At 42.2% G+C, this 56,719-nt stretch carries 60 protein-coding genes and 1 pseudogene (2 of these 61 running past the window's edge); 38 read left to right on the forward strand and 23 right to left on the reverse strand.

Annotation, left to right across the window (positions count from 1 at the left end; all coding sequences use genetic code 11):
* From DJ568_RS10405 to DJ568_RS10420, 4 genes are all read right to left on the reverse strand, one after another.
* Positions 1-55 carry the beginning of a CshA/CshB family fibrillar adhesin-related protein gene (locus tag DJ568_RS10405; RefSeq protein WP_158534921.1) on the reverse strand. 4,046 nt of this gene lie to the left of the window's left edge, so 55 of the gene's 4,101 nt are visible here — the first part of the coding sequence; the start codon lies at positions 53-55; its stop codon lies off the left edge, out of view.
* A gap of 300 nt (positions 56-355) precedes the next feature.
* The gene (locus DJ568_RS10410) at positions 356-2,131 is read right to left on the reverse strand and encodes an ATP-binding protein (RefSeq protein ID WP_114005209.1); all 1,776 of its coding nucleotides are present in this window, start codon (positions 2,129-2,131) and stop codon (positions 356-358) included.
* 133 nt (positions 2,132-2,264) lie between these two features.
* Complete coding sequence (locus DJ568_RS10415; protein WP_114005210.1) at positions 2,265-3,134, reverse strand: hypothetical protein; 870 nt, start codon at positions 3,132-3,134, stop codon at positions 2,265-2,267.
* Between the two features lie 3 nt (positions 3,135-3,137).
* On the reverse strand, positions 3,138-4,547 hold the full coding sequence (locus tag DJ568_RS10420) for an MBOAT family O-acyltransferase (protein ID WP_114005211.1): 1,410 nt from the start codon (positions 4,545-4,547) through the stop codon (positions 3,138-3,140).
* Positions 4,548-4,762: 215 nt separating this feature from the next.
* Here DJ568_RS10420 and DJ568_RS10425 point away from each other — a divergent pair, with 215 nt between their 5' ends.
* The 4 genes from DJ568_RS10425 (at position 4,763) to DJ568_RS10440 (ending at position 8,277) form a co-directional block, all read left to right on the forward strand.
* The gene (locus DJ568_RS10425; RefSeq protein ID WP_114005212.1) at positions 4,763-6,484 is read left to right on the forward strand and encodes an HAD-IIIC family phosphatase; all 1,722 of its coding nucleotides are present in this window, start codon (positions 4,763-4,765) and stop codon (positions 6,482-6,484) included.
* Between the two features lie 3 nt (positions 6,485-6,487).
* The gene (locus DJ568_RS10430; RefSeq protein WP_114005213.1) at positions 6,488-6,730 is read left to right on the forward strand and encodes an acyl carrier protein; all 243 of its coding nucleotides are present in this window, start codon (positions 6,488-6,490) and stop codon (positions 6,728-6,730) included.
* A 3-nt stretch (positions 6,731-6,733) separates the two neighbouring features.
* Complete coding sequence (locus DJ568_RS10435; protein WP_199560955.1) at positions 6,734-7,117, forward strand: VOC family protein; 384 nt, start codon at positions 6,734-6,736, stop codon at positions 7,115-7,117.
* A gap of 92 nt (positions 7,118-7,209) precedes the next feature.
* On the forward strand, positions 7,210-8,277 hold the full coding sequence (locus tag DJ568_RS10440) for a mannonate dehydratase (protein ID WP_114005215.1): 1,068 nt from the start codon (positions 7,210-7,212) through the stop codon (positions 8,275-8,277).
* Between the two features lie 155 nt (positions 8,278-8,432).
* On the opposite strand, the gene DJ568_RS10445 is transcribed toward DJ568_RS10440, so the two are convergent.
* Positions 8,433-10,715 (reverse strand): alpha/beta fold hydrolase, encoded by a 2,283-nt coding sequence (locus tag DJ568_RS10445; protein ID WP_114005216.1) that lies wholly within the window; start codon positions 10,713-10,715, stop codon positions 8,433-8,435.
* 320 nt (positions 10,716-11,035) lie between these two features.
* Here DJ568_RS10445 and DJ568_RS10450 point away from each other — a divergent pair, with 320 nt between their 5' ends.
* The 7 genes from DJ568_RS10450 to DJ568_RS10480 all read left to right on the forward strand — a co-directional run bounded on the left by DJ568_RS10450 (position 11,036) and on the right by DJ568_RS10480 (position 16,550).
* The gene (locus tag DJ568_RS10450; RefSeq protein ID WP_114005217.1) at positions 11,036-11,569 is read left to right on the forward strand and encodes an SRPBCC family protein; all 534 of its coding nucleotides are present in this window, start codon (positions 11,036-11,038) and stop codon (positions 11,567-11,569) included.
* A 25-nt stretch (positions 11,570-11,594) separates the two neighbouring features.
* On the forward strand, positions 11,595-12,020 hold the full coding sequence (locus tag DJ568_RS10455) for a VOC family protein (protein ID WP_114005218.1): 426 nt from the start codon (positions 11,595-11,597) through the stop codon (positions 12,018-12,020).
* A gap of 27 nt (positions 12,021-12,047) precedes the next feature.
* Complete coding sequence (locus DJ568_RS10460) at positions 12,048-12,494, forward strand: SRPBCC family protein (RefSeq protein WP_114005219.1); 447 nt, start codon at positions 12,048-12,050, stop codon at positions 12,492-12,494.
* A gap of 3 nt (positions 12,495-12,497) precedes the next feature.
* Complete coding sequence (locus tag DJ568_RS10465) at positions 12,498-12,872, forward strand: DoxX family protein (RefSeq protein WP_114005220.1); 375 nt, start codon at positions 12,498-12,500, stop codon at positions 12,870-12,872.
* A 222-nt stretch (positions 12,873-13,094) separates the two neighbouring features.
* Positions 13,095-13,481, forward strand: coding sequence for a c-type cytochrome (locus tag DJ568_RS10470; RefSeq protein WP_114005221.1), 387 nt, complete (start codon positions 13,095-13,097; stop codon positions 13,479-13,481).
* Positions 13,482-13,541: 60 nt separating this feature from the next.
* Complete coding sequence (locus DJ568_RS10475) at positions 13,542-14,318, forward strand: ThuA domain-containing protein (protein ID WP_233496674.1); 777 nt, start codon at positions 13,542-13,544, stop codon at positions 14,316-14,318.
* A gap of 24 nt (positions 14,319-14,342) precedes the next feature.
* Entirely contained in the window at positions 14,343-16,550 is a 2,208-nt protein-coding gene (locus DJ568_RS10480) for a DUF7133 domain-containing protein (protein WP_199560956.1), read from the forward strand.
* Positions 16,551-16,597: 47 nt separating this feature from the next.
* Here DJ568_RS10480 and DJ568_RS10485 read toward each other — a convergent pair whose 3' ends face one another.
* Together DJ568_RS10485 and DJ568_RS10490 are read right to left on the reverse strand one after the other, a co-directional pair.
* Complete coding sequence (locus DJ568_RS10485; RefSeq protein ID WP_114005222.1) at positions 16,598-16,975, reverse strand: RNA recognition motif domain-containing protein; 378 nt, start codon at positions 16,973-16,975, stop codon at positions 16,598-16,600.
* 150 nt (positions 16,976-17,125) lie between these two features.
* On the reverse strand, positions 17,126-19,294 hold the full coding sequence (locus DJ568_RS10490; protein WP_114005223.1) for a biosynthetic peptidoglycan transglycosylase: 2,169 nt from the start codon (positions 19,292-19,294) through the stop codon (positions 17,126-17,128).
* Between the two features lie 124 nt (positions 19,295-19,418).
* Between DJ568_RS10490 and DJ568_RS10495 the strand changes: the two genes are divergently transcribed.
* The 3 genes from DJ568_RS10495 (at position 19,419) to DJ568_RS10505 (ending at position 21,560) form a co-directional block, all read left to right on the forward strand.
* Entirely contained in the window at positions 19,419-20,507 is a 1,089-nt protein-coding gene (locus DJ568_RS10495; RefSeq protein ID WP_114005224.1) for an Mrp/NBP35 family ATP-binding protein, read from the forward strand.
* A 31-nt stretch (positions 20,508-20,538) separates the two neighbouring features.
* Positions 20,539-20,817, forward strand: a complete 279-nt coding sequence (locus DJ568_RS10500) for a NifU family protein (protein ID WP_114005225.1) — start codon at positions 20,539-20,541, stop codon at positions 20,815-20,817.
* A 110-nt stretch (positions 20,818-20,927) separates the two neighbouring features.
* The gene (locus tag DJ568_RS10505; protein ID WP_114005391.1) at positions 20,928-21,560 is read left to right on the forward strand and encodes a peptidase associated/transthyretin-like domain-containing protein; all 633 of its coding nucleotides are present in this window, start codon (positions 20,928-20,930) and stop codon (positions 21,558-21,560) included.
* 115 nt (positions 21,561-21,675) lie between these two features.
* Here DJ568_RS10505 and def read toward each other — a convergent pair whose 3' ends face one another.
* A complete protein-coding gene (gene def / locus DJ568_RS10510) occupies positions 21,676-22,248 on the reverse strand; it encodes a peptide deformylase (RefSeq protein WP_114005226.1) in 573 nt (190 codons plus the stop codon).
* A 22-nt stretch (positions 22,249-22,270) separates the two neighbouring features.
* Positions 22,271-23,500 carry a M16 family metallopeptidase gene (locus DJ568_RS10515; RefSeq protein ID WP_114005227.1) on the reverse strand — a complete coding sequence of 410 codons (1,230 nt, stop codon included), beginning with the start codon at positions 23,498-23,500 and terminating at the stop codon, positions 22,271-22,273.
* A 188-nt stretch (positions 23,501-23,688) separates the two neighbouring features.
* On the opposite strand from DJ568_RS10515, the gene hpt reads away from it, so the two are divergent.
* Entirely contained in the window at positions 23,689-24,225 is a 537-nt protein-coding gene (gene hpt, locus DJ568_RS10520; protein WP_114005228.1) for a hypoxanthine phosphoribosyltransferase, read from the forward strand.
* A gap of 232 nt (positions 24,226-24,457) precedes the next feature.
* On the opposite strand, the gene mfd is transcribed toward hpt, so the two are convergent.
* Positions 24,458-27,802, reverse strand: a complete 3,345-nt coding sequence (mfd, locus tag DJ568_RS10525; protein WP_114005229.1) for a transcription-repair coupling factor — start codon at positions 27,800-27,802, stop codon at positions 24,458-24,460.
* Positions 27,803-27,964: 162 nt separating this feature from the next.
* Here mfd and DJ568_RS10530 point away from each other — a divergent pair, with 162 nt between their 5' ends.
* From DJ568_RS10530 to DJ568_RS10555, 7 genes and pseudogenes are all read left to right on the forward strand, one after another.
* Entirely contained in the window at positions 27,965-28,372 is a 408-nt protein-coding gene (locus DJ568_RS10530) for a DUF4199 domain-containing protein (protein ID WP_114005230.1), read from the forward strand.
* Between the two features lie 118 nt (positions 28,373-28,490).
* A pseudogene (locus DJ568_RS17480) lies at positions 28,491-28,553 on the forward strand (DUF2752 domain-containing protein); the annotation flags it as partial.
* A gap of 20 nt (positions 28,554-28,573) precedes the next feature.
* Complete coding sequence (locus DJ568_RS17550) at positions 28,574-28,708, forward strand: hypothetical protein (protein ID WP_262510677.1); 135 nt, start codon at positions 28,574-28,576, stop codon at positions 28,706-28,708.
* Between the two features lie 76 nt (positions 28,709-28,784).
* Entirely contained in the window at positions 28,785-29,147 is a 363-nt protein-coding gene (locus DJ568_RS10540; protein WP_114005232.1) for a TM2 domain-containing protein, read from the forward strand.
* A gap of 4 nt (positions 29,148-29,151) precedes the next feature.
* Complete coding sequence (locus DJ568_RS10545) at positions 29,152-29,382, forward strand: DUF2905 domain-containing protein (RefSeq protein ID WP_114005233.1); 231 nt, start codon at positions 29,152-29,154, stop codon at positions 29,380-29,382.
* A 10-nt stretch (positions 29,383-29,392) separates the two neighbouring features.
* On the forward strand, positions 29,393-30,490 hold the full coding sequence (locus tag DJ568_RS10550; protein ID WP_114005234.1) for a Nif3-like dinuclear metal center hexameric protein: 1,098 nt from the start codon (positions 29,393-29,395) through the stop codon (positions 30,488-30,490).
* Positions 30,490-31,239: a zinc ribbon domain-containing protein gene (locus DJ568_RS10555; RefSeq protein ID WP_114005235.1), complete on the forward strand. Its 750-nt coding sequence runs from the start codon at positions 30,490-30,492 to the stop codon at positions 31,237-31,239. Before DJ568_RS10550 ends, DJ568_RS10555 begins: the two co-directional genes overlap by 1 nt.
* Before the next feature lie 248 nt (positions 31,240-31,487).
* Here the strand turns inward: DJ568_RS10555 and DJ568_RS10560 are convergent, their stop codons facing one another.
* On the reverse strand, positions 31,488-32,558 hold the full coding sequence (locus DJ568_RS10560; RefSeq protein WP_114005236.1) for a PA0069 family radical SAM protein: 1,071 nt from the start codon (positions 32,556-32,558) through the stop codon (positions 31,488-31,490).
* A gap of 349 nt (positions 32,559-32,907) precedes the next feature.
* Here DJ568_RS10560 and DJ568_RS10570 point away from each other — a divergent pair, with 349 nt between their 5' ends.
* Entirely contained in the window at positions 32,908-34,041 is a 1,134-nt protein-coding gene (locus DJ568_RS10570) for a metallophosphoesterase (protein WP_114005238.1), read from the forward strand.
* 68 nt (positions 34,042-34,109) lie between these two features.
* Here DJ568_RS10570 and DJ568_RS10575 read toward each other — a convergent pair whose 3' ends face one another.
* The 3 genes from DJ568_RS10575 to rsfS form a co-directional block, all read right to left on the reverse strand.
* A complete protein-coding gene (locus DJ568_RS10575) occupies positions 34,110-34,763 on the reverse strand; it encodes a LutC/YkgG family protein (RefSeq protein WP_114005239.1) in 654 nt (217 codons plus the stop codon).
* A gap of 55 nt (positions 34,764-34,818) precedes the next feature.
* Positions 34,819-36,942 carry an ATP-dependent zinc metalloprotease FtsH gene (gene ftsH, locus DJ568_RS10580; protein WP_114005240.1) on the reverse strand — a complete coding sequence of 708 codons (2,124 nt, stop codon included), beginning with the start codon at positions 36,940-36,942 and terminating at the stop codon, positions 34,819-34,821.
* 66 nt (positions 36,943-37,008) lie between these two features.
* The gene (gene rsfS / locus DJ568_RS10585) at positions 37,009-37,383 is read right to left on the reverse strand and encodes a ribosome silencing factor (protein ID WP_114005241.1); all 375 of its coding nucleotides are present in this window, start codon (positions 37,381-37,383) and stop codon (positions 37,009-37,011) included.
* Between the two features lie 47 nt (positions 37,384-37,430).
* Here rsfS and DJ568_RS10590 point away from each other — a divergent pair, with 47 nt between their 5' ends.
* Genes DJ568_RS10590 through pfkA form a run of 4 tightly spaced genes read left to right on the forward strand, consistent with a single transcriptional unit; the run spans position 37,431 to position 41,327 of the window.
* On the forward strand, positions 37,431-38,207 hold the full coding sequence (locus DJ568_RS10590; protein WP_114005242.1) for a biotin--[acetyl-CoA-carboxylase] ligase: 777 nt from the start codon (positions 37,431-37,433) through the stop codon (positions 38,205-38,207).
* The gene (locus DJ568_RS10595; RefSeq protein ID WP_114005243.1) at positions 38,204-38,647 is read left to right on the forward strand and encodes a protein-disulfide reductase DsbD domain-containing protein; all 444 of its coding nucleotides are present in this window, start codon (positions 38,204-38,206) and stop codon (positions 38,645-38,647) included. Before DJ568_RS10590 ends, DJ568_RS10595 begins: the two co-directional genes overlap by 4 nt.
* An 11-nt stretch (positions 38,648-38,658) precedes the next feature.
* The gene (locus tag DJ568_RS10600; protein ID WP_114005244.1) at positions 38,659-40,353 is read left to right on the forward strand and encodes a protein-disulfide reductase DsbD family protein; all 1,695 of its coding nucleotides are present in this window, start codon (positions 38,659-38,661) and stop codon (positions 40,351-40,353) included.
* Positions 40,350-41,327, forward strand: a complete 978-nt coding sequence (pfkA, locus tag DJ568_RS10605) for a 6-phosphofructokinase (RefSeq protein ID WP_114005245.1) — start codon at positions 40,350-40,352, stop codon at positions 41,325-41,327. Before DJ568_RS10600 ends, pfkA begins: the two co-directional genes overlap by 4 nt.
* An 86-nt stretch (positions 41,328-41,413) precedes the next feature.
* Here pfkA and DJ568_RS10610 read toward each other — a convergent pair whose 3' ends face one another.
* On the reverse strand, positions 41,414-41,947 hold the full coding sequence (locus DJ568_RS10610; protein ID WP_233496675.1) for a 5' nucleotidase, NT5C type: 534 nt from the start codon (positions 41,945-41,947) through the stop codon (positions 41,414-41,416).
* Between the two features lie 192 nt (positions 41,948-42,139).
* Between DJ568_RS10610 and DJ568_RS10615 the strand changes: the two genes are divergently transcribed.
* The 4 genes from DJ568_RS10615 to rplS all read left to right on the forward strand — a co-directional run bounded on the left by DJ568_RS10615 (position 42,140) and on the right by rplS (position 44,557).
* Entirely contained in the window at positions 42,140-42,727 is a 588-nt protein-coding gene (locus tag DJ568_RS10615; RefSeq protein WP_114005246.1) for a 30S ribosomal protein S16, read from the forward strand.
* Positions 42,728-42,800: 73 nt separating this feature from the next.
* Positions 42,801-43,325: a ribosome maturation factor RimM gene (gene rimM / locus DJ568_RS10620; protein ID WP_114005247.1), complete on the forward strand. Its 525-nt coding sequence runs from the start codon at positions 42,801-42,803 to the stop codon at positions 43,323-43,325.
* Between the two features lie 39 nt (positions 43,326-43,364).
* Positions 43,365-44,039: a tRNA (guanosine(37)-N1)-methyltransferase TrmD gene (gene trmD, locus DJ568_RS10625; RefSeq protein ID WP_114005248.1), complete on the forward strand. Its 675-nt coding sequence runs from the start codon at positions 43,365-43,367 to the stop codon at positions 44,037-44,039.
* 170 nt (positions 44,040-44,209) lie between these two features.
* Positions 44,210-44,557, forward strand: coding sequence for a 50S ribosomal protein L19 (rplS, locus tag DJ568_RS10630; RefSeq protein WP_114005249.1), 348 nt, complete (start codon positions 44,210-44,212; stop codon positions 44,555-44,557).
* A 235-nt stretch (positions 44,558-44,792) separates the two neighbouring features.
* Here rplS and DJ568_RS10635 read toward each other — a convergent pair whose 3' ends face one another.
* From DJ568_RS10635 to DJ568_RS10655, 5 genes are all read right to left on the reverse strand, one after another.
* Complete coding sequence (locus DJ568_RS10635) at positions 44,793-46,097, reverse strand: hypothetical protein (protein WP_114005250.1); 1,305 nt, start codon at positions 46,095-46,097, stop codon at positions 44,793-44,795.
* Between the two features lie 141 nt (positions 46,098-46,238).
* Complete coding sequence (locus DJ568_RS10640) at positions 46,239-46,940, reverse strand: phosphatidylserine decarboxylase family protein (protein WP_114005251.1); 702 nt, start codon at positions 46,938-46,940, stop codon at positions 46,239-46,241.
* A gap of 31 nt (positions 46,941-46,971) precedes the next feature.
* On the reverse strand, positions 46,972-47,781 hold the full coding sequence (locus DJ568_RS10645; RefSeq protein ID WP_114005252.1) for a phosphatidate cytidylyltransferase: 810 nt from the start codon (positions 47,779-47,781) through the stop codon (positions 46,972-46,974).
* Positions 47,778-47,990: a putative signal transducing protein gene (locus tag DJ568_RS10650; protein ID WP_114005253.1), complete on the reverse strand. Its 213-nt coding sequence runs from the start codon at positions 47,988-47,990 to the stop codon at positions 47,778-47,780. The genes DJ568_RS10645 and DJ568_RS10650 overlap by 4 nt, the downstream gene beginning before the upstream one ends.
* The gene (locus tag DJ568_RS10655; protein ID WP_114005254.1) at positions 47,990-48,922 is read right to left on the reverse strand and encodes a CPBP family intramembrane glutamic endopeptidase; all 933 of its coding nucleotides are present in this window, start codon (positions 48,920-48,922) and stop codon (positions 47,990-47,992) included. The genes DJ568_RS10650 and DJ568_RS10655 overlap by 1 nt, the downstream gene beginning before the upstream one ends.
* A gap of 42 nt (positions 48,923-48,964) precedes the next feature.
* On the opposite strand from DJ568_RS10655, the gene dusB reads away from it, so the two are divergent.
* Positions 48,965-49,957: a tRNA dihydrouridine synthase DusB gene (gene dusB, locus DJ568_RS10660; protein ID WP_114005255.1), complete on the forward strand. Its 993-nt coding sequence runs from the start codon at positions 48,965-48,967 to the stop codon at positions 49,955-49,957.
* Positions 49,958-50,005: 48 nt separating this feature from the next.
* On the forward strand, positions 50,006-50,392 hold the full coding sequence (gene apaG, locus DJ568_RS10665) for a Co2+/Mg2+ efflux protein ApaG (protein WP_114005393.1): 387 nt from the start codon (positions 50,006-50,008) through the stop codon (positions 50,390-50,392).
* 139 nt (positions 50,393-50,531) lie between these two features.
* On the opposite strand, the gene DJ568_RS10670 is transcribed toward apaG, so the two are convergent.
* Positions 50,532-51,257, reverse strand: a complete 726-nt coding sequence (locus DJ568_RS10670; protein ID WP_114005256.1) for a zinc metallopeptidase — start codon at positions 51,255-51,257, stop codon at positions 50,532-50,534.
* A gap of 57 nt (positions 51,258-51,314) precedes the next feature.
* On the opposite strand from DJ568_RS10670, the gene DJ568_RS10675 reads away from it, so the two are divergent.
* Entirely contained in the window at positions 51,315-52,463 is a 1,149-nt protein-coding gene (locus tag DJ568_RS10675) for an NAD(P)/FAD-dependent oxidoreductase (RefSeq protein ID WP_114005257.1), read from the forward strand.
* 81 nt (positions 52,464-52,544) lie between these two features.
* Here the strand turns inward: DJ568_RS10675 and DJ568_RS10680 are convergent, their stop codons facing one another.
* Both DJ568_RS10680 and acs read right to left on the reverse strand, forming a co-directional pair.
* Positions 52,545-52,730, reverse strand: a complete 186-nt coding sequence (locus DJ568_RS10680) for a CsbD family protein (RefSeq protein WP_114005258.1) — start codon at positions 52,728-52,730, stop codon at positions 52,545-52,547.
* 245 nt (positions 52,731-52,975) lie between these two features.
* Complete coding sequence (gene acs, locus DJ568_RS10685; RefSeq protein ID WP_114005259.1) at positions 52,976-54,877, reverse strand: acetate--CoA ligase; 1,902 nt, start codon at positions 54,875-54,877, stop codon at positions 52,976-52,978.
* Between the two features lie 189 nt (positions 54,878-55,066).
* Here acs and rpmB point away from each other — a divergent pair, with 189 nt between their 5' ends.
* From rpmB to ftsY, 4 genes are all read left to right on the forward strand, one after another.
* The gene (gene rpmB, locus DJ568_RS10695; RefSeq protein ID WP_114005261.1) at positions 55,067-55,300 is read left to right on the forward strand and encodes a 50S ribosomal protein L28; all 234 of its coding nucleotides are present in this window, start codon (positions 55,067-55,069) and stop codon (positions 55,298-55,300) included.
* Positions 55,301-55,383: 83 nt separating this feature from the next.
* Complete coding sequence (rpmG, locus tag DJ568_RS10700) at positions 55,384-55,566, forward strand: 50S ribosomal protein L33 (protein ID WP_114005262.1); 183 nt, start codon at positions 55,384-55,386, stop codon at positions 55,564-55,566.
* Positions 55,567-55,603: 37 nt separating this feature from the next.
* Positions 55,604-55,768 carry a DUF4295 domain-containing protein gene (locus DJ568_RS10705; protein ID WP_114005263.1) on the forward strand — a complete coding sequence of 55 codons (165 nt, stop codon included), beginning with the start codon at positions 55,604-55,606 and terminating at the stop codon, positions 55,766-55,768.
* A 164-nt stretch (positions 55,769-55,932) separates the two neighbouring features.
* Positions 55,933-56,719, forward strand: partial view of a signal recognition particle-docking protein FtsY gene (gene ftsY / locus DJ568_RS10710; RefSeq protein ID WP_114005264.1) — the 5' portion only. The gene runs 179 nt beyond the window's last position; only the first 787 of its 966 coding nucleotides appear in the window; its start codon is at positions 55,933-55,935; its stop codon lies off the right edge, out of view.

The raw sequence follows: 56,719 nt of genomic DNA on the forward strand, positions 1-56,719 counted from the left end.
TACCGGCACTGCCGCCTACGGCATACTGCGCCGAGGCTTTTGTAAACACCTGCATGAATAAAATACACAGAAAAAACTTGAGTAAGTATTTTTTAATCATAGGATATCACTTTGATACATGAGTACACACCCAATATTAGTTTTTTATTATGGCTACCGCGTATTTCATTTAATATATTTTATAGCAGATGTAATGCATGAAGCATAAACGCTATTAGCAAATATAAAGGCAGACGGTAAAATTAGTACCTGTAATCCTTTATACTGCCATTTTAAAAGAAATGTTCGCAGAAAATTAATCGAAAAAGGAATATCTATAATTATAGGTAAATTAGCGATTTTCGCGGGGAGGCAGCTAAAGCTTAACCGGCTTGTAAATTTGTTGCAATTTTTCATACAACTGATCCGCCTGGAAAGGTTTAGAAAGGAAATCCTGCATGCCAACTTCCCTTATTTTTGAATGAATATTACCTGATACTGAAGCCGTAATGGCAATAATTGGCGTTTGTGCCTTAGCGGGATTGTTTAATGCACGTATGGCCGCAGTAGCTTCATAGCCATCCATTACGGGCATATGAAGATCCATCAATACGCCATCGAAATTATCACTCGCCAACCGGTTAACGGCTTCGCGCCCGTTAAGCACTACCTCGGTGTGCACATCCCATTTTGCCAGCAATTTTTCTAGAAGCATAATATTAATGTTGTTATCCTCAGCTATCAGCAATTTAAGCCCCTTCATGCTTTTTTTTACGATAGTAAAATCTGACGAAATATTTATTTCATCGTGTGATAATTGAAAATCAATTTCAAAAGAAAATTCCGACCCTTTCCCGGCCTCACTCTTTAAATGTATGTTGCTGTTAAATAATTTAAGCAGTTTTTTTACAATAGCCAGCCCAAGGCCGGTGCCACCGTATTTTCGTGTTGTATCTGATGATGCCTGCGTAAAAATATCAAATATGGCTTCCTGGCGGCTTATATCTATACCAATACCAGTATCGGTTACGGTAAAACGCGTCAGCACTGTATTATTGGTTGCTGTAACCACCTTTACACTTACGCCTACCATGCCGTCACTGGTAAATTTTATAGCATTACCGGCTAAATTGTATATAATTTGCGTTAAACGGGTAGGGTCTGTTATAACCAGGCAGTCTTTCAATTTAGGATCAACCTCCAGTTTCCATGCCAGGGCTTTTTCAGCCGCTTTTATACCTAAACCGGTACATATTTGGTGCAGCAGCGCCGGCAAACTTACCGGAACAGTTTCCAGTTGTATTTTATCCAGCTCGATCTTATTATAGTCAAGTATGTCATTAATAACTGATAGCAGGTTGGTGGCAGAAAATTCAAGCACATTCAGATAATCTTTTTGTTCTTCTACTGCGGTATCCTTAATCAGGTTAGTCATGCCGATAACGCCGTTAAGCGGGGTACGCAGCTCATGCGACATAGTAGATAGAAATACTGAACGTGATTCAGCCAGGGCCTTAGCTTCTTTTACGTTTAGTTCAAGCTGATCATTAAGGGCCTGCTTTTCCTTTAAATTTTGAGTAAAAGCATCATAGTAAACATAATGCACGAAAATGAATGTCAGGAAATTAAGCAGTATTATGATGTCCATCCCGGGCGAAGGGAGTTCCTGTGCTACTAATTTAAAGTGCCCCCAAATACTTTCCTTCGTTAAAATAAATACCATTAGGGGCGACATGGCCATAAAGGTGTACCAACCAGCCCGTGACCCGCCAATAAGATAATAGCTTACCAGGCTCGTCATAAAAATTAGCTGAATAGTAAAAATATTTATATGCTGTACGTAAATAAAAAGGTTTGTCCAAATCATTACCAAACCGCAAATAATCATCGCGTGCGCAATTGCAGCGGTAGCCGAAGGCCGATAAAGAACAACCTTTATTAAAAATAAAAAGATAAAAACTATGGCAAGCGTGCGAGTTATCTGTAGATATTGCTGATGCTCAATGGCAAAGGGTAATGCTATAAATAGTTTAGCGGTAGAAAACAGCAAAATGATCAGGACTATTTTAATTTTTGCTTTTTTAAAAGAGTCCGGTTCTAAGGCTAAAACCTTCCTTAGCGAGAAGTTAAAAAAGGGTAATTGCGCTTTCATCTAGGGTTAGCACAAATATGTAAATTTTTTACATATACCCATGTATAAATACGCGGTCAATAATATATTTCGCCCTGAATATCAGCTTGATTGGCAAAGAGCGAAGGGGTACGGGCCGTACGGTATGCCCTTATTAATTTTCTTTAAACTTTTGGCTCATCGTTATCAGGCTATCTGTTAAAATCACTGAACCTTTGTAATTGGTATGTACACGGTCAGCAAACATATCGTTAGGCAAGTTGATAGTGTTCAGGTTAACGAATTTATATTTAGCCTTGTTTTGTTCCATGATATTTAAAATATCAGCAAAGTCTATCGCCTTATCACGGTATGCGGGCAAATAAGGAGCTAAAAAATAGATCAACTGGTTGCCGGCGTTATTGCATTTATTTTGTACCTCGGCAAGGTTTTTTATAAACTGCCCTCTTCTTTTAGCAAGGCGATAGGGCTTCATGTTGAGCGCTTCATTTATTATATTTTGCGATATGTTGTTTTGATTCAACCAGTCGTTGTCTGACTTGGATAGGTAATAAATGCTCCTTAAAAAAAATTCGTTATTAAGCCGCAATAAGGCCAGGTTATCATAAACTGTACCTGCAAAACTTTTTTTAATAGGTTCGGAGTTTGATATATAGTAAGCATACTGGTTATCAAACTCAACCTCGACATCATATAAACTTGATAGCTCGACGTAAATAACAGCGTTTTTGTTGGCTGCGTTAACATCGTCAAGCAAATCTACCATGTTGGCATAGGGCTGGCCATTAAATCCAAGGTTTATAAAATCAAGCTTTAAATTTTCGTTAGCGTATTTTTCATTTATAGAATTTACCGCCCTTGATGCTCCAATAACAAAGTTGTTGTGCGTTTTATCCCTGAAGTAACGGCTAAACCTGAAGTTGGATTTAGCATCAAGCACGGCTTTAATACCTATATAGAGCGCCAACTGGCTTACAAATGCAACCGCAATAAATATAATTAACCTTGTAAGGAAATGTTTCATTGCTTAAAACTGAAAATATATAAACGCGTTGCCGCCAAAAGTGGCAAACAGCAGCGTATTGATCAATAAAAAAATGTTGATGAAAAAAGTAGCGTAATTATTCTTTTCGTAGTAATTAAAGAAATAAATATCAATGAATATAACCAGGCTCACCAGATAAATTATTTTGCCTATTACAAATAAATTGAGCAACTGGAAGCTATCCATCATAAATATATGCTGTACGATATAGATAGCGTCGCCAAAAGTTTGTGAGCGGAAAAATATCCAGGTAAATACAGCGTATACAAAAACAAAGAACATGCTCAGGTAGTCGTTAAGCCACTGGGGTAATTTTTTAGCTATTTTCTTCCTTTTTTTACGGGTGTAAAACTCGTAAATCATGGCAATCCCATACAGTACGCCAAATATGATAAAGTTCCATCCCGCGCCGTGCCAAAGCCCGCTCAGGAAAAATGTAATAAATAAGGCCAGTGCTACACCCAACTTGTCCAGGTTTCTGAAAGCGATAACCAAAGGAGTAAACAAATAATCATTCAACCAAGTTGACAGCGAAATATGCCAGCGCTGCCAGAATTCGGTAACTGATTTACTCATAAACGGCCTGTTAAAGTTCACTTTAAACTCTATGCCGAATATTTTACCAAGCCCGAGAGCAATGTCTGAGTAACCCGAAAAGTCACAATATATCTGGAAGGCGTAAAATATGGCAGCCAGCAATATCTGGAAATCAGATATAACATGCACATTTTTGTATGATTCATCAACCATTACCGCAATAGTGTCGGCTACGGCCATTTTTTTAAAAAAGCCGAGCGTCATTTGTGATATGCCGCGCGTCATCCGCTCGCCGTCAACCGTACGCTTGTGTAAAAATTTGGGCAACATGTCGGCAGCACGCGAAATAGGCCCTGCTACCAGTTGAGGGAAGAAGCATACAAAACCCGCATAGGCCACAAAATCTTTAGTAGGCTCCAGTTTTTCCTGGTTAATATCAAACAGGTATGACAGCGAATGGAAAGTGTAAAACGATATTCCTATCGGCAAAATGATATTCAGCGTGGTAATATCAGGTTTATAACCAAACGTCTCAGCCATTTGGTTAAACGATCCGATAAAAAAGTTGAAATATTTAAAATAAAACAAGAGCCCCAGGTTAATCACCACTGCCCAAAACATCAGGTTACTTCGTTTTTTAGGGTCACTTTCTTTCCCCATCCATAAACCGAAATAATAGCCTACTACACAGTTAAATATCAGCAACCCCAAAAACCGATAATCCCAATAACCGTAAAAAACAAGGCTGGATAAAAGGATAAAGTAATTTTGATACTTTAAACTGTTGCGTAATAGAAAATATATAGTGAAAAATATAGGGAGGAAAATAGCAAAGCTATAGGAATTGAAAACCATTGGTTTAAGTAAAATGCAGGCTTATTAAATGTTGCTCAATAATTTAAGGTGTCAAAACTACTATTTTAACCAGTATTTGCGATATAAAATCGCCAGACTTTTTAAAATACCTGGATTTATAAATTAATTTCGGCGTTATTAATAATTCGCTTACGTTTACAGTTGGCCAATAATTTAAAAAGCGTAGCACAAACGCGATACTAGAAGATATAATTATGAAGGTTTTTTCTCAGTTAAAGAAAAACTTAAAAAAGGACTTTTCCAATCTAAAAACTATTAAAGTTGCCTTATTAGGTGATACGGCTACTCAATTCCTAAACCAGGCATTACGCGCTACAGGTTATGATATAGATTATAACCTTGATATTTGGGAAGCAGACTTTAACCAGGTAGAAGGACAGGTGTTTGATCCGACTTCGGAATTGTATGAGTTTGAGCCGGATGTTGTAATCATCTTTCTGTCGAGTCATAAGTTGGTAGCGAGGTACAACAAACTTAAGCCCGGGCAATCCGGTACAATGGCCGACATGCAGTTAGCACAGATACAAAACCTTTACGAATCGGTTAAATCACGACTAAAAGCCAAGGTTATTTTTTATAATTATCAGGAGATTGACGATCATGTGTTCGGCAATTTTGCAAATAAAATACAATCATCTTTCCTGTACCAGTTACGTAAGCTAAACTTCATGCTGATGGAGTACGCCTCCAATACGCCCGATTTTTACATTTGCGATCTTTCGTCAATACAAAACCAGGTAGGGAAGCAATTTTGTTTCCAGCCCTCGGTGTACATCAACACCGAGATGGTGTTAAGCATTGATATTTTGCCCGAAGTGGCGGCTAAAACGCTTGATATTATTGCGGCTATAAATGGCAAGTTTAAAAAATGTCTGATTCTTGATTTAGACAACACCACCTGGGGCGGAATCATCGGTGATGACGGGTTGGAGAACATTCAAATAGGCGCATTAGGTATTGGTAAAGCGTTCACTGAATTTCAGTACTGGGTAAAAAAATTAAAGAATCGCGGTGTAATATTGGCCGTGTGCAGTAAGAATACCGAATCAATAGCTAAGGAGCCGTTTGAAAAGCATCCTGATATGGTGCTCAGATTAGAAGATATAGCCGTATTTATAGCCAACTGGGAAAACAAAGTAGATAATATACGTACCATACAAAACATTTTAAATATCGGATTTGATTCCATGGTGTTTTTGGATGATAATCCTTTTGAGCGTAATATTGTGCGAGACAGTATACCTGAGCTTACAATTCCTGAATTGCCCGAAGATCCGGCGGAGTACCTGGAATATCTTTATCCGTTAAACCTGTTTGAAACCGTTTCTTTTTCGGAAGAGGACGCCAAGCGCACTGCGCAGTATCAAATTGAAGCACAAAGGGTGGTTACACAGCAAAGCTTTACCAATGAAAAGGACTTTTTAAAAAGCCTCAACATGCTTTCGTTGGTTGAGCCGTTCAACAAGTTTAATACACCGCGTGTGGCACAACTTTCGCAACGCTCAAACCAGTTTAATTTACGCACTATACGTTATACCGAAGCCGATATTGAGTCGCTGTCCAAATCAAGTGATTATTTTACTTTTGCATTTACGCTGGAAGACAGGTTTGGCGACAACGGGCTGATATGTATTACTATACTTAAAAAGCAAACAGATGATACACTGTTTATTGACACATGGCTTATGAGCTGCCGCGTATTGAAAAGGGGGATGGAAAACTTTGTATTAAACACCCTTGTCAACTCTGCTAAAGAGCACGGTTATACTTATTTAAAAGGAGAATATTTGCCCACGGCTAAAAATGAAATGGTGAAGAACCATTACAAAAATTTAGGTTTTGCCGAACAGGACGGTATATGGATATTAAACGTAAATGAATACGAAAACAAAGAATGCTATATAAGTAATAAATAAATTATGGAAGACAAAGAGATATTAGAAACAGTTAACGGTATTTTTATTGACGTGCTTGACAATGACGACATTGCTTTAACACCCGAAACTACTGCCAATGACGTAGACGACTGGGACTCCCTGAATCACATACAACTGGTGGTTGCTATTGAAAGAAAGTTTAAGATACGCTTTGGTTCACAGGAGATACAAAACTGGAGCAATATAGGGGACATGATTGCGTCTATTAAAGCTAAAACCGCGTAATTGATGATGAAATTTCACCATGTGGGGGTAGCCTGTCGCGACATTAATGAAGGCATTGCAGAAATGTCAAAGATCCACGAGATATCGGTGGTCAGCAAAATTGTAAAAGACGAACAGCAAAATGCCGAATTATGCATGCTGACGCTGGCTGACGGGGTTAACATTGAACTTATAGCGGGTAAACAGGTAGAGGGGTTTGTGAAAAAGGGGATTACCTATTACCATTTGTGTTACGAAGTGGAAAATATAAACACTGAAATAGAGCGACTCGAAAAAGAAGGAGCCTACCTGTTATCCGCGCCCAAGCCGGCCATTTTGTTTGATAACAGGGAAGTGGCTTTTTTGCACGTATCCTATGGTATAATCGAATTACTAAGCCTTGCATAGCTCTTACAATCGATTGAAATATTTTCGAGTGCCGTAGTTGTAAACCAAATTATTTTCGGAATTTTGGCGTACAATTATTATAAACTATCATCATGAAACTTGGCTTAGGCTTATATAAACACATTTTAACCGACGACAACTTCAGATTTGCCAAACAGGCCGGAGCCACGCATATCATTGCCCAACTGGTTGACTATATAAAAGGCGACAGCCCTACACTGACTAAAGACTTTTTGAAAGGTTGGGGTACCACCCAAAACCAGGGTAAACTGTGGAAATATGATGATTTGGTAGCCTTGCGTAAACAGGTAGAATCGCACGGGTTGACGCTGGCAGGTATCGAAAATTTCGACCCTTCTCACTGGTACGATGTCCTGCTTGACGGGCCTAAGAAGAAACAGCAGATTGAAGATGTAAAGACGATGATACGCGATATAGGTCGTGCGGGCATACCTGTAATGGGTTATTACTTTAGCCTGGCCGGTGTATGGGGATGGACAAACGGACCTATGGGGCGCGGAGCAGCCAACTCTATCGTGTTTAATGCGAGCAAGATTGATGTGCAGGATCCTGTGCCCAACGGTATGGTGTGGAACATGACCTACGATACGCAAGCTGCTGGCGGAAACATTGGCAGTATTAGTCGTGAAGAGATGTGGGGCAGGTTAAAATACTTTCTTGATGAACTTATGCCCGTGGCCGAGGAAGCGGGTGTTAAAATGGTTGCGCACCCCGACGATCCGCCGCTACCGGTTATGCGTGATACTGCCCGCTTGTTTTACACACAGGAAGAGTACGAAAAGCTGCTGACAGTGAACCCGAGCCCCAACAACGGCTTTGAATTATGTATGGGCACCGTACAGGAAATGGTGGGAAGCGATGTGTACGCGATGTTAGATAAATATAGCAAGGCCGGTAAAATTGGTTATATCCACTTCCGTAATGTGGTGGGTAAGGTACCACATTACCGTGAGGCTTTTATTGACGAAGGTGACGTAAACATGGTAAAAGCTCTGCGCATCCTGAAAAGCAACAACTACGACGGTGTATTGATACCCGACCATACACCTGAAATGACATGCGCAGCTCCATGGCACGCGGGTATGGCATTTGCCTTAGGGTACATGAAAGGCGCCATGCAGGCAATTGAAAGCGAATAACACCAGTGTTCAATTTTGCTTAATACTCCATTAATTATAGCCATAGCTATAATTAAATGGTAGCAAATTGTGGTGTCAGAACAAAACCTGTTGATTATTTAGTTTAAAATTAGCGATAGCTAACAGGGCATGTCTATAAACAGAGGCATCCCCTGTTAATACTTTATGACAACGTATCCGGACTTTTGCGTTTGCTGATAGCCTACTACGTAAAAATACGTGCCTTCGGGCAAGCGTTGGTTAGTGATATTTGATAATCCTTCAAAACGCTTTGTATCATTATCATAGCCTGTGGTTTCGAAAACCTTTATACCCTTGCTGTTAGTGATTAATACCGTGTTTTCAGGGTAGCGGTTAATATTCTCTATCTGCAGGTAATCATTAACGCCGTCAGCATTTGGTGATATAGCCTGATTTAAACGTATATCCGCAACATTGCCCGCCATACTGGTGGCTGGTTTTCCTGTAACCGTTAAGGTGCCCGGCAAATACGTAATAACATAATTATTTGATAGCGCGCCGCCTGCAGTGATCGGGTAAGCACCCTCTGGAGATATAATGTTTGCTGTGGTGATAAACTCGGGTAGCCTTGTCAGGTTGGCGGGCTTTTCGCCATACACAAACCCGGTGTAGGTAGCCGTAAGCGTTGGGTTATCCTGGCCCACAGCCTTAACTTTATCGTCTGCTTTAATAGTGAGTTTTGCCTTAGTTATTTCTAGCACGCCGCTCAATTTGGCATTACCCAATTTGCCTGTAATGGTAGTAAACCCTGTACCAGTTATATGTATTTTATTTTTAACTACAGTTGCTACATTTGGGTTGCTGCTGATGTAGACAACGCCCTTATACTCCGGTTTAGGATTAAAATCGGGGGTTCCGTAAGCCAGGCTAGCCGCCGGAGTGATTTTTTTTACAGCTGTTACCAGCGAGTAAGGATATTTGTGGGTGGTTTTTGAAGCATGCCCGCCAATGTTAATATAATAGGTGCCGGGTGGTAATGTGTCAGTTACAGGCGAGTTCAGCTTAATTTCGGTTATATTATTTTCTCCGTCAGTCAGCAGTATTTTTTTTATACCTCCCAGCTTGTTCGCCGTTATATTTATGCTAAGTGCCGATGGGCTTTTAAGCGTAATTTTAAAGGCATCAATGTCTATCGGCTGGTTGTTTTTGTTAATGGTGATAAACCCCTTAGTAGTGCTATTTTCGGCAATGCTATATGCCGATGCAATTTCGGCAGGTTCATCCAACCCGCGCAGCAGGCTGTAATAGTCGCTGGTTTCATCCGTATGAAACTTGTTAATCATCAGTGTATCGGTAGCGTTAATATACTGGCTTTGCAGGGGCACCAGCCCATCGTCTGATGAAGCTATCCATGTTTTGGGGATATTAATCAGCGACAGTAAATTTTCAGTGCTGTTTAACGCGCTTACCGTCCCGTTTTCAACCCCGTTTGCATCCACATCAGCATTATAAAAAATCGGCGAATTTTTTATAATGTTCTCGTTGCCGCCAAAAAGGTAAAGCCCTGGTGTGGCAGTGCCCGGCATGGTGGCCCGCAGGTCTCGCACCGCGTCAGACTTGCCATCTATATTAATCAATTGCAGCAAAGATGGAGAGAGGTCGGTAATATTGGTGCCATAATGTGGCGTGCCAATAGTAATAATTTTAGCTATATCATTGTTAGAATATAAGCGGATGTATTCGCGTATGGCTAATCCGCCCATAGAGTGGCCCAGCAGCACAACCTTTGTGGCACCGGTTTTTTGTTTAATGGCATCAATAGCCAGTTTAAGGCCGTACCCTTGCCTGGAGATAGCGGCCTGGTTGCTTAAATTCGACAGGTTGTAAACCGTGACTGTGCCATGTTTAACCGCAGTGGAATTAAAAATGCCGCGCGTTACCGTAAGCTTACTGCCGGATACGGCAGCTATTTGCATAAACTCATTTTCAACGCGAATGATGTCACCGTTATTAAACTCGTTGGCGTAGGTAACATTAAATTGTGTACCCGAGGCGGTTACACCACCCGAAGTACTTATGGATGGTTTAAACACTATGGGCCCAAGTTTATGCACTATTGGGGTTTTGCCGTTAGCATGTACATTAAAATTTATCGTGTAAAAATCTGCTACTGGCGGGTTTGTAAATAATTTAACATCATCTTCCTTTGCTACGCTCCGTATTTCCGCGCTGCGCTTATAGTTTAAGGTGATAGCTATTTTACCACCAAATTTTAATCCGGCGCCGGCAAGATGGTCAACTATATCGTCAAACTTATTATCCTGCTTGCCCCAGCTGGCGTCATCAGAGTTAATACCATGAACAAAAATGATAGGGTATGGGGTGTTTTGTGCCGCTAACGGGTTAATAGCAACCAGCACGGGCAGTAAGCATAGCGCAGTTAACCGCAATAATTTAGTGATTGGTTTTAATCTCATTTTTTTGAAACGGAGACGCGAAGCTCCGGATTGGAAAGTTTAATGTTTTAACTGGTAATCAACAATAATTAATAGTAAATATAGAAATATTATGATATCAAGACGCCTTTATTACTTATTGGCGTAGCTTATTTTGTGTCGCAGTTACCCCCTCATATTGCCGTGTTTGCACCGCACCATACATGCATATTGCCTTTACATTTGTATAGAAAAATTTATCCTGTCATCAATTCATTCAATTATACAGTAAGACACGCTAATTAGTAAATAGCTTATAATTAAATCATTAGGCATATATTTAACTAAATACTACACAGAACATGAAAATCCTAAAAAACATCCTCATTGGTATAGCGATCATTATTGTCGTTGTGCTATTGGCGGCATTATTTATAACCAAAGATTTCGCTGTTGAGCGGACCGTTGTGATCAACAAGCCTAAACAGGTAGTTTACGATCATGTAAAGTATTTAAAAAATCAGAACGCGTTTAACGCCTGGGCTAAACAGGATCCACATATAAAGTTTACATATAGCGGTACCGATGCTACTGCTGGTTTTGTGTCGGCATGGGAAGGCAATAAGGATGTAGGAAAAGGTGAGCAGGAGATAAAATCACTTACGCCCGGCGAGCGTATAGACTACGAATTGCGCTTTATTGAGCCGATGCCATCAGTATCTCCCTCCTATATCGCCTTTGAAGGTCTTGATGCCACACAAACAAAGGTGAGGTGGGGTATGAGCGGAAGCTGCACCTATCCTATAAATATTATGGTTCCGTTTATGGACGGCATCTTAGGCAGCAAGTTGGAAGAGGGACTTGCCGATTTAAAAACTATACTCGAAAAAAATTAAGTTATTCACCTATAAATTTAAGAAGATGTTAATTAACCCTTATTTATACTTTAAAGGAAACACCGAAGAGGCCTTTAACTTTTACAGCTCAGTGTTTGGCACCGAGATAGTTATGATTATGCGCTTTAAAGATACCCCGGAAGCTGGTAACGTATCAGCAGCGGATCAGGATAAAATTATGCATATAGCCCTGCCTATAGGCAAAAACAACGTTTTGATGGGCAATGATATGGTTGGTGCCGATGCCGATAAACTTACCATAGGCACTAATTTCCATATAAGTTTCAGCGCCGAGTCTAAAGAGCAGGCGGATAATATATTTGCCTGGCTATCGTCAGGCGGCACTATTACCGTACCGCTTGAAACTTCTTTTTGGGGCGCTTATTTTGGTATGTGCACCGATAAATATAACATACAATGGATGGTAAGCTATGATGAGCGTTATCAATAAATTATAAACATCTTAAATGTAATAACTATGGAAAACAAGATCTTAAAAATGTCGGCAGACATCAATGCACCAGCTGAGGCGGTGTGGGACGTTTTAGTAAAAGATGAATTAAACAGACAATGGTATGCCGCATTTTCCGAAGGCAGCCATGCAGAAACCGATTGGCAGCAAGGGAGCCGGGTGATTTTTACTGACGATAGTAAGAGGGGCGTTACCGGGATTTTAACTACTGTAGAGCCTTATAAAATTATTTATATAGATTACGACGGCGAAGTTGTAAATGGCCAGGCGGAGTTAAATAGCCAGGATGCCATGGTAGGCGCTCATGAAAGTTACGTATTGGCGCATAAAAACGGGGTTACCCATTTAGACGTTGAACTGGGCGTACCCGATGAATATGCTGAAATGATGGAGGAGATGTGGAAAAAGGCCTTGCCAATACTTAAACAGCTGGCAGAAAATTTAAATAAATAGCAAATGAAAAAAATAAATATCTGGTATTGGGTGTTTACGGTATTGCTATGCCTGAGTATGGTTCCTTCAGCAATTTTTAACTTACTATCATCAAAAGAGTGGATAGATATTTTTAAATCGCTTGGTTACCCGGCGTATTTATTACCTTTTTTAGGAGTAGCTAAGTTTTTAGGTATCATAGCATTGCTTGTACCGGGGTTTAACCGCCTTAAGGAGTGGGCATATGCAGGCTTCTTTTTTGATATAGCTGGTGCACTATATTCAGCCATTGCCCTTAAGACGCCCTGGATGTACCTCTCAATATTTTTGGTTTACTTTTTATTGATCGGATTATCATACATCTATCATCATAAAAGACTAAAGGCAGGGCAGAATTAGTTTTTTTTGGCGTATTAAACCATTTGATAATTTATTTGTCATAACAAAGTCATTACAAACTTGGCAATATTGAATAAATATGTTAACTATGCAATCGATTGTTTTGACTGTAAGTCTTTTTATTTAGAACGGGTAAAAATAAACTATTTAATTTTTTGCCCTTTAACAAAAGCTTATTATTGATTGAGTTAAAATAAGTTGAAAAAATCTGATAATTCGAATATGAAAAAAATGTTGATGATACCGGGCGTGGTAATGGTACTGATGCTGGCAAACCCGGTGATGAATGCTGCACAAGCACAAACTAAAAAGAAAGCGCAAGCGGCCGCTGGCGCTAAGGCATCACCTGCTGATATTGCAGCAGGTAAAGAATTGCTGTCAACATCAGACTGCCTGGCTTGCCATAAGGTTGATGTTAAGTTGGTAGGTCCGGCGTATATAGACGTAGCCAAAAAATATCCGGCTAACGAGGCCAACTACAACAAACTCGCTAAAAAGATTATAGCAGGCGGCGCAGGTGCCTGGGGCGACATCCCTATGTCTCCGCATCCTGCATTATCAATGGCTGATGCGAAAAAGATGGTGAAATATATCCTGTCTGTTAAATAAATGCATTGAAGGCGTGCCTTCATCTTAATTAAAAGTGTTGCTTGATAAAATCTGCTTGTAGTGATAATTAAAAGCAAACAAATAGTAATAAAACAGCTGCCTGGAATTGTCCTGGTAGCTGTTTTTATTTTTTTAACGGCTTTTAATTGCGGTGATGCTGCGCTGCGGCCTGCACCTTCGCCAAAAGTGCTTGTATTTAGCAAAACAGCCGCTTTCCGCCATGGTTCAATAGCTGCGGGAATAAAGGCCATACAAAAGCTGGGCGCCGATAACAGCTTTGATGTAGACACTACTACAGAGTCAAAAAAATTCACTCCCTCAATTTTAAAGCAATACGCTGCTGTTATTTTCCTTAGTACTAGCGGTGATGTACTTAACAATGATCAGCAACAGGCATTTGAAAATTATATCAGGTCGTCGGGCGGTTTTGTCGGTGTGCATTCAGCTACCGATACAGAGTATGACTGGCCGTGGTATGGAAACCTCGTAGGCGCATATTTTAAAAATCACCCGTTTTTTCAGCAAGAAGCTATCTTAAACATAGTTGACGCGAACCACCCGGCTACCAAAGGTTTGCCCGCACAGTGGCGTAGAAAAGATGAATGGTATAATTTTAAATGGATAGCGCAGGGATTAAAAGTGCTGATAAAGATAGATGAAGCCAGTTACAAAGACGGGCAGAACGGCGCAGACCATCCAATGGCATGGTACCATGAGTATGACGGCGGCCGGGCATTTTACACCGCTTTAGGTCACACCAACGAATCCTACGCCGAGCCATTATTTCTTCAACATTTGCTTGGAGGGATAAAATACGCCATCGGTAAAAAGCAATAAACTTAACCAGTTTAACTATACAACGTGAGCAAAAGCAATAAATTGATAACAGGCAGTTTTTGCCTGGCCCTGGTATTTTATGCATGTACCGGAACAAAAACCACTGTAAAACGTGATGCTACCGGGCGTATATTGGTTGATACCACCCCAATAACTAAACCCCAAACGCCTGAACAGGCGCTCCGGAATATTTACCTGCAAAAGGGTTATCACCTTGAACTGGTAGCCAGCGAACCCATGGTACAGGAACCGGTTACCATGGCCTGGGATGGCAACGGACGCCTGTATGTAGCCGAGATGAATACCTACATGCAGGATATTGACGGCACTGGCGAAGATGAGCCGGTTTGCAAAATTAAACGGCTTGAAGACACGGATGGGGACGGTAAAATGGATAAAGTTACCGTTTACATTGATAGCCTGGTATTGCCCCGTATGATATTACCACTTGACAACCGGGTGCTGGTTGGCGAAACATATTCAAACCATATTTATAGTTATGAGGATACAAACGGTGACGGCAAAGCTGATGTAAAGAAGCTTGTATACGAAAACCATACACGCGACGGACGCAATCTTGAGCATCAAAAAAGCGGACTGGTGTGGAACCTTGACAACCGTATTTATGTAACGTTGGAAGCTGTGCGCTATCAATTTATCAATGATAAGCTTGTACCTGACACCTTAATTGAGATGCCCTGGGGACAATGGGGCATTGGCCATGATGATTATGGGCGGATTTATTTAAACCTTGGCGCGGGCGAAACCCCGGCCATGAACTTTCATCAAAATCCGCATTACGGTCAATTCAACCCGGAGGGCCAATATGGTGATGCTTTTCAGGCAGTGTGGCCCATCATAGCTACTCCTGACGTGCAGGGCGGACCGGTTAGGCTGCGCAGCGATAGCACGCTAAATCATTTCACGGGCTGTACATCGCCCCTGATTTATCGTGGCGATCACCTGCCTGCCGACTTAAAAGGTGATTTGCTGATATGCGAGCCTGTGGGTCGTTTAATACGCCGTGCTAAAGTAATCAATACCGAAGGTAGGATAACACTGGCAAATGCTTACGATAAGCAGGAGTTTATCGCATCCACGGATATGAACTTCAGACCGGTTTATACGGCTAACGGGCCGGATGGCACAATTTACATAGCGGACATGTACCGCGGCATCATACAGGAAGGTAACTGGACCAGGCCGGGCAGCTACCTGCGCCCTGAAATACTAAAAAAGGGTTTGGAAAAAAATAATAGTCGCGGTCGCATATATCGCCTGGTTCATGATAACCATAAAGGTTCAAAGGTATCACCGCGGCTACTTGACGAAACTTCAGTAAACCTGGTTGGTTACCTCTCGCACCCAAATGGCTGGTGGAGAGACTATGCCCAAAAACTGCTGGTATTACGTAAAGACAGGGCGGTTGTACCGGTATTGGCTGGCCTTGTTAAAACGGCCCCTCTTCCGCTTACCCGCATACATGCGTTGTGGACACTTAACGGTATGGGTGCATTAAATAAAGATTTGCTTTTTTACGCACTAAATGAAAAGGACTACAAGGTTCGTAAAAACGCGGTTTGGGTGGCTGAGGATTTTGCCGGCGACGCCGGCGTATTAAACAGGTTAGAGCAGCTAAAGGATGATGCAGACCCTGAGGTTCGTTATCAATTAGCGCTTGCACTGCGTTTTAATAAATCAAAAACGGCAAAGGAGGTAATAGCATATATGGTATCAAAATACCCCAATAGCATATTAGCGTTATCACAAAAAAAATATGATAACCTGGTAGCCGAACGGGAACTGTCGGCAAAAAAGGCGGCATTGCTTAGCGATGAGCAAAAAAAGTTAGTTACAGAGGGTGCCGGGATATTTAAACAGCTGTGCGCTGCTTGCCACGGTAGCGATGGGAAAGGAATAACTTCAGGCGGTAAAAGCATGGTAGCACCGCCGCTGGCCAATAACAAGGATGTAAACGGCGACCCGGAAAAACTGATAAAGATATTGCTGCACGGTTTAAAAGGGCCGATAGACGGCAAAACCTATCCGGATATAATGCCGGCGCTGGGCGCAAACAGCGATAACTATATAGCATCAGTGTTAAGCTATATACGAAACGATTTGGGCAACAAAGCCAAAGTAATTAAACCCGAAGACGTGAAACGCGTAAGGCAAGAAACATCAGGACGCAAAACCAACTACACTATGCAGGAGTTGGAAGCAGCTAAGTGATAAAATTTTAAAGGGCTTTAAGTGTGTACTTAAAGCCCTTTAATATATTACTGCCAGCGATCGCCGCCACGGTCATTGCCGCCACGGCCACCGCCGTAACCGCCGCCGCCACCACGGTTGAAGCCGCCGCCACCGCCGCCGCGGTTAAAGCCGCCACCACCGCCTCTGCGGTCGCCACCTGATTTTTTGTCTTCTGCCTGGCTAACAGCAATTGATCTGCCGCTAACTTCGCTTTTGTTTAAAGCATCAATAGCTGCTTGTGCAGCTTCATCGTCAGCCATTTCAACAAAGCCAAAGCCTTTGCTGCGACCTGTTTCTCTATCGATGATTAATTTGGCCGAGCTAACCTCACCAAAAGGTTCAAAAAGTGCTCTTAAATCTTCTTCCTGTAGCTGATACGGAAGGCTTCCTACGAAAATGTTCATTAAAATTAATTTGTAAAATGAGTAGTTTTAGTTTGCTTTAATATAGTTTGTCAAAAAATGTAAACGTATACGTGTTTGCGGCTGTAATATATGGATTTTATTTAAACTTATTTATTTTCAAAAATAAAATCAAAAAATTGCAAAAAGGCTCTAAAACAGGCCCCGTTCGCGTAACTCTTTCCTGCGCTCGTTAAACTTGCGTTTCTGTTCTTCTTTAGCTTCTTTCTCACGCCTCTTTTCTTCCTCACGTGCCTCTTTTTCCTGTTGTTTTCTTATTTCAGCACTGTCAACCTTTGATTCGGCTTTAGCCGTGCTGTCCTTACCAAACAGGCGTTGGAAAAAATTCAGGTTTCCGTTTCCGTCAACCGGCAGGTCGCCTTCAGGGTTCAGCAAGCTGTCGGCCACTACGGTGTCAACAGGTGTGCCGCGCCTTAATCCTTCCCGTAACCGTACGTTATAAAAGCCGTAAGCCGAACTATCAGGCGCAACCAATCCTTTTTTTGCCATTAACCGGCCAATCAGGTTAAAATAACCATGCAGCCGGCGTCGTAATGTACCGTCGCCCTCAAAGGCATATAGGCCTGCTTTAGGTTGCGGTACTATGCTGGCCAGGTATATACTCTCTCCAAGGCTGAGCTGGCTGGGCCTTTTTCCAAAGTAAAACCGGGCCGCCTCAGCCACACCGTAAACGTTAGGTCCCCATTCAATAATATTAAAATAAACCTCAAGCATGCGGTTTTTGCTTATAAGGCGGTTGTTTTCTATAAGCCAAACAATCAGTATCTCCTCTATTTTGCGCGAAAGCGTTTTGTTACGGCTTAAAAACACATTTTTTACCAGCTGCATTGAAATAGTACTGCCGCCCCTTACAAATTTTTTCTCCTTAAAGTCCGTAATAATGGATTTGCGTATAGATTCTTCTACAAAACCATTGTGGCGATAAAATGAAGGATCCTCAGCGGTCATTACCGCGTTACGCAAATCAGGAGCTACCTGGTCAAGCGGAGTAAAGTCCGGGTTTTCGGGGCTTATGTTATGCGGTGCCATAGGTTTGCCACGCTCATAAGGTATGTATACAAAGCTGCTGTTTATTTTACCCAGGTTTGTTTTGCCATATTTAACAATACGGAATTCCTCTTTTTCCAGCCTTGAGTCAAAACGCAGATTGTCAATATCCTTGTCATTCATAAAAAAGTCAAGCGAATATTTGAGCTTCCCGGCAACTTTAATGCCCTCCAGTGTTTCAAACATCCCAACCGGAAACGAGTCAAACAGATCCTGCGCATTAAGCCACCCGGTATTTACTTTTAACTCGTAAATTTTTACCGGGTTAAGTGTGTATTTAATATAAGGGTTTGCGGTGATCTTTTTAAAATGAATAACCGACGAGCTATCGAGCGATAAATAATTTTCGCCTACAAAAATATTAGCGTTTATTGCCCCATTAGGTACAATTATATCTTTGGTAGATAGCGCCGCGTGGTTAATAAGCAGGTTGTTAGCCCCCCAGTAACTATAAATCCGTGTTTCATTATTCTCCTGTTTTACCTTGGTTAATCTTGATGTTATCGTATCGGCATTAATTATCGCTTTAAATTTCTGCTGCAGTATTGGCAGCTGTAGTTTTTTGCCATCCGCGTAAAGTTTTACATCAATATCCTTATCTGATGCATGCATTTTACCATTCAGATGCCAGGTAGACTCACCGTTATTTACGTTGATGGTTGATGTGAGATCGCCATCGTCTATCAAGGCACTTTGGGCCAAAAAGTTTACCTGCGTTGTATCTTCACGATAGGACATCCTGAAGTTCTTAAGTTTGAGGTTTTCAGGAATTTTATACAAAACCTCATTAATCAGGTTATAGGATATTTCACCCAAATCTACCTTGGACTTCGTTTTGCTCGTGCTTTTTTTCTTGCGGAATAAAAAGTCAAAATTACGTACGCCCTTTATATTGGTAAGGCTTAAAAATCCGTCCTCCAGTATAACGTCATCCAATATGATGTTGCCAACTATAAGGGGCATCAGTTTAACATCAAGGTCGAGTTTGTGTATGCGTAACAGGCTGTCGCGCTTGGCCGGTACGATAGAGATATTAGAAAATGAAACCCTGCTGAACCCGGTAAAATGCGCGGTTCCTATTTTTACATCTAAATTATATTGGTCACGGGCTTTAGCTTTAGCTTTGTATATAGCTTTTTGCAGGAGGGCCTCACGTTTTGAATAAGCTACATAGCCGCTTACAAATAACACAACGAGTATAAGGGCAAGTACTATACCGCCAATGCGGATATATTTGGGGTTAAGGCGACGCATCTGTAAATTTTATCCAAAACTAAACTAATTCTTATCCGCTTTCAAACGTTATGGGTAGCAAATTATTTCGGTAACAAACCCAAACACTAAGCTGTTTTACTAATTTTGCAAATTATTTGATATAATGGTTATTACTAAAGAACAAGTTTTACAAGCCCTTAGTCATGTAGAGGAGCCGGATCTTAAAAAGGACCTGGTAACGCTAAATATGATACAGGATATACATATTGATGGCAACCGCCTGAGTTTTTCGGTAATACTTACTACGCCGGCGTGTCCGTTAAAGGGATTGATAGAAAATGCCTGCCGTAATGCCATAGGCCATTTTATTAGTAAAGATATTGAGGTGAGCGTAAATATGACCTCGCGTGTAACCACGCAGAAAAACACCGGTGTGCCAGGCGTAAAAAACATTATAGCTGTTGCCTCAGGCAAAGGCGGGGTAGGCAAGTCAACCGTTGCGGCAAACTTGGCTTTGGGGCTCGCAAAAGCCGGCGCAAGTGTTGGATTGATTGACGCGGACATTTACGGCCCCTCAGTCCCGATCATGTTCGGTTTAGAGGGCGAACGCCCAAAGGCAACACAGGAAAACGGCAAAACGCGTATTGAGCCTATAGAAAAATACGGCATCAAGTTGTTGTCGATAGGTTTTTTTACCGACCCAAACCAGCCGGTGCCATGGCGCGGGCCAATGGTATCAACAGCGGTTAAACAGTTATTTAACGATGCAGACTGGGGTGAACTGGATTACTTAGTGGTTGATTTGCCGCCCGGCACAGGTGATGTACACATAACAGTTACGCAAACTTTCCCGGTAACTGGTGCAGTTATAGTAACTACTCCGCAAAATGTAGCGCTGGCCGATGCTAAAAAAGGCATCGGGATGTTTATGATGAACGCCATTAACGTGCCTATACTGGGCGTGGTAGAGAATATGGCATATTTCACCCCGGCAGAATTACCTGGCAACAAGTATCATATTTTTGGCCGGGACGGCGGTAAAAAGCTGGCCGAGCAACTCGATGTGCCCTTTTTAGGCGAAATACCACTTGTAGCCAGTATCAGCGAATCAGGCGATGCGGGGATGCCGGTAGTACTGCAGGAGAATAATGCAATGACCACGGCTTTTATGGATATGGCCAGGCTGGTAGCCCAGCAGGTTTCCATTTACAACGCACGGGGCGTTACAGACAAGAATGTGGTAAATAATTAATAACTTTACTTAAGTTTATAACACGATAAAAATGAGTTTATTAGAACAGGTAGAATCAGCTTTGGATACCATACGTCCATACCTGGAAGCTGACGGGGGGAACGTTTCGGTTGAAGAAATCACACCGGAGGGTGTAGTGAAGCTGAAGTTATTGGGCTCGTGCGGTTCATGCCCTATGAGCATCATGACACTGAAAGCAGGCATTGAGCAGGCTATAAAGAAAGCTGTACCCGAAATAACGGCCATTGAAGCTATAAACTTGACAGACATCGACGACCCTAACGCGGTGCTTCCAGAAAATTTGAGGTAGGTGTTAAGTAATGTTAAAATTACAGCCGCATATTATTTTAACAGCTATTTTTGTTAAAGTTTAAAACCATTTACTTAAACTCGGGTAAATTATACAGGGTCGGCGAGCAGATGAGATATTTGATTTGCATATTGTTTTTAGCGTTTACTACGGTTGCTTTGGCACAGCAGCAGGAGCGCCCCCTGGTGCAGTTTTCGGGTGTAACGCACAATGCGGATAGTGCGAGTTTAATTGTGCCTTACGTTACTATCACCAACAAAACAACAGGCAAGGCGGTTACATCATCCAATTATAAGGGCTATTTTTCTTTTGTAGTACACGAGCGCGATACACTGCAGTTTTCATCTGTAGGTTATGCGCCGGTAGCAGTGGTTATACCTGCCGATGTAAACAAAAGCTATACTGTAAAAGTGCTGCTTAAACCGCAGATAATAAATTTGCCGGTATTTCGTGTATTCCCGTGGGCTACTACTGATGAGTTTAAAAAAGACTTTTTAGCGATGAAAATTGCTGATGATGACTTAGAGGTAGCGAAAAAAAATGTTAGCCGTTCATCTATAATGGCCCTGCAAAACACACTGGCGCGCGACGGGCGCGAGATACAAACCGCTAATGCGCAGTCATTTCACAACCGGATAGTTAATCAAAACTCGCTGATGCCTAATCCTTTGTTAAATCCAATGGCTTGGGGAAGCCTTATCAAACAAATATCCGCCGGTGATAAGAGCAGGAATAGTGATTAGTAGTACTGCATTATTTGGCCAGAGGTTAGCCTTTTAGAGACATGGAAGTTCCAGCTCTCTCAGCTAAATCTTCCTGATTTACATACTTCAATGGCTGATCACTAAAAAGTACCAACTACCGTCCCTTCTTTACGTCAGGAAACTTCATTTTGTAATCAACCTTTACGTTACCTTTTGAGATATCGCCGAGGCGTTTTTCAAGCAAACGTTTGCGAAGCGGACCAAGCTTATCGGTAAATAATTTACCTTCAATATGGTCATATTCATGCTGTATAACACGGGCCGCCATTCCTGAAAATGTTTCTTCATGATGTTTCCAGTTCTCGTCATAGTATGACAGGCGAACATTGGGTTTGCGCGATACATCTTCCCTAACTTCGGGTATGCTCAGGCATCCTTCGTTAAATACCCACTCGTCACCGGTCTCTTCCAATATCTGGGCATTGATAAATGCTTTTTTAAAATCCTTCAGCTCAGGCTCTTCATCGTCAAATACGGTTGCGTCGACTACAAACAAACGCATAGATAAGCCTATTTGCGGAGCAGCCAACCCTACACCCCGCGCGCCATACATAGTCTCAAACATATCATCAACCAATTGCTTGATATGCGGATACTCCTCAGGATCGATCGCGGTAGCTTTTTTACGTAAAACAGGGTCGCCGTAGGCTATAATAGGATACTTCATAGGTGCAAAAATACGGGTTTTATTATTTAGGCTCAAATACCAATGTCATTAGCCTGTTAGTATCAAATATTTCATTGCTTAATTCCAGCACCTGTTCAGCAGTTACGGCGTTGATCTTAGCAAATACATCTTCAAGTGTATCTATACAATCAAAGTCAAGCAAACTTTTGGCCATTGATATAATAAGCCCCATACGGTTTTCTTCGGCCAGGGCTATTTGACCGATAAATTTTTGCTTGGCCTGTTGCAGCTGCAATACGCCTAACTTGTTATCACGCAATTTTTTTAGCTCCTTGTGTACCAATTTAGCTGCCTTGTCGGCTTTTTCAGCGTCGGTACCAAAGTATACCGAGAATATGCCAGTGTCAGTAAGCGGCGTGTAATTGGATTCGATGGTATAGGCGATGCCATACTTTTCGCGTATCTCTAAATTAAGTCGGCTGCTCATGCCCATGCCGCCCAGCAAGTTGTTTACCAGCAGCAGGCCATTCTTATTTTGATGTGATGATGAATAAGCCTGGCTACCTATAATACAATGTGTTTGTGATATAGGTTTGGCCAATGATAGGTAAGTGCCGGTGTTTTGCTGGGGTATATTACGGTGTTTTTTTGCATAATTTGCCGGCACGCCGCCAAAATATTTTTCTGCTAGCTTAATTATCCTTTTAAAATCGTAATTGCCAAATACCGCAAATACCATTTCGCTGGTGGCATAATTAGCTTTAATAAACTCTTTTATATCGTGGGTATTCAACGCTGCTACGCTGGCGGGAGTACCAAGTATATTGTTTCCCAGTGGGTGGTCTTTAAAAAGCAATTCTTCAAAATCGTCCTGTATAGCTTCTTCGGGCTGATCAAGGTATGACGCGATTTCATCAAGTATAACCCCCCGCTCTTTGTCCATTTCATCGTCCGGAAAGGTTGAATGGAACAGTATATCTTCAAACAGGTCAATAGCGCGTTCTAAATGTTGCTGCAGTAATGATGCATGAATACATGTATACTCTTTTGTAGTATACGCATTAAGATCAGCCCCTACCAGTTCAAGCCTGTTGAGTATTTGGGTGGTGCTCCGCCTTTCCGTCTCCTTAAAAAGCAGATGCTCAATAAAATGTGCCAGGCCTTCTTTTTGCGGTTGTTCATCCCGTGCGCCGCTGTTGAGGACAAAGCAGCAATGGGTAACCGCAAAGGGCGCATATTTAAACAGTATTTTTATGCCGTTAGGCAGGGTGTGTACGTAATGATCAAGCATTAGCCGCAAAGATAGCGTTTTATAAGGTTAGGGACAGTAGAGTTACATATAGCCGGTCAATAGTATGCCTGACAGATACTTTAAATATCTGCAACTTATTAATATCTGTTTTTACCGGTTTTATACTACTTTAGTCTTAAATTTTAACGTTGTTTAATACATTTAGTAACTACCTAGATAGCCATACAATGAAACTTGAAATAGAAGGCCTGGAATTTGAACCGTTTATAGCAGCCGACGAGATAGCTAAACGTGTACGCGTTATGGGGGCACAACTAAATATTGATTACGCACATACCCGGCCGGTGATTATTGGCGTGCTTAATGGCAGCTTTATGTTTATTGCCGACCTGATAAAGCAAATAACTATACCATGCGAAGTTACGTTTACTAAACTGGCTTCATATTACGGCGGATTATCCAGCACTCAAAAGATACGGGAAGACATAGACATCAGCGTAAATATCGAAGGACGTGACATTATCCTGGTTGAAGATATTGTAGAAACAGGTAATACGCTGAATTACCTGATAGAAAAACTGCAGGTGCGCAAGCCTGCCTCAATAGCCATCTGTTCATTGCTTTCAAAACCCGCTGCACACGACGAGCGTCCGGCTGAACTAAAATATATAGGCTTTGAAATAGGCAATGATTACGTGGTGGGCTATGGGCTAGACTACCAGGAACTGGGAAGGAATTTAAAGGAGATATACAGGAAGGTGTAGCACGAGAGAGTCAAGAGGTAAGAAGCAAGAATCATGATTTTTTTGACGAGTGTTTTCATAACTGATGCCATTGCTCCTCACTTGCGCTCTTCTGTGAAAGTGCTTAACGATGTAAAGCGTTAGCAATGCGTAAGCGATACAATCCAAAGACCATATTAAGCACTTAAGCGCGCGTCGCAGAAGAGCGCAAGGAATCTTGCATTTGGGCGTTTCAAAAGTCCCCTTTAGGGGGTTAGGGGGTAACTATTTCCTCTAACAACTCCAACGCTTCGTCAATTCCGGCAACACCCTCAATACTTAACCTTAAGGTACTTTTTACCTCCTTTAAATTAGTGCGGCGGGGATTGGCCTGCACAAAATTAAGTACCTGCCTGAAGGCCGCTGTTTCAAAATACGGCGACTGCTGGTTGGTAATAAAATAGCCACGCAGCACATTCTTTTTCAGTGATATTTTTTCGAACCCGATAGCTTTACCCAGCCATTGCATGCGCATAGTATTCAGCAAATCGGTAACCTGCGGTGGTATTGGACCAAACCTGTCATGCAACTGCTGTTCAAAAGCTGCCAGCTGGGTTTCGTTTTCTAGTTTGGATAGTTCTGTGTACAGGTTATAGCGTTCAGATAGGTTGGTTACGTACTCATTAGGTATCAGAATCTCCAGGTCGGTATCTATCTGGGTAAATGAAATAAATGGCCGCGGCTTGTCATCCGGGAAAACACCTTTAAATTCATCCTCCTTTAGTTCCTGTATAGCCTCATCCAATATTTTGTGGTACATCTCAAAGCCAATTTCCGCTATAAATCCGCTTTGCTCGGCACCCAGCAAGTTTCCGCTGCCGCGGATGTCAAGGTCGCGCATGGCAACATTGAAACCGCTGCCCAGATCGCTGAATTCCTCTATAGCGCTTAAGCGTTTGCGCGCCTCATTAGTAAGAGTTGATAACGGCGGACTAAGCAGATAACAATAAGCCTTTTTGTTGCTGCGGCCAACCCGGCCTCGCATCTGGTGTAAATCACTCAAACCAAACATGTGCGCATGGTTAATAATGATGGTGTTAGCATTGGGTATATCAAGTCCAGCCTCAATGATAGTAGTAGCTACGAGTACATCATAGTCGGCATTAACAAACTTAAGCATCACATCTTCCAGCGCGTCGCCCTCTAACTGGCCGTGGGCTATGCCCACACGGGCTTTGGGCACCAGCTTATGTATCAGTCCGCCCAACTGCGGCAGGTCGGCCACCCGGTTGTGTATAAAAAATACCTGGCCACCGCGTTCCAGTTCAAACTCTACCGCGTTCTTTATCAGCGTATCATTAAACACATGCAGCTCGGTAACCACGGGTTGGCGGTTAGGCGGCGGAGTAGAGATAATGGATAAATCGCGCGCGCCCATTAGCGAGAAGTGCAGGGTACGGGGGATAGGTGTCGCGGTTAGGGTGAGCGTATCTACATTGGCCCGCATCTGTTTTAGTTTCTCTTTTGTAGATACCCCGAACTTCTGTTCCTCGTCAATAATCATCAGCCCCAGGTCCTTAAACTTTACATCCTTGCTTACCAGCCGGTGGGTGCCTATAATGATATCAACTTTACCCTCCTTAAGTTTTTCCAGACTTGCCTTAATCTCTTTATTAGATTTAAAGCGGTTAATGTAATCTATATTACACGGGAAGTCCTTCAGCCTGTCTGAAAAGGTTTTGTAGTGTTGAGCCGCCAATATGGTGGTTGGTACCAGTATGGCTACCTGCTTACTATCAGCCACGGCTTTAAAGGCAGCGCGCACGGCTACTTCAGTTTTACCGAAACCTACGTCGCCGCATATCAGGCGGTCCATAGGGTGCGGGGATTCCATGTCCTTTTTAAAGTCGGCCGTTGCTTTTTCCTGGTCAGGGGTATCTTCGTACAAAAAAGATGCTTCAAGCTCAGTTTGTAAATAACTATCGGGCGAAAAAGCATTGCCATGTTGCGACTTACGCAGGGCATAAAGCTTTATCAGGTCGCGGGCTATGTCCTTAACTTTTTTTTTTGTTGTTTTTTTCAGCCGCTCCCAGGTGTCTGTTCCCAACTTATTCATCTTGGGTACAGTGCCTTCCTTACCGCTGTATTTTGATATGCGGTTAAGCGAATTGATATTTACATACAGCAGGTCGTTGTCGGCATAAACCAGCCTTATCATTTCCTGTTGCTTGCCCGATACCTCTACCTTTTCCAACCCGGCATATTTACCTATGCCATGATCAATATGGGTCACATAGTCACCAGGTTTTAACTCCCTTAATTCCTTCAGGGTAATAGCCTGAGAACGCTGGTAGCCTTTTTTTAGTTTATATTTATAGTATCGATCAAATATCTGGTGATCAGTATAGCACGCTATTTTTTGCTCGTGGTCAATAAACCCCTCCCGCAGCGCAATGTTAACCGGGGTAAACGTTACGCTTTTATCCAAATCATCTAAAATGGCGTACAACCGCTCTATTTGCCGGGCCGAATCTGTTACGATGTAGTTTTCAATCTTTTCTGCCTCGTTGTTTTTAAGGTTATGTATCAGCAGCGTAAAGTCTTTGTTGAAAGATGGCTGCGGCCGCATATCAAAATTGATGGCGTTATCAGCATGGTAAAAAAATTGCTTGCCAAACTCTACAACAGGGAAATCGCTAAGTTGGTCGGCAATTAGCTTTTCGTCTGTAAAGCCAAATTTAGGGTCTATCCAATCAGGGTTTTGTGCCTTCTCATCTGCCGATAGCGCCTTCCATAGCTGGGTAGCTTTTTTAAAGCCGGTTTGTATAATATCCAGCGTAAACTGAACATCTTTTATCCAAACCTGCGTACTCGGTTCTACATATTCTAACAGCGATATATTGTTTTCAGTTAAAAATTTGGATTGAACATTAGGTACTATGGTGATGCTTTTTACCTTTTCTTCAGACAGCTGACTCTCTATTTCGAAAGTCCGGATAGATTCTATATGGTCGCCAAAAAACTCTACCCGGTAGGGCAGGTTATGCGAAAATGAAAAAATATCTACTATACCTCCCCTTACCGAAAATTGCCCGGGTTCGTAAACAAAATCAACCCGTTCAAAATCATACTCTACTAAAAATTCAATAATGAAGTCAATATTCAGGCTATAGTTAACAGCAATTTCGAGGGTGTTTTTTTCCAGCGAAGCGCGATCAATCACCTTCTCAGCCAAAGCCTCCGGATAAGTTACTACCAGGCGGCCGTACTCTGCACTGTGATTAAGCTCATTCAGTACCTCTGCCCGTGCAAGTACATTGCTGCTGTCGGGTTGTGTAAATTCAAACGGTTTGCGGTATGATGAGGGGAAAAGCAGCACCTCTTTACCGGTAAGGTTTTCTAAATCTGCCTGAAAGTAAGCAGCTTCTTCACGCTCGGGCAGCACAAAAACCATGTGCTTGTGCTGCAAAAAGTACAAAGCTACCGCCATGGCCGAATCACTTGATCCCACCAAACCACGAAGCTGTATCCTTGGTGCCTTTTTGGCATTAAGGGCGGCCGCCAATGCAGTAATGCGGCTATCAGCTTTGTAACGCTCTAAAATGTCACGTATATTCAAAACTGCGCAAATATACCTCAAAAAAACCCACTTTTAAGTTCCCTAGGCAAATTTTGACAGTGAGTTCAAACAAAACAGTATCAAAAATCCTTTTATGATCAGAGCCGGCGGCCTGTACGGAATCCGGCCGTTTATTTTAACCTGGCTTTAATACTTACTACGATGAAAAACGCATTATTATCCGGTTTAGTTATCGGTATTTTTAGTGGCCTTTGGCTGTTTATTATGTACAAAATGGGCTATGGCCTGGAAGATTCAAAGGTTTCTCCGTTTGAATATATATCTGTGCTAATACCCATTATTGGTTTATTAATCGGCATAAAAGATTACCGCGACAATTACCTGGGCGGAAATATGGGATTTTTAGAAGCTTTGGTACAAAGTTTTAAAATATTGTTATTTGGTGGTATAATAGCTGTATTTGCCGGCATTGCCTACATAAACTGGGTGGCTGAAGCCAATAACTTCCAGGATTTTTCGGGCCGTATGTTTGGTGCGCTGTTAGTTGGTTTATTGAGTGCTTTGGGTGTATCTTTATTGTATACAACCAAAAGCAATAAAGTTGATTAAAAGATTTTTATCAAAATACCTCGAACTGATATTTTGGGTAGCCGGATTGTTAGCGCTCGCTATCACTGACCCGGCACTTAAAACACACTTTAGCTTATGCCCCGTAAAGATGGCGGGGATGAGTTGGTGCCCAGGCTGCGGCCTGGGCCATTCTATTTCATGGCTTTTCAGAGGAGATATCAAAAATTCATTTGAGGCACATTGGCTGGGCATACCGGCATTAGTGGCTATTTGCTGGAGAGTATATCAACTTTTAACCCCGCGTCGGCGAATCTTCACATAAATTTCACCGTTAAAACTACTTCGCTTACCGACTTGTTTAAATACCTGACCTAATATACCTGGCATACGTTTTAATGAGCCCTTATCTTTACATCATTAATTAAAACGACAATCACTAAAAACAAAAGTTATGTACTCACCAAATGATTCATATTTCGCGTTCCCTGGCATCACTGCCGAGGAAGTACTAATTTTACAACAGGTTACCGCCGAACTTGACGAGCAAAGGAAAGCCCGGTTTTTAACCATATATTCAGCCAAACGCCGAAACCCGCAGGATTTGGTTTTGTTTACACTCTTAGGCTTTATTGGAATAGCCGGTGTTCAGCGCTTTATAGTTGGCCAGGTGTTGATGGGCATATTATATTTGCTAACTGCAGGTTTTTGCTTCATCGGTACAATAATTGACATCGCTAACTATAAAAACCTTACTACTGAATACAATAAGAAAATGGCTTATGAAAGCTTTCAGATAGCTAAAATGTATAATTAATAATATGCCGCTCAATAGCGAAACAGGTAAATATATTATAGCAGCCGGCCTGGTCATAGTACTAGCCGGCTTAATCATTTATTTTTTTGGAGGCAGGCTTAATTGGATTGGGCGCCTCCCGGGTGATATCCGGGTGGAGCGCGAGAATTTTAACTTTTACTTCCCCCTCACTACATTGCTGCTTATTAACTTAATTATTTTTTTGCTGATACGAATTTGGCGCTGGATTAACTAACTTCGGTATTATGAAGCTGTCGCAGTTAACAGATTATTTAGAGAGCCTTGCTCCACTGGCTTACCAGGAAGATTATGATAATGCCGGGCTTATTGTGGGCAGACCGGATAAAGAAATCAGCCAGGCTTTAATCTCGCTCGATTGTACAGAAGCGGTGGTTGACGAAGCTATTGTTACCGGGTGTGAAGTTATCATATCGCATCACCCCATTGTTTTCAAAGGATTAAAAAGATTTAATGGCAATACTTACGTAGAACGTGTGGTTGAAAAAGCTATTAAAAATGATGTAGCTATTTATGCCATACATACCAACCTTGATAATATTGTTGGTGGTGTAAACACCCGTATTGCCGAAACGCTTGGTTTAACCAATTTGCGCATCCTGGCACCCAAAAGCGGGATCCTAAAAAAACTTGTTACTTACGTGCCTGTTGACCACGCCGAACAAGTAAAAAACGCGTTGTTTAAAGCAGGTGCCGGCAGCATAGGCAATTACAGCGAGTGCAGTTTCAGTACAGATGGTACCGGAACGTTTAAGGGCGATGAAGGAACAAACCCTTACGTGGGCGAGCCCGGTGTACGTCATCACGAGGATGAATTGCGTATCGAGATGATATACCCTGCTAACATAGAAAGCAAAATTGTAATGACCCTGGTGCTCGCTCACCCTTATGAAGAGGTGGCCTATGATCTGTACAATTTAACCAACCGCCATCAGCAGGTAGGTTCAGGAATGATCGGCGAATTGGATGAAGCTGTAAGCGAGGAAGAATTTTTACAATTAATAAAGGAAAACATGCAAACCGGCGTGATAAGGCACACCGCTTTAAGAGGTAGGCCTGTACGGAAAGTGGCTGTGTGCGGAGGGGCCGGCGGGTTTTTATTAAGGCATGCCATGGCCGCCGGTGCAGATATATTTGTTACTGCTGATTATAAATACCACGAGTTTTTTGATGCCGATGGAAAAATAGTGATAGCGGATATCGGGCATTTTGAAAGTGAGCAATTTACGCAGGAATTATTGTATGAAATAATTAGGAAAAAATTTGTTACCTTTGCCGTCCGTTTAACAACGATAAATACAAACCCCGTCAAATATTTTATTTAATGGAACAAACCGTTGAACAAAAGCTAAAAGCTTTATACGATCTGCAAGCAGTACATACAAAGATTGATAAAATACGCCAGGTGCGTGGTGAACTGCCTGTTGAGGTTGCCGACCTTGAGGACGATGTTGCAGGTCTTGAAACCCGTATACAGAAGCTTAAAGGTGAGCTTGATGATATTGAGGATGATATTGTAACGCGTAAGAACCTGATAAAGGACGCGCAGGCAAATATTAAGAAATACGAGGCACAGCTTAATGAGGTTAAAAACAACCGCGAGTATGATGCTATATCAAAAGAAATTGAGATACAAGGCCTTGACATACAGGTAAGCGAGAAGAAGATACGTGAATACGGCTTTGAAATAGCGAGCAAAACCCAGGTTTATGAAAAAGCCCTTGCCGACCTTGAAAGCCGCAAAAGCGATTTGAATGCTAAAAAAGACGAGTTAGGTACTATCACAGCCGAGACCGAGAAAGAAGAAACTGAATTGGTTTCGCAGGCTGATAAAGCTACCGTGGGTATTGAAGAGCGTTTGCTTATTGCTTACAACCGTTTGCGTAAAAACGCTAAAAATGGGTTAGCGGTAGTAACCATTCAACGTGATTCGTGCTCAGGTTGTTTCAACCAAATTCCGCCTCAGCGCCAGAGTGACATTCGCCAGCGCAAAAAGATTATTGTTTGCGAGCATTGCGGCCGTATATTGGTTGATGAGCAAATGGCTTTGGAGAACGAAGAAGCGAATGCTTAATTAAAATCCTTCAGCAATATTTAAAAGCGTCCACCAGGGCGCTTTTTTTATTTCTTAAGCTTTTGATTGGTGAAATAGCGGTATATCAAATAAATTACCACACCCAAAACTGTCAGGTTAATGATTGGCCAAACGGATAGTACGGTATCAGGGCTCATAACGGGTATTTAAGTTTTCCGGATACAAAGATAGCAACTCTTTAAATTGTTGGGTGTTAAGCTAGCACTATCTATGCTTATGGCATACTCCTAAAACAACTTGGTTTGCTTACCGCTCTTAGGCATGAATAACGTATAGTCAAACGGTGGCATATCACGCCCGGCCATAAAACGGTTGGTAGCCATGCTAAACATCTGGTGTATGGATTCAGCTATTTTACCGTCCCCGCTCATCCGACGGCCAAAGTCGCTGTCATTCAGTCTTCCGTTGTGGCAGGCTTTTATCATGTTTAATACCTTCTCGGCCCTGTCCGGAAAGGCTTTGTGTATCCAGTCTGTAAATATTTCAGCAATGGCGCCATTAAGGCGTACCATGGTAAACCCTGCCGACACCGCTCCACGGTCGGCGGCGGCCTTTATAATATCGGGTACCTCGTTGCTATTGAGGCCCGGGATGATGGGGGCAGCCATAACCCTCACGGGTACGCCGCTTTGCGATAGCTTTTGTATTACAGCCAGCCTGCCGGTGGCTGTTACGGTACGGGGTTCCAGTTTTTGGCGCAACTGCTCGTTAAGAGATGTAATAGATACATTAACATGCACAAGGTTCATCCTGGCCAACTCACTTATTATATCCAGGTCGCGCAAAATGAGGTTATTTTTGGTGATAAAGCTTACGGGGTTGCGATACTTTAAAAATACCTGCAGTAATGCGCGGGTAATCTTCAGCTTACGCTCAATGGGTTGATAGCAATCGGTGTTTCCTGAAAGTACTATGCAAACAGGCTCATAATTCTTTTTATTAAAGTATTGCTCAAGTAGTTCGGCAGCATTACGTTTTACAATGATCTTGCGCTCAAAATCAAGCCCGGCGCTGAAGCCATAATATTCGTGGCTGTTGCGTGCATAGCAGTATATGCAGCCATGTTCGCATCCCTGGTACGGGTTGATGGAATGCATATGGCTAAGGTCGGGACTGTTAGATTCGCTCACTATTTTTTTTGTAGTTTCTTCAAAAATTTGCGTCCCGGTGTTTTCCAGCATAACCTCGTCAACCCCTTCTATATGCTCTAAAACGTATTTATTTTTTAAAAACTTGTTATGCACGTTAACCTGCGCACCCCTGCCCTTAAAAAACTCCGAATTATCCTCATGCGACATAGCTACAAATTTGCTAATATTTTTAGCAATAGCAAAGGGTTAATATTTTAATTTTCATGTTTTGTACTAACAAGCAAGCATCAGGAATGTGCCGCAATCAGTTGCCACCAATAAATGATTATGCTCTTTTGATCATTAAAAATACCGTGAAGTAGGTATTTTTTTGAAGGAGGGTATATCACATATTTGTGCCGGCAGAATATGATGTGTTTCAGCATGCCGGTTCGCATCATAAAAAATAGGGGTATTTTCTGCTAAATATAAAGATCGGTCCCTTGTGCCTAAAGGCGCAAGGGATTTTTTATAAGTTATAATAAAACAAATCAGAGCGGCCCGCATTAACCATTTGATGCGAAAATTCCTGCAACGCTTGCTGACCAAACCGGTATCGCGCCTGGCCGACAAATATTCATCACGGCCGGATAAGCGACGTGTCTACGTGGCCCTTAACAGGTTGTATAATAATATTGTGGCCGGCAGAGGTAAAAAGGGTCCGGTAATTGATTTCGATAGCACTAAAGATAAGTTCGTGATCCTGTCTGACCAGCACAAGGGTGGACGCGATCGTTCAGATATATTCGCACTGGCCGAAAATAACTACCTGGCCGCGCTGGAACACTATAACAGCAAAGACTATACTTACATAAACTTAGGCGATAGTGAAGAGCTTTGGGGCAATCTGTTTATCACAGTAAATAGCCATAACAAAGCTACTTTTGCTATGGAGCGGGAATTTTTAAAACGAAAAGCGTTTATAAAAATATTTGGCAACCACGATCTTTATTGGGATAATGACCCCCTGGCTGCGCTTAGCGTGTTGCAGGTATACGGCGAGTCGATAAAAGTATATGAAGGTGCAGTATTAAAAACAACCATTGATAACCAACCTTTATCAATTTTTTTAACACATGGCCACCAGGGCGACAGGCAAAGTGACGGTAACTGGTTTAGCAAATGGTTCGTATCAAATATTTGGGCGCCGCTGCAATCATTTTTGCAAATTAACCTGAACACGCCTGCCTATAATAACCAGCTGAAAACCGATCATAACCGTATTATGTACGAATGGGTTGCAGAAAAAGAAAATATGTTGCTTATTACCGGCCATACACATCAACCGGTGTTCGCTTCATTTACACATCTGGAAAAATTGTATAACGAATTATTAAAAGCAAAAGCAGCCAATAATTTAAATAAGATGGCCGATTTGCAAAAACAGGTGAACATAAAACAATATGAAGGGGAAACCATCCCCAATTTTACTGCTTATAAACCTACCTACTTCAATACCGGCTGCTGTTGTTTTAGTGATGGCGATATAACCGGTATAGAAATATGCGAAGACTGTATCAGGCTTATAAAGTGGGAATACGATGCGAACGGGACAAGTAAGCGTTTCGTATTGGATGAAACAACATTGAGCGAGCTTATCAAACCTATGGCTACGCCAGAAAGTGTTTCGACCGTTCCTTCTGAAGAATAAAGTTAGATTATTGTGCGAAGCGTTTGTAAACCGATAAGTTGTGGGCCCGTATTTTTTAGACAACCCGTTCAGGGTGTTAAGGGTTCGCCATCAAGCATAAACACAAACAGTTCTTTAGGTCCGTGGGCTCCCAACACAAGTGTTTTTTCTATATCTGCTGTGCGGCTGGGCCCGGTAACGGTTGTTATCATTGAAGGCAGGTTACTCCCGTATTTAGTTTTAATGAGTTTAAGAGCATCCTTAATGTCAGGAACAAGCTGTGAACTATACGCCAGTACAATGTGTACAGGCGGGTAAATACTGAGCCTCCGGCCGGCCATATCACCGTTACTCAGCATAACACTGCCATTGCGCGCTATAAGTGCCTCACATAATGTAAAGCCTACCTGTGCCTGGTCAAAGTCTTTATCGGTTTCAAAGTAAGGATATCCGTATTGTTTTAATATTTGCTGCAAGCCGGGTTCCCAACAGTAAATTTTGTGCCATTTGCGTTCCTCGGCCAGTTCAATAAGGTTTTCAATAAAGTCTATTTCGCTTTCGCAAAAAACAAACTGACCCTTTACTGCCGTAAACTCTTCTGCAAAAACAATTTCCAGCATATCATCCATGGGCGGATACAGTGGCTGCTCTTCGAGGTTTGGGTAAGGGTTGTCCCTTTTCTCCAACAGTGCCTTGCGGATTTTTTTTAAAAGCTTTTCTTTAGCTGTAGTTATATCCCTCATGCGTAAAAAAAGAAGCCACCCGCCGTGAAGCGGGTGGCTTTTTAATAAAAACTATTTACCTGGCCGTGTCAGTGCCGCTGGCATCCTTTTCTTCCGGATTACGGTTAAAAGTGCCTGAATGATCGCTCACGCCTTCATGTACCAGGTTTTGCGCTGCGGGCTCCTGGTTTGAATCGCCTTCAGTTCCGTTTACAAATTCATCATACGTAGTACGGTGATCAAACGGACGTTTACCTAATATCTCTTCAAGATCTGACTGGAATAAGATCTCTTTTTCTAAAAGTTTGTTTGCCAGTTTCTCTAAACCATCGCGTTTGTCAATAAGCAATTGCTTGGTGCGGTCATAAACAGCGTTAATCTGGTTGCGTACCTCCTGGTCAATCAGCTCGGAGGTTTTTTCGGAGTAAGGTTTGTTAAACTGGTACTCGCCTTGCGTATCGTTAAATGATACATTGCCTACCTTTTCGTTCATGCCGTATATAGTAACCATAGCATAAGCCAGTTTGGTAATTCGCTCAAGGTCGTTTTGCGCGCCGGTAGATATTTTTCCGAAGGTAATATCTTCAGCTACACGTCCGCCCAAAGTCATACACATACCGTCAAGCAATTGCTCGGTAGTATATAAAAATTGCTCTTTAGGCAGGTATTGTGCATAGCCCAATGCCGCAACACCACGAGGAACTATCGAAACTTTTACCAACGGGTCTGCATGCTCTAAAAACCAACCGGCAATAGCGTGGCCAGCTTCGTGGTAAGCCACAATGCGTTTTTCTTCGGGCGATATAATCTTGTTCTTCTTCTCAAGGCCACCAATCACACGGTCAATCGCGTCCTGAAAGTCCTGCATATCCACCGCCTCTTTGTTTTTACGGGCGGCTATCAGGGCAGCCTCGTTACAAACGTTGGCAATTTCAGCCCCTGCAAAACCCGGTGTTTGTGCCGAAAGTTTTTTAGCGTCAACGCCTTCGGCAAGCTTAACAGGTTTTAAGTGCACCTTAAATATTTGCTCACGGCCTACCAGGTCCGGTTTATCAATAGATACCTGCCTGTCAAAACGGCCGGGGCGAAGTAAAGCAGAGTCAAGTACGTCCGGCCGGTTAGTGGCCGCCAGTATAATAATACCAGAATCGGTACCGAAACCATCCATCTCTACCAGTAACTGGTTCAGCGTATTCTCACGCTCATCGTTGCCGCCCACAATATTGTTTTTACCACGTGCGCGGCCAATAGCGTCTATCTCATCAATGAAAATGATACACGGCGCTTTATCTTTAGCCTGGCGGAATAAATCGCGTACACGGGAAGCACCCACACCCACAAACATTTCCACAAAGTCCGATCCGGATAGTGAAAAGAAAGGCACCTGTGCTTCGCCTGCAACGGCTTTAGCCAGCAAGGTTTTACCGGTACCCGGCGATCCTACCAACAACGCACCCTTAGGTATTTTACCACCCAGGTTGGTATATTTTTTGGGGTTTTTAAGGAAATCTACAATCTCCATAACTTCCTGCTTCGCCTCTTCCAAACCGGCCACGTCATTAAACGTAACTGATACCTGTGCTTCTTTATCAAACAGCGTAGCTTTTGATTTGCCAATATTGAAAATCTGGCCGCCAGGACCGCCGCCGGCTCCACCGCTCATACGGCGCATAATAAACATCCAAACCACAACAAGTACTACACCCATCAATACAAACTGCAGGAAAGGGCTCGACAGCCAGTTTTCGTGCTGCACATAAACTATAGGCGTTTTCTGGGTATCAGGTAAGTCCTTCTCAGCGTTGTTAATGGATTGCTTCAAGCTTTCGTAGGATGCATCCGTAAACGTATACTGCGGGCCATCTGACATGCTTAACGAACGTTTATTTTTATTTATTTCGGCATACTCAGGCTTGTTTTTCAGTGCATCTTTTTTGATATACACATCCGCATAAACTAACTCGCCGCTCTTATATACTTCAACCTTTTCAACATCATGCTGTTTAAGCATTTTAGTTTCAAAAGTTTTGTAATTTATCATAGTTCCGCGCGAACTGTCTAAGATCGGGGGTATAACTAGCAAGGCTATAATAACTACCCCATACAGCCACATCAGGTTAAACTTAGGGGGTTTTGGTGTTATTTTTTTATTTGGTACTTTCCGTATAGGATTTGGCTTTTGCAACTTTTTATCTTTCATTTTATTTTACCTGGCTCAAACTTACAATCAATAATTAACAATTTACATGTATTGTATTGAAGGAGTTTAAGCGCTTTTATAACTTTTAATTTCGGCATCGCCCCACAGATCTTCTACGCCGTAAAATTCGCGTTTATCAGTCCTGAAGATGTGTATAACAACATCCACATAATCAAGCAAAATCCATTCGTTGTATTCAAGCCCTTCTTTACGCCATGGTTCTTGCCCGGTAGCTTTAAATATCTCCTCTTCAACGCTGTTGGCAATGGCCCTAACCTGGGTTGATGAGTCGGCATGGGATATTACAAAATAATCAGAAACTGAACTAAATATGTTCCGAAGATCCAACCTCACAATATCATTCCCCTTTTTTTCCTGTATGCCGTGTATGGCTAATTCAGAAATGTAAGCGGACTCACTTATCACTTTATTTTTTACCATCAAAAAGAATTAGTTTTGAACGATTTAATTTATAAGAATATTATACTTTGCAAAATAACATATTTTCGGGATTATTTGTTGGACAAAATTTTGTGACACTTAAAGAAGTTGACTCAACCAACAATTTCCTGAAAAACATAGTGTCAAATTCCAAGCCAGTACCCGAGGGAACGGTCATTATGGCAGAGTCGCAATATGCGGGGCGCGGACAGCAGCATAACGGCTGGCATGCCGAACCCGGCAAAAATCTTACTTTCAGTTTGTTGTTAAATCCCGCATTTCTACCTGTTGTAAATCAATATGATTTGAACAGGGCGGTTAGTTTAGGTGTGTTTAACGCCCTGCAACCATTGCTGGGGCCTGCGTTAAAAATTAAGTGGCCAAACGACATTTACTATGGCGACAAAAAGCTTGGCGGTATATTAATAGAGAATATTATCCAGGGCAGCCAGTTAAAGCACAGCATAGCCGGTATAGGCATTAACGTTAATCAGTTTCACTTCCCCGGTCATTTGCCCAATGCGGTCTCTGTAAAGCAAATCTTACACAGGGATTATGATTTAAAGGTATTATTGTCAGAAATTTGCAGTCATATAGAAGCCTGCTATTTAAAATTAAAAGCAGGGCAGTACTTATGGTTACGGGACGAATACACCAAAAATTTATACTGGTTAAACGAAACCCGCAATTTCAAATCAAATAACACGGTTTTTGCAGCGGTTATTAAGGAGGTAAAGCCAAATGGCTTGCTCGCTTTACAAAAGCAGCAGGAAGAAGTGACGTTTAATTTAAAGGAAATTGAATTTTTAATAAACTATCCATGAAGAAATTTTTGATGTTAACAGTTGCTGTACTACTCACTACAACGGTATTTGCACAGATAGAAAAACCGGTTAAGTGGTCGTACGCGGCAAAAAAGATAAACAGTAAAGAGGCTGTGGTGTTGATTAAAGCAACCGTGCAAAAAGGCTGGCACATTTACTCGCAGTTTGGTAAGGATGATGGGCCAATCCCTACCACATTTACATTTACCCCTTCAAAAGATTATACACTGGCAGGTAAAGCAAGCGAGCCTAAAGGTATAACCAAGTACGAGGCCGTTTTTAAAACCAATGTTACTTATTTTGAAAATACCGTGATATTTCAGCAGAAAATAAAACTTAATAAGGCTGCCGCAATGGTTAAGGGTAGTATTGAATATATGGTATGCAACGAGTTTAAGTGTATAAAAGACGATACCGAGTTTAGCATACCGGTAAACTAATAGCGGTTAGCATGAGATACCCTTTCAACTTCCGCTGGTTAACATTATTTTTTTTCTTATCAATCGTTCTTGTATCTGCATTAGGCGTGGTCAATGCCCAGGATACCATATCAACTGAGGGCATAGAATTTACAGAAATGCCCGCTGCGACGGACAGTGTTGCCCGGCAAGCGGATACGATACAACAAGATGCAGACACTGTTATCGGGAACACAGACCTGCCGGCGGACAACGAAAGTCCTCAAACCTTATGGCAAATATTCTTTGCAGGATTTATTGGGGGCCTTATAGCGGTTACCATGCCGTGCATATATCCCATGCTGCCTTTAACAGTAAGCTTTTTTACAAAAAAGGCAGGATCGCGTAACAAGGCAATATTACAATCAACAATTTACGGCATATCTATTATTGTTATCTATGTGGCGCTTGGTTTACTTATAACATTAATTTTTGGTGCTGATGCGTTGAACGCGCTCGCTACAAATGGCATATTTAATATATTCTTTTTCCTGTTACTGGTAGTATTCGGCATATCATTTTTGGGCGCGTTTGAAATTACGTTACCGGGCTCACTTGCCAATAAGCTCGATGAAAACTCAAACAAGGGAGGCCTGGCAGGCATATTTTTTATGGCAGCCACGCTGGTGGTTGTTTCATTTTCATGCACCGGACCAATAATAGGCACCTTGCTGGTTGATGCGGCATCTAAGGGCGAACGATTGGGTCCCGCTGTCGGGATGTTCGGCTTCTCAGTAGCATTGGCACTGCCGTTTGCGGCTTTCGCTATGTTCCCGTCGGCTTTAAAAAGTCTTCCGAAATCTGGTGGGTGGTTAAACAGCGTTAAAGTGGTGCTGGGCTTTTTGGAGCTGGCCTTTGCACTTAAGTTCCTGTCAAATGTCGATTTGGCTTATCACTGGGATTGGTTTGACCGCGAAATATTTTTATCACTTTGGATAGCTATATTTTTTTTGATGGGCTTATACCTCATCGGCAAGATCAGGTTTTCGCATGATAGTGAACTGCCTTACCTGACGGTTCCGCGTACATTTTTAGCCATTATTGTTTTTGCCTTTGTAGCTTATATGGTGCCCGGTTTGTGGGGTGCGCCGCTAAAGTCTATCAGCGCATTTTTGCCCCCGCCGGCCACACAGGATTTTTATTTAAGTAATGCCGGGCATTCAGCAACTAACACGATAACGGCGACAAAGGAGAAAAAATATGAGGCTATATTTCGCCGTGGTAAAATCAGGGGGCTTGATGCCTGGTATGATTATGAACAGGCTCTGCAGGTATCAAAAGAACTTAAAAAACCGATACTAATAGATTTTACCGGGTGGAATTGTGTGAACTGCCGTAAAATGGAAGTGGATGTTTGGGAGAACCCCGAAGTGTTTAAACGCCTGCGTGATAATTATGTGTTGCTACAGTTATATGTTGACGATAAAACCCCGCTTGAAGCAAAAGAAGAGTATAAATCTACCTTTAGTGGCAAAAAAATCACTAATTTAGGCGCCAAATGGAGCGATTTACAGGCCTCGAGGTTTAATGCCAATTCGCAGCCATTTTATGTTTTGCTGGATAGCGAAGGTAATTTACTGAAACACAGTAATAATCAAATAATAAAGCCATCCGGTGCAGATTTTAACATTAGCAGTTATATAAAATTTTTAGACAGCGGCATAGCTGCCTATAATAACAACCAATGACGCAGATTAAAAATATAGGAGTTTTTACCTCCGGCGGCGATTCGCCGGGAATGAATGCCGCTATACGGGCGGTAGTACGTACAGCATTATACCATGATTTACAGGTTACAGGCATACGCCGCGGTTACGAGGGTATGATAAACGGCGATTACGAGCCGATGAACCGTAAATCAGTTTCAAATATTATTCAGCGCGGGGGCACCATTTTAAAATCTGCCCGCAGTACTGATTTTCAAACTCCCGAAGGCCGCAAACTTGCCTTTTTCCAGTTAAAAAAACATAAGATAGATGCATTGGTAGCCATAGGCGGCGACGGTACATTTACTGGTGCTAAACTGTTGGGAGAGGAGCATGATATACCCGTTATAGGACTGCCCGGCACCATTGATAATGATTTAATTGGTACCGATTTTACCATTGGCTATGACACGGCAATTAATACCGTTGTAAATGCGGTGGATAAGATACGCGATACCGCCGAGTCACACGACAGGCTTTTTATTGTTGAAGTGATGGGGCGTGATTCGGGATTGATAGCATTGCGTACAGGTGTAGCCTCGGGTGCCGAGTCGGTATTATTACCCGAAACAGATCTAGGTCTGGATGCCCTGATGTATAGGCTTGAACATGGCCGCAAGGATAAATCATCGCGCATAGTTATCGTGGCTGAAGGTGAGCGCGAAGGCGGAGCGTTTGAGATTGGCGACATTGTAAAAGCTAAGTTCCCTAATATTGATACACGCGTATCCATATTAGGCCATATACAGCGCGGCGGCAGGCCAACTTGTATGGATAGGGTTTTGGCGAGCCGCTTAGGCTATGCAGCTGTTGAAGCACTGAAAGAAGGCAGGCGGGGTGAGATGTTAGGTGTAATACACGGTGAAATTGCTTACACACCTTTTGAAAAGGCTATAAAACACAGCCCGGAAATAAATAAAACAATGGTAAAAATTGTTGAGGTGCTGTCGTTATAATAACAACAGTCAATCATATTTTAAGAGAGGAATTTAAAGCGGACTAACGTAACGGCTTTTAAATTCCTCTCTTGTTTTGTGTGCTTTTACAAAAGCGCCGCGGCCACTTCCTCCCAGGTGTTTACCCGTTCATACTCATCATAAGCCATATTATGCGGTGAGGTAAATAGCAATTTACGGCCGTCAAAGTTTACAAAGTTCTTTACACGGTCATCTATCATAATATCAACATTTACAATTTTATGGCCGCAAAAAATAATGTTGGTCCAGGATATGTACGGAAAATGCTCATTCAACCATTCCAGTTTATCTGCCAGCGAATTTTTAAATTCCATTGCTGCCGAAACTATATATACATCATACTTTTCCGCAAGTTTTGGCATTACCTCAAGTGCACCTTGCATTACAGGGATATCCCTGAAAAAGCCCGGCTCGTTAATATATTCCCTTAATGTATAGCGTATGTAGGCAGGCAGTAATTCATGAAATTCTTTACCGGGCTGTAGTTTATCTATCGTAAAGTCGGTGTTGTGTTTTTCATTGTATATGGCGATGAATTTTCCAATGGTATCAGCTAAAACTTCATCCATGTCTATCGCCAGGCGTAGTTTGTTATTCATAGTGTCAAAGTTACACTATTAGGCACTGCATTTGAACATTCCACGGTCAAAATGCCCGGTAAACTCAATTAAATACTGCACTGTTTCAATTATTTACAACCCGGATTTTTAAATGTGCTTATTTTTTGTACCTTTGCGTCCCCGCTGAAAGAAACTCCGGGATAATGTTGAATACATAATTAAAACAAAAAAATGGCAACTAAGATCAGATTGCAAAGACATGGTAAAAAAGGGAAGCCTTTTTACTACATTGTGGTAGCAGACGCACGTGCTCCACGTGACGGGCGCTTTATTGAGCGTTTAGGTTCATACAACCCTAACACCAACCCGGCTACTATCGACATCAACTTTGATAAAACCTTTGAGTGGGTAAGCAATGGTGCACAACCAACAGATACCTGCCGCGCTATATTATCATACAAAGGCGTTCTTTACAAAAAACACCTTGAAGGCGGTATTAAAAAAGGTGCGTTAACACAAGAGCAGGCCGACGCGAAATTTGCCGAGTGGCTTGGTCAGAAAGACGAAAAAATTAGCGGTAAAAAATCAGGTTTAACTTCAGCTAAGGAAGAAGCGCGTAAAGCTGCTTTAGCCGCTGAAGCTAAAAAGAAGGAAGAAAGGGCTGCCGCGATAGCTGCTAAAAATACGCCTCCGGCTGAAGAAGTAGCTGAAACTGAAGAAGAAGTTGCTGGCGATGAAACTCCGGTAGCTGAAACTGAAGAAGCTCCCGCTGCTGAAGCACCTGCGGCTGAAGAAGATAAAAAAGAAGACGCTGAATAATTATTCAATGGCTTATTATATAATGGCGATGCACCCAACGGTCATCGCCATTGTTGTTTAAATATGTTTTGTTATGAAAGTTGAGGATTGTTTCAGAATAGGCAGCATTTTAAAAACACGCGGCCTTAAAGGTGAGATGCAGCTATATGTTGATTTTGAACGGTTGGATACCATAAAATTCAATTCGCTTTTTGTGGATATGGCTGGTAAGCTGGTGCCATACTTCGTAAAGTCGATCAAGTATCCTATGCCGGGCACCGTATATCTTAACCTGGAGGATATTGACACAGTTGAAAAAGCCTCGCCATTGGTGAAAAAGAATCTTTACCTGCCAAATAAGCTAAAGCCCGAAATTGATGAAGATAATTTTACTTTATTTGACCTGATGGGTTTTATTGCCATTGACGAGTACGAGGGCGAACTGGGCGGGATTATTGATGTGCAGGAATATCCACAACAGATTATAGCCACCGTACGCTACAAAAACCGCGAGGTATTATTCCCGCTTAATGAAGAAATTATTAAAGGCATTGACGTAAACCAAGGTGTTGTTAATATTGATTTACCCGAAGGCTTGCTGGATATTTACTTAGATTAATCAAGGTGTTCTATAATCACTAACACTTATCTTTACCTAATGCGTTTTGATATTATAACCGTATTGCCGGGATTGCTAGAAAGCCCATTTGCGCATTCAATTTTACAGCGGGCCCAAAAAAAAGGGATTGCCGAAATACATATTCATAACCTGCGCGATTATGCCACCAATAAACACAAAAGTGTTGACGACTATCCTTACGGTGGCGGCAGCGGCATGGTAATGTCTATCGAACCATTTGCAGCTTGTATTGAAAAGCTTAAAGCCGAACTTGAATATGATGAGGTAATATTTATGACGCCTGACGGCGAGACGCTAAACCAGCGAATAGCTAACCAGCTTTCCGTGAAAAAGAACGTGATCATACTTTGCGGGCATTACAAAGGTATTGACCAACGCATACGCGATATTTATGTAACGCGTGAGCTATCCATTGGCGATTACGTGCTATCCGGTGGCGAGCTTCCTGCCGCAGTGTTGGTGGACGCCGTAGTGAGGTTGATACCAGGCGTACTATCTGATGAAACTTCGGCCTTGTCTGATTCTTTCCAGGACGACATGCTGGATGCGCCTGTATACACCCGTCCTGCCGATTGGAACGGGCACACAGTACCAAAAATATTGCTAAGCGGGCATGCAGGCGAAATTGAAAAATGGCGTTTTGAACAGGCGCTTGAACGCACAAAGACACGCAGGCCGGATTTGTTAAAGTAGTTTACATCAGAGATTAAAAATTGCCGGTTTGACGATGATTAAAAATAAATTATCCCTTAAAAAAATACATTGCGGATTTTTTTAAAATCGGCTTTTTATTGTCAGATAATTTCCCTATAATTGCAATCCGATTTTTACGGGTTAAAAATCGCTTTTAAAGGCTAAAAATCATGGATTTAGTAAAATTTGTAGAAGAGCAGTCAGTAGTAAAAAAAGAATATCCGTCTTTCAAAGCAGGCGACACTGTAACTGTGCATTATAAAATAAGGGAAGGTAACAAAGAGCGTGTTCAGCTTTACCAGGGTGTAGTTATACAACGTAACAGTGTAGGTGTATCTGAAACATTTACTGTTCGTAAAGTGTCTAACGGCATAGGTGTTGAGCGTATATTTCCTTTTGCTTCGCCTAATATCGATAAGATAGAAGTTAACAGCGTAGGTAAAGTACGTCGTGCAAAACTGTTCTACCTGCGTCAACTGACTGGTAAGGCAGCCCGTATTAAATCAAAAAGAGTTTAATTCATCTCCCCATTCAACCGGGGAATATATAATATTAAGCCTTGCTGATCGTCAGCAAGGCTTTTTGTTTTGACCATTGTTGCCAATTGTACCATAATAAACGTGGTATTTATGCAATATAAACTGTTGCGAGAGCAAAAGTATTCGTCATCACACCCTTTTTAGCCATCTTTTGCGGTGTACGTGCTTATACAAATTAAGGGCAAGGGAGCGCGTAGTGTGGTGTAAAAATGTATTATTTTTTAACCAGGTCTGCAGTGTTTATTTCATTACTTAGTAATGTATTAAACAATTCCCATCGTCTTGCGGCATTCTTTACTGTACCACCGTTACGCTCTATATAATCGCGTACCAGGTCCTGCCCATAGTTGTAATTGATTACATAGCTGCGGTACTTTTTAATAAAGCTTATTGATTTATTGGCCGTTTCATTATTCATTAGCGCGTACTTTTTAAGGAATGAAAGCGCCTCGTACTCTGACATGGTTTTATTAATAAGTCCCCTGGCGGCTTCGTTACGGGCATAATCTAAAGTGCCTTTTAATGCCAGGGCTTTAAAGTAAAGCTCAACACCGGCAGTATCAAGCCCGGCAAGCGGAAGCAACACATTTTTGGCAAACTTAACCTTCTCGTCGCCCGGGAAGGCCATCTCCACACCAAAGTTGGCGCTGCCTTCGGCAATAAGCGATTGCGGACTAAACAATGGGTATAAAGAGATTTCAACCCAGCCTTTGTCGCGGTACAGATTTTTCTCAAGCAACATATTATATACGTGGTGCCCCGGATAGCTCTCATGGCTGCCTACATCAATAGCCCGGTTTATAAAAATTTTAGTATCAGTATTTATCTGCACATTGCTGGTGTAATTACCCTTATACCAGTTATAGCCCGACCATGGTTTATCAGTAACAAACTCCAGCGAAAAACCTTCACCCGCGGGAAGCTTGTAATGGCTTAAAGTGCGCTTTTTTGCTTCGGCTATGGCCGCTTTCATTACTGCATCCAGTTTGTCCTTAGGGATCACGAAATTATTGGCAAGTTTTTGAAAGCGGTCGTTCACATTGCCGCGCCCCGGCAATATGCTATCCAGTAAATCAATTTGCTTTTTGAAATGATCTTCAGTGTATACTGGCGCAGTAGCGCCAAATAGTTGCTTCGATTCGTCATCGAAGGTGAGGTAATCTTCTGAATATATACGTACGCGCTCACTAAAGGCAATTAATTGGTTATAAAGCCACTTTGCCCGTATACGGTTTGAATCAACTGTTGCGGCTTCACCTTCATCTTTGAGCGCATTCATCAACTCGTTTATTGATGCCAGCAAACTATCCTTAGGGAATTTGTCGGCAGGAGATGTCTTTGGCTTTAGCGAATCCGGCCCGTAGTAGGCATCAACAAAATCTTCATCGTATTGCCCGATGGTAAGGCCTAGGCGCACGTATTCGCAGGCTAATAAATTAAGCCGCTGATTTTCTTTTTCGGTATTTTGTTTACATGATAATGTAAACAGCACAGGCAGCAGGAGGAACAATTTTTTCATAGAGATGTACAGGTAGCATACAGCATGCGAAGTTATTTATAATAAATAAATAACCACCATCCTATCAGCAGTTGAACTGTTAAAATGTTTAGCAGTATTTGAAATTAATCAAGGGCTATAGGTGAGCTATCTGCGTTTTTATTAAGTGGTTTTTGCCGCAGGTGCCTTAACAGGCTTAACCGCCAAAGGCAACTCTGCCAAAACAGTGCGCCCGCCTTTAACCACTTCGCCAATGCTAACGTTAACCTTTGTACCCAATGGCAAAAAAACGTCAACCCGCGATCCAAATTTTATAAAACCGAATTGCTGCCCCTGTTCCACTACATCACCCTCCTTTACATACCAAACAATACGGCGTGCAAGTGCACCTGCTATTTGCCTGAACAGTACGGGCACCCCCGCATGATTTTCAATGACTACAGTTGTGCGCTCATTTTCGGTTGACGATTTAGGGTGCCAGGCCACCAGGTATTCCCCGGGATGATATTTAAAATATTTTATCACGCCCGCAATAGGGTTGCGGTTAACATGCACATTAATAGGCGACATAAAAACCGATATCTGTATGCGTTTGTCTTTTAAAAACTCAGTTTCTTCAGTCTCCTCGATAACAACAACTTTACCGTCGGCGGGGCAAAGTACATGCGTTTCGTCGGTAGCTATGCGCAAACTCGGGCTTCTGAAAAACTGCAGAATAATAATAAAAAGCAAGGCGGATAAAATATAAACGACCCATTTTAAGGTGTAAGCATCAGGTAAATAAAACTGTATAAGAGCATTAAGTATAAATATGAACAAGATGCATAAGGCAATAGACGTGTAGCCCTCTTTATGTATGGTCATTGTATTTTATTGGTTTATGTAATATGCAAAACTAAGAATTTGAAATGAAGAACAGGTATGCATAAACAATAGGTGCAGCAAGCAGCAACCCGTCAAACCTATCAAGCAAACCACCATGGCCGGGCAACAAGCCGCCGCTATCCTTCACATTGATGCTGCGCTTGAACATGGATTCTATCAAATCGCCCATGGTGCCAAACACACTGATGATTGCACCGGTAATTATCCATTGCGGTAAAGTAAGTTCAGGATAATACTTATTGAGCAGAACAGCCACACCTGCGGTTATAACAATACCGCCGATAAAGCCTTCCCAGGTTTTTTTTGGCGAATGCCGTTCAAACAGCTTTGTACGCCCCAGTTGTGTACCTACAAGATAGGCACCTGTATCATTTGCCCAAAGCATCAGCAAAAAACCAAGTGGTATATGAAAATTGAAGTCGCCGCCTACAAACCCCATGGCATGGAAGAATGTAAAGGGTACCACGGTAAACAATATGCCTAAAAAGCAATACGCTATATTAGTAAATGGTTGCGCAGATGATTTTTTAAATAACTCCTGCACGAATATCGATCCAAGCAATACAGGTATAATAAACAATATAAGCTTGTTTGAAGGATAGTAGCATTCAATGGCGAAACCTGCAAAAACAAAAAAACCATTTACTAGGCCGGTGTACAAATTAGGGTCGGGGCCGCTTTGTTTTATAAGCTTGTTAAACTCATGCAAGCACAATATGCTGAGCAACAGGTAAAACGTAGTAAAGACTACCGCGCCCAGCAACACCGAGCCTAACATTACAATAATAAAAAAGAAGCCTGTAATGGCGCGTAACCTCATATATTAATTTCATTGAGCACCATAACTTCTATAGCATGACTGAAGTCGCGCTGGTGTATATAAACCTCGATGTTGCCAAAAGATTGGTGTGATGAATCCTGGCGGTTAAGCAATACGGCGTCAATATGGTGCTCGGTAAGTACCTGCTTAATTATTTCCGACTGATAAAAATTGAATGAAGTGAATATCTTAATCCAGTTTTTTTCCATTAATAACCCGCTAATTGTTTTTTGTTTAACGCGATTTTCCGGTAAACCCACAACAAAAATAGTACAAATATTACGCTAACAATGTAGGCGTTGTAATTAAATATATGCGGATCATCAGGATTTGTTTTTATCATTTTTTGCTGGTACAGGTACGTGGCAATAACCGCCGTTGCGTTATTTATAAAGTGCGCCCATACAGCCGGCCATATACTTCCGCTCCAGGCTACCATATAACCAAACAGAACGCCCAGCATCATACGGGGCAAAAAGCCAAAAAACTGCACATGCAAAGCACTGAACAATATAGCCGTTACCCATACGGCCGCATGGATATTACCCGTCCAACGTTGTAAAATTGTTTGCAAACACCCCCTGAACAAAAACTCTTCGGCCAGCGCAGGCAACAGGCCTACAACAATTAACGACGATATGAATTGGCCTGTCGTGTTCATCTGCAGTACAGCTTGTATCATTTTGTGTGCTGCGTCTTCCTGCTCGCGCATCCATAGTTCAATGCCCTTTAAAAAATCCGGCAACACCAGCTGCTGGTTGATATTTACCATAATTTCCATCACCGGGTTAAACAGAAACATAATAACCAGTACCAACGGAATTAAAAAATAATTAAAGTTTATGTTTGGCTTTAGATAGCTGTCCCCATCGTGCATAATTAGGTAGGCGAAAAAGATGGCGGGGGCTAAAAACATGCCGATGGTGTTTCCAACGGCCAGTAATATCTTTAACGCACTTATAACTTCGGGCGGTGATGTAACCGAGGCAGTGCCGGCTTGTATCATTGCATCCCCGCCGTAAAGCGCCCCAATAATTAGCATGGACAACAATATACCTAAAACGGCACAGCCAAAAACTGTTAGTATAAGATAAACCAGTTGCATGGGCGGCTTAACCGCATAATGCCGATCGTCAGTCATGTAGGTAAATTTTTGTATTTTTGTTCCGGCTAAAGATAAGCGATGTCTGTTCGAATTGGAAATATTGATTTAGGGGAATTCCCGCTATTGCTGGCACCAATGGAGGATGTAAGTGATCCGCCGTTTCGTTACGTGTGTAAGCAAAACGGTGCCGATATGATGTATACAGAGTTCATATCGTCAGAAGGATTGATACGGGATGCCGCCAAAAGCCTGAAAAAGCTGGACGTTTTTGAATATGAACGCCCTATAGGTATACAGATATTTGGCAGTGATATCGACCACATGCGCGAAGCTACCGAGATTGCTACACAGGCTGGCCCCGACCTGATGGACATCAACTATGGCTGCCCGGTAAAACAGGTAGCCTGCCGCGGCGCCGGCGCGAGCTTATTGCAGGACATAGATAAAATGGTTGCCATGACTAAGGCTGTTGTTGAAGCCACCCACTTGCCGGTAACTGTAAAAACCCGCCTGGGCTGGGATGATAATACAAAAAATGTTTACGAGGTTGCGGAGCGTTTACAGGATGTTGGCATACAGGCCCTTACCATACATGGCCGTACCCGCTCGCAGATGTACAAAGGATCAGCAGACTGGTCATTGATCCATCAGATTAAGAAAAACCCGCGTATAAAAATTCCGATTTTCGGTAATGGGGATATCGATTCTCCTGAAAAAGCAGCCGCGTGGCGTATGGAATATGAGGTTGATGGAATGATGATAGGGCGCGCATCCATCGGATATCCATGGATATTCCGGGAGGTGAAGCATTACTTTAAAACCGGCGAATTGCTGGACGGACCAACTATTGCCGAACGTATTGGAGTTTGCCGTACGCACCTCGAAAAATCAATAGAGTGGAAAGGCCTGCGTACCGGTATATTTGAGATGCGGAGGCATTACTCCAACTACTTTAAAGGCATTGATCATTTCAAAGAGTTCAGGATGCGGCTTGTAACAGCGGCCACGTTGGAAGAAGTGCAAGATATCCTGTGTGAAATTGATGTCAAATATTCGCATGAAATGGCGTGATATTTGACAGTAGATTTTATATTTGAAAACAGTATACTTTCCAAACGTATGGCAACCACTATAACTGAAGGTGTTAAAGTGTCGGTTGAGACACTTTACCAGCCAGAATATTCAAACCCGGCTAATGACCATTTTATGTTCGCTTACAAAGTTAGCATTGAAAATATGGGGAATTATGCTGTACAACTCATAAGCCGTCACTGGCATATTTTTGACTCCAACGGAGTAAAGCGTGAAGTTGAAGGGGAAGGTGTAGTAGGACAACAACCAGTTATTGAACCTGGCAACTTGCATGAATATGTTTCAGGCTGTAACCTTAAAACGGACATGGGCAGCATGAAAGGCGAATATCAAATGGTACGCCTGCTTGATAATTCGGCATTTGAAGTACAGATACCGGAATTTTGTTTGATAGCGCCCTACAGGATGAATTAATTTAAGATTTGGGGCTTAATAAGCAAGATAGATATAATACAAAAAAATCCCGGCTGATTACAGCCGGGATTTTTTTGTGGTCATTCTTTTCATCCAGAATGATAATTTGTTTTTTTAATTGACGCTTACGTTCAACGCCTTAGTCTCGCCTGTTAAACAAAAACGAAGCGTAATAAACCAGCGTAGCCAAGGCACTTAAAGCGGCAACTACGTAAGTCATGGCAGCCCACCACAAGGCATCCTTACCTTGCTCATTTTCTTCAGGAGTTTGCATAACTCTCGAGGTATTAAGCCAGGCAAGTGCACGTTTACTTGCATCAAACTCAACCGGCAGCGTTATAAAGCTAAAAGTAGTTACCAACGCCAGCGCAGCTACCCCGATGGCTAAAATGTACGGATTGTTGCTAAATATAAGTATCATGATGCCTATAGTCAGCGTCCACTGGGTTAAAGTTGACGCTACATTTATAACCGGCACCATGGCAGAACGAAAGGTTAACCATCCGTAAGCTTTGGCATGTTGTACCGCGTGACCGCACTCATGCGCGGCGACAGCCGCTGCGGCAACGCTGCGGCTATGATAAACATCAGGGCTCAGATTGACTGTTTTATCAGCCGGATTGTAATGGTCTGTCAGTTGTCCTTCAACTGATATAACTTTTACATCTGTTATGCCATAGTCGCGTAACATGCGTTCGGCTATCTCGGCGCCTGAAAGCCCTGAAAGCAAACCTATCTCTGAATATTGTTTAAATTTACTTTTAAATCGCCATTGCACAATAAAACTTACAAGTGCTACGCCGATCATCAGGAATATGGCCGAATTATACGGTATAAACCCGGTTATAAATGCTAAATTATCCATGTTTAAATATTTTGTAATAAAGTTAATTCAAAAAGCATTCCGTAAAATATTATAAACGTGCTACAAGGTCAAACATTTTCTTACTGGGAGAAAACTTCATTTATTAATAACACCGACGTTATTGTTATTGGCAGCGGGCTGGTTGGCCTTAGCGCTGCCCTGCGCTTAAAGCAACAGCGGCCTGCCTTAAAAGTTTTGGTACTGGAACGCGGCTTCTTACCTACGGGAGCCAGTACAAAAAATGCCGGATTTGCCTGCTTTGGCACTGTGACAGAGCAAATTGCTAATGTAAAAGCCTCTACCGAGGAGGAAGCTATGTGGCTTGTTGCCTACAGATGGCGGGGGTTGCACAGGCTAAGGCAAAACCTGGGAGATGCCCATATTGCTTATCAGCCGCATGGCGGGTACGAATTATTCCTGACACACGAAAGCGAACGCGCTGAAGCAGCGGTAGAACAATTAACATATTTTAACAAACTGGTGCAGCAAGCTATTGGTGAACGCGACATTTATTCAGTGGCTGATGCCAAAATAGCAGGCTTTGGTATAAAAGGCGTAAGTCATATGATTTATAACCGGTGCGAAGGGCAGCTTAACACGGGTATGATGATGCGGGTGTTATTGCAAAAGGTTTACAACAATGGCGTAATGGTGTTAAATAATTGCAACATCCAAACTGTAGAAGACCAGGGTAACGTGGTAATGGTAACTACATCGCAGGGAAATTTTAAAACGGGCAAAGTGATACTGGCTACCAATGCCTTTGCTGCACAGTTATTTCCCGGTCTCGATGTTAAGCCGGGACGCGGACAGGTATTGGTAACCAAACCTGTTGAAGGACTAAAATTAAAGGGCACCTACCATTTCGACGAAGGGTTTTATTATTTTAGAAATATAGAAGGCCGTATATTACTGGGCGGCGGGCGTAACCTTGACTTTGATGCTGAACGCACGTGGGAATTTGGCCACACCCAAGGGGTAAAAGAAAAATTATTGTATTATTTAAATAACGTTATACTGCCGGGGCAAAAATTTGACGTTGACTACTGGTGGAGCGGCATTATGGGTTTTGGAGAGGAGTTGAGCCCGATAGTTAAACAATTAAAGCCAAATATATATTGCGCCGTGCGTTGCAATGGTATGGGGGTAGCTATGGGTAGCTTAGTGGGTGAAGAAGTAGCAGATATGCTTTTAAATAACTTATAACGACACTGAATGTCGGCTGCTAAATACCGAAGTTTTCCGCTTCGGGATATTAAACAATCAACATTCAGTGTTCGATATTAATTAAAGGCTGTTAATCCAGTTTACCAGATCTTCACGTGCTTTACCTGTTTTTTGCTGCAGGCGTCCTAAAAATTCATCGTCTTTACCTTCTTCGTGTTTCAAGTCATCGTCGGTTAAATCGCCGTAAGCTTGTTTTATTTTTCCTTTGAGCTCGTTCCAGCCACCTTTTACTTCTAATTTATCCATAACGTTTTTTATTTAGATGTATTTGGATAACAGGCCAGGGGGGAGATTGTTTATGGAGATAGCGGCAAGAGTTAAGAAGCAAGATTTTAAGAAATTGTGATTGCGGGGGAGGAACGACGAAGCAACCTCGTCGCAGGTAATGACGCGAGGAGATTGCCACGCTATCGCTCGCAATGACACAAATTGAAAAGGCAGAAGAAAAAATCCTCTGCCTCTCAATTCTTGATTCTAAGATCTTGACTCTATTACAAAGCTCCTCCCTTTATTTCATCAACCACAGCCGGGTCAAGTAAAGTAGAAGTATCACCCAGGTTAGAGGTATCGCCCTCGGCAATTTTGCGCAGAATACGACGCATAATTTTGCCCGAACGTGTTTTTGGCAGCCCGCTTACAAACTGGATTTTATCGGGCTTGGCTATCGGGCCAATAATGCGCGATACAGTCATCATAATATCTTTACGGGTAATTTCTTCGTCGCCGTGTTTATCCGGACTAACCACGTAAGCATACACGCCCTGTCCTTTTATATCGTGCGGGTAACCCACAACAGCGGACTCTACAACGCTGCTATGCATATTTATCGCGTTTTCAACCTCGGCAGTACCTATACGGTGGCCTGATACATTTAACACATCATCCACGCGGCCGGTTATGCGATAGTAACCATCTTCATCGCGTAAACAACCATCGCCGGTAAAATATAAATTATTATAGGTGGCAAAATAGGTAGTGCGGCAGCGCTCATGATCGCCATAAGTGGTGCGCAGCATACCGGGCCATGGAAACTTAATGCATAGGTTGCCGCTTACGCCGTTACCTTCCACCTCTTTGCCGTTCTCGTCAACCAGTATAGGCTGTATACCCGGTAAAGGTAAAGTGGCATAACTTGGTTTAGTTTTAGTAACACCCGCAATAGGCGATATCATAATACCACCGGTTTCGGTCTGCCACCAGGTATCAACAATCGGGCAGTTGCCGTTGCCTATCTTTTCGTCAAACCAGTGCCATGCTTCTTCGTTTATAGGTTCGCCTACCGAGCCTAACTTAGTAAGTGAGCTTAGGTCTTTACCATCAACCATTTCATCGCCAAAGCTCATCAATGAACGGATTGCCGTAGGTGCGGTATATAAAATATTAACTTTATGTTTATCAACTATCTCCCAAAAACGGCCTGCATCCGGATAAGTAGGTATGCCTTCAAACATCAAGGCAGTGGCACCTTGGGTAAGCGGGCCATAAGCAATGTATGAATGACCGGTAATCCATCCGATATCAGCCGTACAAAAATATACTTCACCTTTGTTGTACTGAAACACGTTGGCAAAAGTGTAGCCGGTATATACCATGTAGCCGCCGCAAGTATGTACCACGCCCTTTGGTTTGCCGGTTGAACCCGATGTGTATAAGATAAATAACATATCCTCTGCATCCATCTCTTCAGCCGGGCAAGCCGGATTACCCTGGGTTTCAACTTTTTTTACCTCATCTTCCCACCATACATCACGCCCTTTTATCATAGATACCGGTGTACGGCTGCGGGTAAGTACAATTACTTTGCTTACAGATTTGCATTGCACCAGCGCATCGTCAATTACCGATTTTAAAGGTATTTCCTTGTTGCCACGCATGCCCCCATCAGTGGTAATAACCAATGAGCAGCTGGCATCATTAATCCTATCGGCAATAGACTGTGCCGAAAAGCCTCCGAATACAACTGAGTGTACAGCGCCTATGCGTGCGCAGGCTAAAACAGCAATGGCAAGCTCAGGCACCATTGGCATGTAAATGCAGATGCGATCGCCTTTTTTTGCGCCGTTGTTTTTTAGCACGTTGGCAAACTGGCAAACTTTATCGTGCAGTTGTTTATATGTAAGTACGCGGTGATGCTCGTTTGGATCGTTGGGCTCCCATATAATGGCAGGGGTATTGCCATTTTTTTCGAGGTGACGGTCAAGGCAGTTCTCAGTAATATTAAGTTTACCACCCTGGAACCATTTTATGCTTGGATCTTTGAAATTCCATTCTAAAACTTTATCCCATTTTCTCCGCCACACAAAATTTTCGGCAACTTCTGCCCAAAACTCTTCCGGTTGTTCAACACTTTTTTTATACGCTTGTTGATATTCGTCAAAAGATGTAATCTTCATCAGTGTAAATATTGGTTAGTATGATAGCTGTATATAGTTTATTGCGCGGTGAAAATACAATTTTAAGAAATGCTTTTAGCTTGAATATAAAGATTTTTAAAATTTTTTGAGCGGGGTGTTGTCTTTTCGACTTAAAATCCTGATATTTGCACTCCTCTTTTAAATAGAGGGATAATAAAAGCAATTGTCATGTCAAGAATTTGTGATTTAACAGGTAAAGGATATATGAACGGTCATAACGTTTCAAATTCAAACGTTAAAACCAAACGTAAGTTTTATCCTAACTTAAAGCTTAAAAAGTTTTATATCCCTGAAGAAGATAAGTGGATAACCTTAAAGGTGTCTACATCAGCTGTTAAAACCATCAGCAAAAATGGTATAACCGCTTGTATAAATAAGTTCGTTAAAAAAGGGTACATTTAATAGATAGTTGAAGGTTACGGGTTGTAAGTTGCAAATTTTGCCTACCACAACCTGCAGCATACAACTCACAACATAAAAATATTATGGCTAAGAAAGGCAACAGGGTACAGGTAATACTGGAGTGCACCGAGCACAAAGAGAGCGGACAGCCAGGCATGTCTCGTTACATTACTACCAAAAACAAAAAGAATACAACTGAGCGTCTTGAGTTAAAGAAATTTAACCCGGTATTGCGTAAAGTTACAGTTCACAAAGAAATTAAGTAATAAGCTGATTGTTATTCAGCATTTATAATATAACGATATGGCAAAGAAAGTAGTTGCAACCCTTAAAACAGGTAAAGGCAAAGAATATTCAAAAGTGATCACCGCTGTTAAGTCGGCAAAAACCGGTGCTTACACTTTTAAAGAACTGATTGTTCACAACGATCACGTTAAGGATGCTATTGACGAGGCTAAAAGCCGTTAATTCGTTCTGCTAAAGTTTTTAAAGCCGTCTTGTTTTAAACGAGAGGGCTTTTTTTATATATACCCCACCCTCGTCCAAGGAGAGGGCTTTTTTGTTAAATTAGGGGCTGATTTCACAAATTAAAATAGAGTTCTCTGATTTAAAGGAGAATTTAGGAGAGGTTTATGGGCTTATTTGATTTCTTCAAAAAAAAGGAAACCACTGTACAGGAGCAGCAGGCACTTGATACCGGCCTGGAGAAAACAAAAGACAATTTTTTCTCAAAGATAACCCGTGCAGTAGCCGGCAAATCAACAATTGATGACGATGTGCTTGACGACCTGGAAGAAGTGCTTGTTACCTCAGACGTTGGCGTTACCACTACACTTAAAATAATAGAGCGTATTGAGGCCCGGGTTGCCCGTGATAAGTATGTAAGTACGTCAGAACTGCATACTTTGCTTCGCGACGAGATACAACAACTGCTTGCCGAAAATAACAGTAATGATTTTCATAACCTTGAATACGGCGATCATAAACCTTATGTGATTATGGTGGTTGGCGTGAATGGGGTAGGTAAAACCACCACTATTGGTAAATTGGCTAACAAGCTAAAACAGGCGGGAAGCAAGGTTGTATTAGGCGCAGCCGATACTTTTCGCGCTGCCGCGGTTGACCAGATAAAGCTTTGGGGCGACCGAGTGGGCGTAAAAGTTGTTGCCCAGCCTATGGGCAGCGATCCAGCATCCGTAGCGTTTGACACCTTGCGCTCCGCGGTAGCAAACGGTGATGACGTGGCAATTATTGACACTGCCGGACGTTTACATAATAAGGTTGGGTTAATGAATGAGCTCACCAAAATAAAAAATGTGATGCAGAAAGTGGTGCCGGGTGCTCCGCATGAAATTTTACTCGTGCTGGACGCGTCTACCGGGCAAAACGCGATTGAGCAGTGCAAGCAATTTACTGAAG

It is taken from the genome of Mucilaginibacter hurinus (assembly GCF_003324525.1).
GTDB lineage: Bacteria > Bacteroidota > Bacteroidia > Sphingobacteriales > Sphingobacteriaceae > Mucilaginibacter > Mucilaginibacter hurinus.

What these genes read in the sequence shown, in the direction of transcription:
- DJ568_RS10610 (WP_233496675.1), bottom strand. Translation starts at nt 41,947, where the DNA reads ATGAATAACAAACTACGCCTGGCGATAGACATGGATGAAGTTTTAGCT.
- DJ568_RS10490 (WP_114005223.1), bottom strand. Translation starts at nt 19,294, where the DNA reads ATGCGTCGCCTTAACCCCAAATATATCCGCATTGGCGGTATAGTACTT.
- pfkA (WP_114005245.1), top strand. Translation starts at nt 40,350, where the DNA reads ATGACGCAGATTAAAAATATAGGAGTTTTTACCTCCGGCGGCGATTCG.
- def (WP_114005226.1), bottom strand. Translation starts at nt 22,248, where the DNA reads ATGAAGTATCCTATTATAGCCTACGGCGACCCTGTTTTACGTAAAAAA.
- rpmB (WP_114005261.1), top strand. Translation starts at nt 55,067, where the DNA reads ATGTCAAGAATTTGTGATTTAACAGGTAAAGGATATATGAACGGTCAT.
- DJ568_RS10705 (WP_114005263.1), top strand. Translation starts at nt 55,604, where the DNA reads ATGGCAAAGAAAGTAGTTGCAACCCTTAAAACAGGTAAAGGCAAAGAA.
- ftsH (WP_114005240.1), bottom strand. Translation starts at nt 36,942, where the DNA reads ATGAAAGATAAAAAGTTGCAAAAGCCAAATCCTATACGGAAAGTACCA.
- DJ568_RS10435 (WP_199560955.1), top strand. Translation starts at nt 6,734, where the DNA reads ATGATGAAATTTCACCATGTGGGGGTAGCCTGTCGCGACATTAATGAA.
- DJ568_RS10545 (WP_114005233.1), top strand. Translation starts at nt 29,152, where the DNA reads ATGCCGCTCAATAGCGAAACAGGTAAATATATTATAGCAGCCGGCCTG.
- acs (WP_114005259.1), bottom strand. Translation starts at nt 54,877, where the DNA reads ATGAAGATTACATCTTTTGACGAATATCAACAAGCGTATAAAAAAAGT.
- DJ568_RS10430 (WP_114005213.1), top strand. Translation starts at nt 6,488, where the DNA reads ATGGAAGACAAAGAGATATTAGAAACAGTTAACGGTATTTTTATTGAC.
- DJ568_RS10680 (WP_114005258.1), bottom strand. Translation starts at nt 52,730, where the DNA reads ATGGATAAATTAGAAGTAAAAGGTGGCTGGAACGAGCTCAAAGGAAAA.
- DJ568_RS10485 (WP_114005222.1), bottom strand. Translation starts at nt 16,975, where the DNA reads ATGAACATTTTCGTAGGAAGCCTTCCGTATCAGCTACAGGAAGAAGAT.
- DJ568_RS10600 (WP_114005244.1), top strand. Translation starts at nt 38,659, where the DNA reads ATGAGATACCCTTTCAACTTCCGCTGGTTAACATTATTTTTTTTCTTA.
- DJ568_RS10445 (WP_114005216.1), bottom strand. Translation starts at nt 10,715, where the DNA reads ATGAGATTAAAACCAATCACTAAATTATTGCGGTTAACTGCGCTATGC.
- DJ568_RS10410 (WP_114005209.1), bottom strand. Translation starts at nt 2,131, where the DNA reads ATGAAAGCGCAATTACCCTTTTTTAACTTCTCGCTAAGGAAGGTTTTA.
- DJ568_RS10540 (WP_114005232.1), top strand. Translation starts at nt 28,785, where the DNA reads ATGTACTCACCAAATGATTCATATTTCGCGTTCCCTGGCATCACTGCC.
- DJ568_RS10460 (WP_114005219.1), top strand. Translation starts at nt 12,048, where the DNA reads ATGGAAAACAAGATCTTAAAAATGTCGGCAGACATCAATGCACCAGCT.
- DJ568_RS10500 (WP_114005225.1), top strand. Translation starts at nt 20,539, where the DNA reads ATGAGTTTATTAGAACAGGTAGAATCAGCTTTGGATACCATACGTCCA.
- DJ568_RS10495 (WP_114005224.1), top strand. Translation starts at nt 19,419, where the DNA reads ATGGTTATTACTAAAGAACAAGTTTTACAAGCCCTTAGTCATGTAGAG.
- DJ568_RS10415 (WP_114005210.1), bottom strand. Translation starts at nt 3,134, where the DNA reads ATGAAACATTTCCTTACAAGGTTAATTATATTTATTGCGGTTGCATTT.
- DJ568_RS10670 (WP_114005256.1), bottom strand. Translation starts at nt 51,257, where the DNA reads ATGGATAATTTAGCATTTATAACCGGGTTTATACCGTATAATTCGGCC.
- hpt (WP_114005228.1), top strand. Translation starts at nt 23,689, where the DNA reads ATGAAACTTGAAATAGAAGGCCTGGAATTTGAACCGTTTATAGCAGCC.
- apaG (WP_114005393.1), top strand. Translation starts at nt 50,006, where the DNA reads ATGGCAACCACTATAACTGAAGGTGTTAAAGTGTCGGTTGAGACACTT.
- DJ568_RS10425 (WP_114005212.1), top strand. Translation starts at nt 4,763, where the DNA reads ATGAAGGTTTTTTCTCAGTTAAAGAAAAACTTAAAAAAGGACTTTTCC.
- DJ568_RS10595 (WP_114005243.1), top strand. Translation starts at nt 38,204, where the DNA reads ATGAAGAAATTTTTGATGTTAACAGTTGCTGTACTACTCACTACAACG.
- rimM (WP_114005247.1), top strand. Translation starts at nt 42,801, where the DNA reads ATGAAAGTTGAGGATTGTTTCAGAATAGGCAGCATTTTAAAAACACGC.
- DJ568_RS10575 (WP_114005239.1), bottom strand. Translation starts at nt 34,763, where the DNA reads ATGAGGGATATAACTACAGCTAAAGAAAAGCTTTTAAAAAAAATCCGC.
- DJ568_RS10450 (WP_114005217.1), top strand. Translation starts at nt 11,036, where the DNA reads ATGAAAATCCTAAAAAACATCCTCATTGGTATAGCGATCATTATTGTC.
- dusB (WP_114005255.1), top strand. Translation starts at nt 48,965, where the DNA reads ATGTCTGTTCGAATTGGAAATATTGATTTAGGGGAATTCCCGCTATTG.
- DJ568_RS10645 (WP_114005252.1), bottom strand. Translation starts at nt 47,781, where the DNA reads ATGAGGTTACGCGCCATTACAGGCTTCTTTTTTATTATTGTAATGTTA.
- DJ568_RS10640 (WP_114005251.1), bottom strand. Translation starts at nt 46,940, where the DNA reads ATGACCATACATAAAGAGGGCTACACGTCTATTGCCTTATGCATCTTG.
- trmD (WP_114005248.1), top strand. Translation starts at nt 43,365, where the DNA reads ATGCGTTTTGATATTATAACCGTATTGCCGGGATTGCTAGAAAGCCCA.
- DJ568_RS10550 (WP_114005234.1), top strand. Translation starts at nt 29,393, where the DNA reads ATGAAGCTGTCGCAGTTAACAGATTATTTAGAGAGCCTTGCTCCACTG.
- DJ568_RS10555 (WP_114005235.1), top strand. Translation starts at nt 30,490, where the DNA reads ATGGAACAAACCGTTGAACAAAAGCTAAAAGCTTTATACGATCTGCAA.
- DJ568_RS10615 (WP_114005246.1), top strand. Translation starts at nt 42,140, where the DNA reads ATGGCAACTAAGATCAGATTGCAAAGACATGGTAAAAAAGGGAAGCCT.
- DJ568_RS10560 (WP_114005236.1), bottom strand. Translation starts at nt 32,558, where the DNA reads ATGTCGCATGAGGATAATTCGGAGTTTTTTAAGGGCAGGGGTGCGCAG.
- rplS (WP_114005249.1), top strand. Translation starts at nt 44,210, where the DNA reads ATGGATTTAGTAAAATTTGTAGAAGAGCAGTCAGTAGTAAAAAAAGAA.
- DJ568_RS10465 (WP_114005220.1), top strand. Translation starts at nt 12,498, where the DNA reads ATGAAAAAAATAAATATCTGGTATTGGGTGTTTACGGTATTGCTATGC.
- DJ568_RS10440 (WP_114005215.1), top strand. Translation starts at nt 7,210, where the DNA reads ATGAAACTTGGCTTAGGCTTATATAAACACATTTTAACCGACGACAAC.
- DJ568_RS10470 (WP_114005221.1), top strand. Translation starts at nt 13,095, where the DNA reads ATGAAAAAAATGTTGATGATACCGGGCGTGGTAATGGTACTGATGCTG.
- DJ568_RS10530 (WP_114005230.1), top strand. Translation starts at nt 27,965, where the DNA reads ATGAAAAACGCATTATTATCCGGTTTAGTTATCGGTATTTTTAGTGGC.
- DJ568_RS10515 (WP_114005227.1), bottom strand. Translation starts at nt 23,500, where the DNA reads ATGCTTGATCATTACGTACACACCCTGCCTAACGGCATAAAAATACTG.
- DJ568_RS10570 (WP_114005238.1), top strand. Translation starts at nt 32,908, where the DNA reads ATGCGAAAATTCCTGCAACGCTTGCTGACCAAACCGGTATCGCGCCTG.
- rsfS (WP_114005241.1), bottom strand. Translation starts at nt 37,383, where the DNA reads ATGGTAAAAAATAAAGTGATAAGTGAGTCCGCTTACATTTCTGAATTA.
- DJ568_RS10420 (WP_114005211.1), bottom strand. Translation starts at nt 4,547, where the DNA reads ATGGTTTTCAATTCCTATAGCTTTGCTATTTTCCTCCCTATATTTTTC.
- DJ568_RS10455 (WP_114005218.1), top strand. Translation starts at nt 11,595, where the DNA reads ATGTTAATTAACCCTTATTTATACTTTAAAGGAAACACCGAAGAGGCC.
- DJ568_RS10650 (WP_114005253.1), bottom strand. Translation starts at nt 47,990, where the DNA reads ATGGAAAAAAACTGGATTAAGATATTCACTTCATTCAATTTTTATCAG.
- DJ568_RS10505 (WP_114005391.1), top strand. Translation starts at nt 20,928, where the DNA reads ATGAGATATTTGATTTGCATATTGTTTTTAGCGTTTACTACGGTTGCT.
- DJ568_RS10655 (WP_114005254.1), bottom strand. Translation starts at nt 48,922, where the DNA reads ATGACTGACGATCGGCATTATGCGGTTAAGCCGCCCATGCAACTGGTT.
- DJ568_RS10635 (WP_114005250.1), bottom strand. Translation starts at nt 46,097, where the DNA reads ATGAAAAAATTGTTCCTCCTGCTGCCTGTGCTGTTTACATTATCATGT.
- rpmG (WP_114005262.1), top strand. Translation starts at nt 55,384, where the DNA reads ATGGCTAAGAAAGGCAACAGGGTACAGGTAATACTGGAGTGCACCGAG.